40 protein-coding genes and 2 tRNA genes are annotated in these 57,671 nt (G+C 33.5%); 30 read left to right on the forward strand and 12 right to left on the reverse strand.

What is annotated here, in order from left to right; all coding sequences use genetic code 11:
- Positions 1–98 precede the first annotated feature (98 nt).
- The gene (gene asnB / locus FBFL15_RS04460; RefSeq protein WP_014083462.1) at positions 99–1,709 is read right to left on the reverse strand and encodes an asparagine synthase B; all 1,611 of its coding nucleotides are present in this window, start codon (positions 1,707–1,709) and stop codon (positions 99–101) included.
- Between the two features lie 408 nt (positions 1,710–2,117).
- Between asnB and uvrA the strand changes: the two genes are divergently transcribed.
- From uvrA to FBFL15_RS04485, 4 genes are all read left to right on the forward strand, one after another.
- The gene (uvrA, locus tag FBFL15_RS04470; protein WP_014083463.1) at positions 2,118–4,925 is read left to right on the forward strand and encodes an excinuclease ABC subunit UvrA; all 2,808 of its coding nucleotides are present in this window, start codon (positions 2,118–2,120) and stop codon (positions 4,923–4,925) included.
- Between the two features lie 557 nt (positions 4,926–5,482).
- Entirely contained in the window at positions 5,483–6,904 is a 1,422-nt protein-coding gene (locus FBFL15_RS04475; RefSeq protein ID WP_014083464.1) for an ATP-dependent DNA helicase, read from the forward strand.
- A gap of 408 nt (positions 6,905–7,312) precedes the next feature.
- Positions 7,313–9,985 carry a hypothetical protein gene (locus tag FBFL15_RS15710; protein ID WP_014083465.1) on the forward strand — a complete coding sequence of 891 codons (2,673 nt, stop codon included), beginning with the start codon at positions 7,313–7,315 and terminating at the stop codon, positions 9,983–9,985.
- Positions 9,986–9,996: 11 nt separating this feature from the next.
- Entirely contained in the window at positions 9,997–10,650 is a 654-nt protein-coding gene (locus FBFL15_RS04485) for a T9SS type A sorting domain-containing protein (protein ID WP_014083466.1), read from the forward strand.
- 90 nt (positions 10,651–10,740) lie between these two features.
- Here FBFL15_RS04485 and FBFL15_RS04490 read toward each other — a convergent pair whose 3' ends face one another.
- Positions 10,741–11,889 (reverse strand): glycosyltransferase, encoded by a 1,149-nt coding sequence (locus FBFL15_RS04490; RefSeq protein ID WP_014083467.1) that lies wholly within the window; start codon positions 11,887–11,889, stop codon positions 10,741–10,743.
- A 46-nt stretch (positions 11,890–11,935) separates the two neighbouring features.
- On the opposite strand from FBFL15_RS04490, the gene FBFL15_RS04495 reads away from it, so the two are divergent.
- Both FBFL15_RS04495 and FBFL15_RS04500 read left to right on the forward strand, forming a co-directional pair.
- Positions 11,936–13,012: a glycosyltransferase gene (locus FBFL15_RS04495; RefSeq protein WP_014083468.1), complete on the forward strand. Its 1,077-nt coding sequence runs from the start codon at positions 11,936–11,938 to the stop codon at positions 13,010–13,012.
- On the forward strand, positions 12,988–13,431 hold the full coding sequence (locus FBFL15_RS04500; RefSeq protein ID WP_014083469.1) for a sugar 3,4-ketoisomerase: 444 nt from the start codon (positions 12,988–12,990) through the stop codon (positions 13,429–13,431). The genes FBFL15_RS04495 and FBFL15_RS04500 overlap by 25 nt, the downstream gene beginning before the upstream one ends.
- On the opposite strand, the gene FBFL15_RS04505 is transcribed toward FBFL15_RS04500, so the two are convergent.
- Together FBFL15_RS04505 and FBFL15_RS04510 are read right to left on the reverse strand one after the other, a co-directional pair.
- Positions 13,408–14,337 (reverse strand): glycosyltransferase family 2 protein, encoded by a 930-nt coding sequence (locus FBFL15_RS04505; protein ID WP_014083470.1) that lies wholly within the window; start codon positions 14,335–14,337, stop codon positions 13,408–13,410. The genes FBFL15_RS04500 and FBFL15_RS04505 overlap by 24 nt on opposite strands.
- Positions 14,334–15,257 (reverse strand): glycosyltransferase family 2 protein, encoded by a 924-nt coding sequence (locus tag FBFL15_RS04510; RefSeq protein WP_014083471.1) that lies wholly within the window; start codon positions 15,255–15,257, stop codon positions 14,334–14,336. The genes FBFL15_RS04505 and FBFL15_RS04510 overlap by 4 nt, the downstream gene beginning before the upstream one ends.
- A gap of 53 nt (positions 15,258–15,310) precedes the next feature.
- On the opposite strand from FBFL15_RS04510, the gene FBFL15_RS04515 reads away from it, so the two are divergent.
- The 4 genes from FBFL15_RS04515 to FBFL15_RS04530 all read left to right on the forward strand — a co-directional run bounded on the left by FBFL15_RS04515 (position 15,311) and on the right by FBFL15_RS04530 (position 19,314).
- Positions 15,311–16,126, forward strand: a complete 816-nt coding sequence (locus FBFL15_RS04515) for a 2OG-Fe(II) oxygenase (protein ID WP_014083472.1) — start codon at positions 15,311–15,313, stop codon at positions 16,124–16,126.
- Between the two features lie 117 nt (positions 16,127–16,243).
- A complete protein-coding gene (locus FBFL15_RS04520) occupies positions 16,244–16,873 on the forward strand; it encodes a Crp/Fnr family transcriptional regulator (protein ID WP_014083473.1) in 630 nt (209 codons plus the stop codon).
- A 96-nt stretch (positions 16,874–16,969) separates the two neighbouring features.
- Positions 16,970–18,034, forward strand: coding sequence for a chorismate synthase (gene aroC, locus FBFL15_RS04525; RefSeq protein ID WP_014083474.1), 1,065 nt, complete (start codon positions 16,970–16,972; stop codon positions 18,032–18,034).
- Between the two features lie 29 nt (positions 18,035–18,063).
- Positions 18,064–19,314, forward strand: a complete 1,251-nt coding sequence (locus FBFL15_RS04530) for a dicarboxylate/amino acid:cation symporter (protein WP_014083475.1) — start codon at positions 18,064–18,066, stop codon at positions 19,312–19,314.
- Between the two features lie 386 nt (positions 19,315–19,700).
- Here the strand turns inward: FBFL15_RS04530 and clpX are convergent, their stop codons facing one another.
- The 3 genes from clpX to FBFL15_RS04545 all read right to left on the reverse strand — a co-directional run bounded on the left by clpX (position 19,701) and on the right by FBFL15_RS04545 (position 23,229).
- Positions 19,701–20,936 (reverse strand): ATP-dependent Clp protease ATP-binding subunit ClpX, encoded by a 1,236-nt coding sequence (gene clpX, locus FBFL15_RS04535; RefSeq protein ID WP_014083476.1) that lies wholly within the window; start codon positions 20,934–20,936, stop codon positions 19,701–19,703.
- A gap of 55 nt (positions 20,937–20,991) precedes the next feature.
- Positions 20,992–21,669 carry an ATP-dependent Clp endopeptidase proteolytic subunit ClpP gene (gene clpP, locus FBFL15_RS04540; RefSeq protein WP_014083477.1) on the reverse strand — a complete coding sequence of 226 codons (678 nt, stop codon included), beginning with the start codon at positions 21,667–21,669 and terminating at the stop codon, positions 20,992–20,994.
- 234 nt (positions 21,670–21,903) lie between these two features.
- Positions 21,904–23,229 carry a trigger factor gene (locus FBFL15_RS04545; RefSeq protein WP_014083478.1) on the reverse strand — a complete coding sequence of 442 codons (1,326 nt, stop codon included), beginning with the start codon at positions 23,227–23,229 and terminating at the stop codon, positions 21,904–21,906.
- 164 nt (positions 23,230–23,393) lie between these two features.
- Between FBFL15_RS04545 and FBFL15_RS04550 the strand changes: the two genes are divergently transcribed.
- The 6 genes from FBFL15_RS04550 to sov all read left to right on the forward strand — a co-directional run bounded on the left by FBFL15_RS04550 (position 23,394) and on the right by sov (position 35,307).
- The gene (locus FBFL15_RS04550; RefSeq protein ID WP_014083479.1) at positions 23,394–24,320 is read left to right on the forward strand and encodes a DUF58 domain-containing protein; all 927 of its coding nucleotides are present in this window, start codon (positions 23,394–23,396) and stop codon (positions 24,318–24,320) included.
- Positions 24,321–24,407: 87 nt separating this feature from the next.
- A tRNA-Asp gene (locus tag FBFL15_RS04555) sits at positions 24,408–24,481 on the forward strand.
- 211 nt (positions 24,482–24,692) lie between these two features.
- Positions 24,693–24,767 (forward strand) — tRNA-Asp (locus tag FBFL15_RS04560).
- Positions 24,768–25,118: 351 nt separating this feature from the next.
- The gene (locus tag FBFL15_RS04565; RefSeq protein ID WP_014083480.1) at positions 25,119–27,425 is read left to right on the forward strand and encodes an NADP-dependent malic enzyme; all 2,307 of its coding nucleotides are present in this window, start codon (positions 25,119–25,121) and stop codon (positions 27,423–27,425) included.
- On the forward strand, positions 27,422–28,003 hold the full coding sequence (gene ruvA, locus FBFL15_RS04570) for a Holliday junction branch migration protein RuvA (protein ID WP_014083481.1): 582 nt from the start codon (positions 27,422–27,424) through the stop codon (positions 28,001–28,003). The genes FBFL15_RS04565 and ruvA overlap by 4 nt, the downstream gene beginning before the upstream one ends.
- 59 nt (positions 28,004–28,062) lie before the next feature.
- Positions 28,063–35,307, forward strand: coding sequence for a T9SS outer membrane translocon Sov/SprA (sov, locus tag FBFL15_RS04575; RefSeq protein WP_044032439.1), 7,245 nt, complete (start codon positions 28,063–28,065; stop codon positions 35,305–35,307).
- A 317-nt stretch (positions 35,308–35,624) separates the two neighbouring features.
- Here the strand turns inward: sov and FBFL15_RS04580 are convergent, their stop codons facing one another.
- Complete coding sequence (locus FBFL15_RS04580; RefSeq protein WP_014083483.1) at positions 35,625–36,539, reverse strand: helix-turn-helix transcriptional regulator; 915 nt, start codon at positions 36,537–36,539, stop codon at positions 35,625–35,627.
- 769 nt (positions 36,540–37,308) lie between these two features.
- Here FBFL15_RS04580 and FBFL15_RS04585 point away from each other — a divergent pair.
- The 9 genes from FBFL15_RS04585 (at position 37,309) to FBFL15_RS04630 (ending at position 48,686) form a co-directional block, all read left to right on the forward strand.
- Positions 37,309–37,851 carry a hypothetical protein gene (locus tag FBFL15_RS04585; protein WP_014083484.1) on the forward strand — a complete coding sequence of 181 codons (543 nt, stop codon included), beginning with the start codon at positions 37,309–37,311 and terminating at the stop codon, positions 37,849–37,851.
- 44 nt (positions 37,852–37,895) lie between these two features.
- Positions 37,896–40,970 carry a beta strand repeat-containing protein gene (locus FBFL15_RS04590; protein ID WP_014083485.1) on the forward strand — a complete coding sequence of 1,025 codons (3,075 nt, stop codon included), beginning with the start codon at positions 37,896–37,898 and terminating at the stop codon, positions 40,968–40,970.
- Positions 40,971–41,127: 157 nt separating this feature from the next.
- The gene (locus FBFL15_RS04595) at positions 41,128–41,484 is read left to right on the forward strand and encodes a cytochrome c family protein (RefSeq protein WP_014083486.1); all 357 of its coding nucleotides are present in this window, start codon (positions 41,128–41,130) and stop codon (positions 41,482–41,484) included.
- A 97-nt stretch (positions 41,485–41,581) separates the two neighbouring features.
- On the forward strand, positions 41,582–42,274 hold the full coding sequence (locus FBFL15_RS04600; RefSeq protein WP_014083487.1) for a superoxide dismutase: 693 nt from the start codon (positions 41,582–41,584) through the stop codon (positions 42,272–42,274).
- 29 nt (positions 42,275–42,303) lie between these two features.
- Entirely contained in the window at positions 42,304–42,996 is a 693-nt protein-coding gene (locus FBFL15_RS04605; protein WP_014083488.1) for a superoxide dismutase, read from the forward strand.
- A 68-nt stretch (positions 42,997–43,064) separates the two neighbouring features.
- The gene (locus FBFL15_RS04610; protein WP_014083489.1) at positions 43,065–43,745 is read left to right on the forward strand and encodes an enterotoxin A family protein; all 681 of its coding nucleotides are present in this window, start codon (positions 43,065–43,067) and stop codon (positions 43,743–43,745) included.
- Positions 43,746–43,766: 21 nt separating this feature from the next.
- On the forward strand, positions 43,767–47,342 hold the full coding sequence (locus FBFL15_RS04615) for a T9SS type A sorting domain-containing protein (RefSeq protein WP_014083490.1): 3,576 nt from the start codon (positions 43,767–43,769) through the stop codon (positions 47,340–47,342).
- A gap of 93 nt (positions 47,343–47,435) precedes the next feature.
- On the forward strand, positions 47,436–47,735 hold the full coding sequence (locus FBFL15_RS04620) for a hypothetical protein (RefSeq protein ID WP_044032151.1): 300 nt from the start codon (positions 47,436–47,438) through the stop codon (positions 47,733–47,735).
- A gap of 558 nt (positions 47,736–48,293) precedes the next feature.
- Positions 48,294–48,686 (forward strand): hypothetical protein, encoded by a 393-nt coding sequence (locus FBFL15_RS04630; RefSeq protein WP_014083493.1) that lies wholly within the window; start codon positions 48,294–48,296, stop codon positions 48,684–48,686.
- A 381-nt stretch (positions 48,687–49,067) separates the two neighbouring features.
- On the opposite strand, the gene FBFL15_RS04635 is transcribed toward FBFL15_RS04630, so the two are convergent.
- The 3 genes from FBFL15_RS04635 to bcp form a co-directional block, all read right to left on the reverse strand.
- On the reverse strand, positions 49,068–50,258 hold the full coding sequence (locus tag FBFL15_RS04635; RefSeq protein WP_014083494.1) for an aspartate aminotransferase family protein: 1,191 nt from the start codon (positions 50,256–50,258) through the stop codon (positions 49,068–49,070).
- A gap of 395 nt (positions 50,259–50,653) precedes the next feature.
- Complete coding sequence (locus FBFL15_RS04640) at positions 50,654–52,279, reverse strand: OstA-like protein (RefSeq protein WP_231847502.1); 1,626 nt, start codon at positions 52,277–52,279, stop codon at positions 50,654–50,656.
- Between the two features lie 403 nt (positions 52,280–52,682).
- A complete protein-coding gene (gene bcp / locus FBFL15_RS04645) occupies positions 52,683–53,135 on the reverse strand; it encodes a thioredoxin-dependent thiol peroxidase (protein ID WP_014083496.1) in 453 nt (150 codons plus the stop codon).
- 89 nt (positions 53,136–53,224) lie between these two features.
- Here bcp and FBFL15_RS04650 point away from each other — a divergent pair, with 89 nt between their 5' ends.
- The 5 genes from FBFL15_RS04650 to trxA (FBFL15_RS04670) all read left to right on the forward strand — a co-directional run bounded on the left by FBFL15_RS04650 (position 53,225) and on the right by trxA (FBFL15_RS04670) (position 56,946).
- Complete coding sequence (locus FBFL15_RS04650; RefSeq protein WP_014083497.1) at positions 53,225–53,863, forward strand: endonuclease III domain-containing protein; 639 nt, start codon at positions 53,225–53,227, stop codon at positions 53,861–53,863.
- Between the two features lie 143 nt (positions 53,864–54,006).
- Entirely contained in the window at positions 54,007–55,422 is a 1,416-nt protein-coding gene (locus FBFL15_RS04655) for an MBL fold metallo-hydrolase (protein ID WP_014083498.1), read from the forward strand.
- Between the two features lie 88 nt (positions 55,423–55,510).
- Entirely contained in the window at positions 55,511–55,768 is a 258-nt protein-coding gene (locus FBFL15_RS04660; protein ID WP_014083499.1) for a heavy-metal-associated domain-containing protein, read from the forward strand.
- Between the two features lie 13 nt (positions 55,769–55,781).
- The gene (locus FBFL15_RS04665) at positions 55,782–56,618 is read left to right on the forward strand and encodes a methyltransferase domain-containing protein (RefSeq protein WP_014083500.1); all 837 of its coding nucleotides are present in this window, start codon (positions 55,782–55,784) and stop codon (positions 56,616–56,618) included.
- Between the two features lie 31 nt (positions 56,619–56,649).
- On the forward strand, positions 56,650–56,946 hold the full coding sequence (gene trxA, locus FBFL15_RS04670; protein ID WP_014083501.1) for a thioredoxin: 297 nt from the start codon (positions 56,650–56,652) through the stop codon (positions 56,944–56,946).
- Positions 56,947–57,195: 249 nt separating this feature from the next.
- Here trxA (FBFL15_RS04670) and trxA (FBFL15_RS04675) read toward each other — a convergent pair whose 3' ends face one another.
- Positions 57,196–57,513 carry a thioredoxin gene (gene trxA, locus FBFL15_RS04675; RefSeq protein WP_014083502.1) on the reverse strand — a complete coding sequence of 106 codons (318 nt, stop codon included), beginning with the start codon at positions 57,511–57,513 and terminating at the stop codon, positions 57,196–57,198.
- Positions 57,514–57,671: the final 158 nt, after the last annotated feature.

The following is a 57,671-nucleotide window of genomic DNA, read 5'->3' on the forward strand; positions in this document are numbered from 1 at the left end:
GCAACTTTGGACTATTTTATAAATATATTTGGTGTAAAGTGCCAAAAAAAGCGGATTTCCAAGATGGAGCACCGCTTTTTGGCTATGAATAAAAAAGATTAATTTGTTACTTGGGCAATTTGTACATCTGCTTGTACGTGTGCTGCATTGGCACGACCGCTAGGATCTTGGTTTTCTTGCCATTTTGGAATCCATTTTCTAACGGTTTGGGCAGCACTTTCTTGAGGGTAATATTTATGAAAAATAGTTCTATAAAAATAGGCCTCTTTTGTTGTTGGAGTATTGTAAGGATACAATTCTTCTGCAGCAGCTAAGGCTTCATCGGTTACTTTTGATGAGCAATAAGCAATTAATTGGTCGATCCAATTGTAGCCCACCCCGTCCGAGAATTGTTCTTTTTGTCTCCATAAAACTTCATCAGGAAGGTACGGATTGTTTGGGGTGTCAAACGCTTTTCTAAGAATATATTTTTCACGTCCGTCATAAGTTTTAGGTTGTTTTTCTTCAGGTTTGATGAGCATTGCCATATCCAAAAAGGCTTTGTCCAAAAAGGGTACTCGTGCTTCTAGTCCGTGTGCCATAGTTGATTTGTCGGCCCGCAACAAGTCAGCTGTAAATAGTTTTTGAACTCTTTCGATGGTTTCTTTCTGAAAATCTTCGGCAGAAGGAGCATTTCTAAAGTACAAATAGCCACCAAAAATTTCGTCGGCACCTTCGCCAGACAACACCACCTTGATACCCATATCGGTAATGGCTTTAGACAAGAAATACATTGGAGTACTGGCTCTGATAGACGTAACGTCGTACGTTTCGAGGTGCCAAACCAATTGGTCTAATATTTCGATACCTTGTTCAATGGTAAAGTGAATTTCGTGGTGCTCAGTACCTAAAAAGGCCGCTACTTTTTTGGCTGCTAAAGCATCGGGTGCGTTGCCATCTAGCCCTATAGAAAATGAATGTAAGGTTTTTCCTTGTTCTTTTAATAATCTTGAGGCAATAGACGAAGTTAAAGACGAATCTAACCCGCCCGAAAGCAATACTCCAATAGGCACATCGCTCATCAAGCGTTTGCGGGTAGCCTCTGTGAGTGTTTCGCGAATCAAGTCTAAATCCAATTCTTTAGTTGCTTTTGTATAATCTTCATATTCAGGTTTGTAGTATTTTACAAAACCTGTTTTTGCTGTATAATAATGTCCTGGAGGAAACGTTGAAAAAGTTTTACACTGATCGGCTATTGGTTTCATTTCCGACGAAAAATACATTCTTCCTCTGTCATCTACACCATAATACAAGGGTTTTACCCCCATTGGGTCTCGTCCTGCTATATAATCATCGCCATCAACTACTACAAATGCCCAGTCGCCATCGAGCATATTGCAAAAATCATAACCAAACGCTTCGTATAAATGCACAATGACTTCAGAATCGGATTTGGTTCTAAAGGTATGCCCTTTCAATACGCCGTCTCGTAAGGCTTGGTGGTTGTATATTTCGCCATTGTGTACCATATAGGCCGTTTTGGAACCTTTTATCGGTTGGCGACCTGAATGTAAATCGATAATAGACAAACGCTCGTGGCTCAAAATATGACCATTTTCGGTTACATGCAAATCACTTTCGTCTGGACCACGATGGGTCATTCTTTTAGATAATGATTTAACTAACTCTTCATCTTTTCCTTTTCCAATAATGGCTAAAATTCCGCACATAACTTTTTATTAATTATATTATTAAATGTTTTAAAATCTTGTTTCGTTTTGATGTTGCAAAATTGGTTTTTTAAATTGTTTTTTAAAACTAAAAAAGGTAAATTGATTTTAAATTGAAACAAAAAATCGCTAATTAGTAATAAAATATAATCAAAATTAACAATTTTAGTTCTCAAAATTAAAATTTGAAATATCGTAAAGTTATTGTTTCAAATTGAAAATGGTATAAGCGGGTTTATCATTTATTTCAAAAGGACAAATATCAGGATGAGGCTAAAATTAATTTTAATTATTTATATTTGCCAAAAGTATCAACAAGAATTATTGAGTGGCTGTTTTTTTGAATTTATTTCAAAACATACCAAAACAAACCACAGATGAACTTGCAACAAAAACCACCAACAGCGCATGAAACCAATTGATTTTGAAGGGCTTGACCCTAAAAAAAATATCCTTATTAAAGGTGCCGAAATCCATAATTTAAAAAGTATCGATGTAGCCATTCCTCGAAATCAGTTGGTAGTCATCACGGGGCTTTCGGGTTCGGGCAAATCGTCTTTGGCTTTTGACACCCTATATGCTGAAGGACAACGCCGTTATGTTGAAAGTTTATCGTCTTATGCCCGACAATTTTTAGGCAGATTAGACAAACCAAAAGTTACCTATATCAAAGGGATAGCACCTGCAATTGCAATCGAGCAAAAAGTCAATACTACCAATGCCCGTTCTACCGTAGGAACATCGACAGAAATTTACGATTATATCAAATTATTATTTGCAAGAATAGGCCGTACTTTTTCGCCAATTTCGGGTCTCGAAGTACAAAAACATACCGTTTCGGATGTAGTTTGTGCCGTAAAAACCTTGCCTCTTAACAGCAAATGGCTGCTTTTGGCCCCCATCATTTTAGAAGAAGGCCGAAAAATGGAAGACAAGCTTAAAGTATTGTTGCAACAAGGCTTTGCAAGGGTGTTGATCAATCAAGAAATTCATCGGTTAGACGCTTTAGACGCCATTCAATTTAGTAATTCACCCATATATTTAGTAGTAGATAGACTTGTAATTCAGGATGATGAGGCTTTTTTCAATAGGCTTTCGGATGCTGTTCAAACCGCTTTTTTTGAAGGTAAGGGCAGTTGTATTTTACAAGAACCTGATGGTAAAAACAGCCAATGGTTTAGCAATAATTTTGAACAAGATGGCATGACTTTTTTAGAACCCAACATCCATTTGTTTAGTTTCAACAATCCGTATGGAGCCTGTCCAACGTGCGAAGGATATGGCAACATTATTGGAATAGACGAAGAGTTGGTAGTGCCAAATACCGCTTTGTCTATATTTGAAAATGCCATTTTCCCGTGGCGTGGCGAAAGCATGAGCTGGTATAAGGACGAACTCGTAAAACATGCTTATAAATTTGATTTTCCTATTCATAAACCTTACTTTGAACTCTCAGACACCCAACGACAATTGGTTTGGGAAGGCAATCAATATTTTCAAGGGTTGAACAGTTTTTTTAAAGAATTAGAAGAAAAAAATTACAAAATACAAAATCGGGTGTTGTTGTCTCGATACAGAGGCAAAACCAAATGCCCTACTTGCAAAGGCAGAAGGCTTCGGGTGGAGGCGTCATACATTAAAATCAACAACAAAACGGTTTCGGAATTGGTTGATTTGCCCATCAAAAATTTGATTCCATTTTTTAAAAATTTGAAATTATCAGATTTTGAGCAGCAAGTGGCCAAACGACTTTTGATAGAAATCAACAACAGATTGTCGTTTTTGAGTCAAGTAGGCTTGGATTATTTAACCCTCAACCGCAACTCGGTGACGCTTTCGGGTGGCGAATCGCAGCGCATCAATTTGGCAACCTCCTTGGGCAGTTCGCTGGTGGGGTCTATGTATATACTAGACGAACCCAGCATAGGGCTACACCCAAAAGACACCGAAAAATTAATCGAAGTTTTAAAAGCATTAAAAAAACTAGGCAATACCGTTATAGTTGTAGAGCATGATGAAGACATCATGAAAGCCGCCGATATGATTATAGATATTGGTCCAGAGGCTGGCACCCTTGGCGGGCATCTAGTGGCCCAAGGCAGCTTTGCAGAAATGCTACAATCGCAGTCGCTAACAGCACAATATTTGAATGGACAAAAGCAAATTGACATTCCAAAACACCGACGCAAATGGAAACATTTTGTGGAAATACGGGGTGCCAGAGAACACAATTTAAAAAACATCGATGTGGTGTTGCCTCTCGATGCCTTAACGGTTATAACAGGAGTTTCGGGTTCAGGAAAAAGTACATTGGTCAAAAAAATTGTATTTCCAGCCCTTCAAAAAGCCCTAGTTGGCATGGGAGACAAGCCAGGGCAGTTTTCCGAAATAAAAGGCAGTTTTGCCCATCTCAAACACATCGAATATATAGATCAAAACCCCATTGGCAGAAGTTCTCGTTCCAATCCTATTACTTATATCAAAGTTTATGACGATATTAGAGCCTTGTTTGCCAAAGAAAAATTAGCCAAATTGAGGGGCTACGAAGCCAAACATTTTTCATTTAATGTAGATGCTGGCCGATGCGAGAGCTGTAGCGGCGAGGGCAGCATCAATGTAGAAATGGTGTTTATGGCCGACGTTACTTTGCCTTGCGAAACCTGTATGGGCAAACGCTTTCAAAAAGAAATTTTAGAAATCACCTTTCAAGATAAAAATATTTACGACATCCTAACCATGACGGTTGATGATGCCATGGTATTTTTTGAAAATCACCAACAAAACAAAATCGTTCAAAAAATCAAACCCCTTCAGGATGTAGGTTTGGGCTATGTACAACTTGGACAATCTTCTTCGACCCTCTCTGGCGGCGAGGCACAACGCATCAAATTGGCCTCCTTTTTAGTAAAAGGTCATACCAAAGAAAAAGCCCTTTTTGTATTTGATGAGCCCACAACAGGATTGCATTTTCATGACATCAAAAAATTGTTAAACTCCTTTAATGCCTTAATAGAAAACGGACATTCCATCATAGTAATCGAACACAATTTGGATTTGATCAAATGTGCCGATTGGCTAATAGACCTTGGTCCAGAAGGAGGCGAAAACGGCGGACACCTATTAGCCGTTGGCACTCCCGAAACGGTTGCCCAAAACCCCCAATCGATCACTGGGCAATATTTGAAAAAAATATTAAAACCCAATAAAAACAGCTAAAATCTAACAAAAAACCAATTTATTGGGTGTTCCCCAAGGGTCGGGGTATCCGTTGCAAACAACGTTCATTGAAGTCCAAATGTAGTACCAAATATACATATCTAATGGTTCTTTTTTGCTAAAATGAGTCAAAAAAATAGTTCCGTAGCCCAGCTATGCAACGATTTTTCTTGAAAATTTTTTCAAAAAAATAACTACGCATCTTTGGACTATTTTATAAATATTTTGGGTATAATATAATTTTGTGAAATAATCTTTTTTGATTACCACATTCAGAAACGATATTCGTGCAATACAACACCCCACTTGGGGGCTGGGGGGCTTCTAAAAGGATTTCCACTGCTATCCCTAACGCAAAATCTGGTGTTTATTGCAAAGATAATATTATGTATTTACTTATATTTATATTTTATATAGAAAAAAAAATTAAATTAAATTACAATAATAAACACTTAAATGAACTACATTTTTTTCGGCTTCATTTAGCAAAAAGAACAAACTGTTGGGGCTTTTTTATAGCCATATTTGGTATAACTTTGTCCCAAAGTATTTATCACATGGAATCGGCAAAGTTTTATAGTTTACTCAATCAACATTTCCCTTTTGAACCCACACTCAAGCAAGCTGCTTTTTTGCAAAAAATGGCGGTGTATATTACCAATACTTCCAACAACGAAATATTTGTTTTGAAAGGCTTTGCAGGTACAGGAAAAACAACCCTAATTGCTACTATTGTAAACCAATTGGCTGCCATCAACAAAAAATATGTGTTGTTGGCTCCCACAGGAAGAGCCGCCAAAGTGATAGCCAACTACAGCCAAAAACCAGCATTTACAATTCATAAAAAAATATATTATCCAAAAAAATCTACGGGCGGCGGCATAGCCTTTACCAAACAGCAAAACAAACACAAAAATACCCTATTTATTGTAGATGAAGCTTCGATGATTTCGGATATTGGACAGGATAGCAAAATGTACGAAAACGGGTCGCTTTTGAACGATTTGATCGATTATATTTACAGCGGCACCAATTGTAAAATGATACTTTTGGGCGATACAGCCCAGTTGCCACCCGTCAATATGGAGGTTTCACCTGCACTAGACCCCGATACTTTGGCCCTACATTATGACAAAAAAATCGATTGGATAGAGCTCGATGAGGTAATGCGTCAGGCCTTACATTCGGGTATTTTGTATAATGCTACCGAGTTGCGATCGCTTTTAAAAGACAGTTTTATCACCGAATTCCGATTCAAAATCAAAGGATTCAAAGATATTATTCGGCTCACAGACGGCTACGACATTCAGGATGCTATCAATACAGCTTATAGCAATTATTCTATAGAAGATACCACCTTTATTGTAAGGTCAAACAAAAGGGCCAATCAATACAACGAACAAATACGATCCAAAATACTATTTAAAGAAAGTGAATTGGCCACAGGCGATTTTTTGATGGTGGTAAAAAACAATTATTATTGGCTCAAAGACCAAGACGAGGCAGGATTTATTGCCAATGGCGACATTATCGAAGTTTTAGAAATACACGGTTTTAAGGAATTGTATCAATTCAAATTTGCACGGGTCAAAATCCGAATGGTAGATTATCCAAACCAAAAACCATTTGAAACCGTTTTGATTCTCGACACGATTTCCAGCGAATCACCTGCACTAACTTATGAACAATCCAATTTGCTATATACAGAAGTTATGAAGGATTATGAAGATGAAAAAACGGGGTATAATAAATATAAAAAAGTAAGGGAAAACGAATATTTTAATGGTTTGCAAGTAAAGTTTTCGTATGCAATTACGTGCCACAAATCGCAGGGCGGACAGTGGAACACTGTATTTATAGAACAACCCTATTTGCCCGAGGGCATCAATTCGGCCTATATTAGATGGTTATATACAGCCATAACCAGAGCCAAGGACAAACTCTACTTGATTGGCTTTAAGGACGATTGGTTTTTATAGTTTTATTTATTTATTTAAATAAATAAAAACTTTCATTTCTATTTTAATTCTCAATACAATATAACGAAATATCAAAGTCCAGTTGCTGATTTTGTATTGGGATACTATCTAAAGTTATCGTTGTGGTTAAATTTTTTTCATTTTATTTGCAGTAATTAATTAAAAAAAAGTATTATGAATAAATTATTAAATTATTAAATTATTAAATTATTAAATTATTAAATTATTATTTTAACTTAAATTAAAAAAATAATTTAATATTATGTTTTAAATAATTGTTTTTATGATTTATTAATATATTATTTTAAATAAAATATTATAAAAAAATTTGTTTTTATTTTTTTATAATATAAATAACAACTAATTTTGAGACTTATAAATATCTTAATTTAAACTACAATGAAAAAAATGAAACAAAATGTTTATCATAAATTTTTTAAAAATTTATGGAAATTAGTAAGTCTTACCCTTTTGGTTACTTATAATGTAATTTTAGGGCAAACAAATCCAACTGTAATCGGAACAGAGGTATTTACAATAAGTGCATCATCGACTCCAGTAAGTCCATCAAATATTAAAAATGCGGCACATTATTTTGTAACAAATTCAGGAACAAATTATTTGAATGATGCTATTCAATTTGCATTAAATGCGGGTTATAAAAATATTTATATAGAAGAAGGAACTTATTTGGTTAATAAGACAATAAATTTTCATAGTATTACTACTAACAAACTACTTTCGGGAATTAAAATAGAAGGGGCAGGTATGGGTACCATTATAAAGCCTAATGTAACAACTTTAACGAGTATTTTTAATATAGGAGCTTTTTTAAATACACCCAAAATTAACGATTCGTATTGTGAAAATAATATAATTAGCAATATTTTTATTGATTTAGACACAAAAATAAGAACGGGTGTAAGGATTGGAGCTAGAGGACAGTATGCTTTAATTGAAAATTTATGGATTCAAAACGCTCAAGTAGCAGAAACAGAGCAATATTTTACAAAATACGTGTCAGATATTCAATGGATAGACAATAAACCTGTAGAAAAAGAAACTCAAATTACTGCAAATGTTGCAAAAGGCAATGGTGCTATATTAATTGATTTACCTTTAGATAACGATCCTACTACTACTATTTTAGACGGTTTTTTTATTAGTACTACTAGTAATCCTAATGGACTTGCTTATGAATCTGATTTTAATAAGTTTAATAATATTAAAATAAGAGATTGTGATATCGGAATTAGTTATAACTTTAAAAATATTTCATTACTTATTCAAAGTACTTTTAATGGCAATGTATTTAATGATATAATAATAGAGAGGTTTAAAACAGCTGTGGACTTTGGTCCAGTAGCTGCAAATTGTAGTAATAATCTTTTTAGCAATTTTGGGATACAACCAGACAAGATAAAAAATCAATTTGTATTTAGAAGAATTCATGGAAATCGTAACACACTCACAAACATCAATACATTTGATTGGACAGCAGCCTCTCCTTCCATTTTTATATACGATATTTCATCCTCTGCAAAACAATTAACCATTGAAAATTCAAATTTGAGAGCAACTGCAAACCTTAAAAATAACCCATTTTATATAAAAGACGATGGATATGATACTAAACTCATAAATAATAACGATGTAAATGGTTATACTAATAATATTTTGAGAGGCGTTAAAGACTTTGCTGTTTTTGGACAAAATTATTACAATAAAACCGAAAATGATTTTCAAGCCATTAATTTTAATACCATTGATTTTGATGATATCAGAAATTATGCTGGTGCTAGATTTGGAGCAATTATGGGATATCCTAATAGATTTTGGGTAAGAAATAAAAATATTGTTATAGGGCAAATGAATTTGAATGCAAATGAATTTGATAATAGATCGTCAATTGAATTATATGGTAAATTAAAATGGCAACCTTATGAAGCTTTTGGTACGGTTGAAGGTCCAAATAAATATGTATTAGCAAACTCAGATAATTTTTGTGGAGTTCAATGGACAAAAGTTTCAGACCTTTTAAGCAATTCAACTTGGAATCATATAGCCTCGCAAAATGTTAAGATGAATAATTTTGCTATTGTAAATAACCCAGCGGTACCAGATCCAGCAAATGCACCTGGAATCAGGCTAGATAATGCGGGAAATGTTAGAATTGGAACAAGTGCACCAGTAGCTAATGCTGAACAATTGCAAGTGGATGGAGATGTTAAAGCTCAAAAATTGATTCTTACTAAAGGGCTAATTAACGGATCTTTTTTTAACTCTATAGCAGAAAGGGATGAAAAATCATTAGTTTTAAATGTTGGTAACTTGGTAGGTACAGACCCTAAATCAAGAATGTTAAAATTTTTTGATTTTCCTTCTTCAAATCTGGATTCTAAATCTTGGTTTTGGTTTGGACTAGAAGATAGGAGTGATATGAATAGACTTAGATTTTTTGCTAAAGCCAATGGAGAGAGTGAGTTTATTTTGAGTGACAAAGGACAAAATGTAAATTTTGAAATTTTTGAAGGAAATGATTATGTATTGCAAGTAATGCCAAAAACAGATTCACATTTTATAATTGGAGGAGGTGACAACATGACTTTTCCATTTAATCCTGATTATCATAACTATAGCTTTTGGGTTAAATCTGGAAATGCGAGATTTGATAATAAAGTCGGAATTGGTTCTGTAAATTTCAGAGTTTTTTCTGACGATACAGCTGCAACAGCCACAAGTCCTGCTTTTGTGGGGGATTATCGTTTGGTAGTTGATGGAAACATTAGAGCTCGTGGTTTTAAAGCCTCGGTTGGTCAGTGGCCTGATTATGTTTTTAATACAAATTACAAATTACAAACCTTAAACCAAGTTGAAAAACATATTGCAGAAAACGGTCATTTGCCAAATGTTCCTTCTCAAAAAGAAATGAAGGAACATGGTATAGATATAGTAGGTATGGCACAAATTCAGATGCTAAAAATTGAGGAGTTGACATTATATCTTATATCTCAAAATAAAAAAATGGAACAACTCGAAAATGAAATCAAGCAGTTAAAAAATCTAATAGATAAACGTTAAAACATAATATTATGTATAAGAAAGCAATATTATTTCTATTTTCAACACTTGGTTTGATAGCTCAAAATTCTAAAAAAATCTACAGAGAACTTAATGAAGAAGAAAATAACTCCATATATACATTATTTAAAGAACAATGTGAGGCAAACATATTTGTTGATGCACTAAATAGCGAAAACGGAAATGCGGTTTTAAATAACAAGAATATTAGTCGAGGAATTATTATAATACAAAAAGCTAATAAATCTATCAGTATTAATAATTCTGCTTTTATAGGGGATGCACAAATAATAATTAGTGCCAAACACAACGTAAACATATTCCCTGGAAGTTTAATAGCACCAAGTTTCAATGGAGATGTTACCATTTTTACATCTGATTTTAACAATAAAACACCAGCAGAAATGCTACAAAGTACTGACAAAAAAAACAGTACCTCTTTGTATCCAAATCCGACTAAAGGCAATTTAACTATAAAACTATCTAACAGTTACACCCATGGAGCTTTACTTTATGTATATGACAGCAAAGGGGCTTTAGTTATGGAACAAGTAATAAAAGATACTCCGAAAATAATAGACACCGTAGCTTTGCCCGTAGGTGTGTATATGGCAACTTTAATTTCAGAAGATAATCGAGAAACTATTAGATTTGTAAAAGAATAATTTTTTTGTAGATTTACTAATACTCCCTTAATATTATATAACAGCATTTTTTTGGCTATTAGTAATATAAGGGAGTTTTTTATTTGTAAGTTATTTTACTAAATTTCCACTCCAAACATCCATATATTTCTCTGATATTTTTATATAGTTATGTTTTTTTTCTATAAAAATTCTAGCATTTTGACTTATTTTTTTAATTTTACATTTATTTTCAAGTAAATAGCTTATATTTTTGATTAAATCTTTTACGTCTGGAAGAGCCTCTATAGCTACTTCGTTTTTTTGAAGTTGATAGTATTTTAAAAAATCGTGATTTGCACCCGTAAATACTACCTTGCCTTTTGCCATAGCTTCTAATGCGTTGTATCCTTGATCTTTTGCAAAAATTTGATCCATAAATAAATGGGCTTCGTCATAAAAATTGATGTATTCTGAATATGGTAGATTTTTCACCTTAATAATTTGAACTTGTGAGCCGTATTTTTTTTCAATAAAATCTAATGCTAATTCAAAATAATCGATTCCTTTTTTGAAATAACTTTGCTCATTGATACCTAAAAAAATGGTAATTGGTTTTGCAAATTCTAGCGGTTTATAGTCTAGTTTATCTATTTGAATAGGATTTGGAATCATCCCTAAATATTTTGGATGATCTATAAGTGGAATATGATAATCTATATCAGAAGCAATAATACCAACTATATTTTGGACAATATATTCATGTAGTTTCTTCATCTCTTTACTTTGAAATTTTAACACTCCTAAAAACGATTTACGAGCTATTTTACCCATCATAAAAGGAGTAGCAATATTATTTTGAGTGTGGTTTTCAAAATTGTATTTTACATTTATATAGTCATCTCCACAGGATAAAAGAAATACTTTTTTATTGTGTTTGAAAATGTATTTTAAAATTTTTTTTTCAAAAAAAGCATTGCAAAAAAAACTATTTTCATTAATTAATTGGACTATATCATAATTAGTAAAATAATGTTTGTTTTTTTTGAAAAATTTATATGTTAAATAGGATGAAATATCAAAATATGTAAGTTTATAACAAGCTACTTTTAATTTTTTTTTGATACCAGAATCCCATTTTTTTGTAAATTTAAAATCTACTTGATATTTTTTAAAACCATCATCAAAACCTGCCAATACAACATGATGACCGTTTTTTATCAATCCTTCTTTTAAAGTATTATGCAAATTACTAAATTCGCCAATGAGTAATATATTCATCTAATTTTGTATATTTGGCAAATATATTTTAATTTTTTGAATATTAATGAATGTACCAAATACAAAAATTGCACTCGTATCTCATTCTTATAGTAAGGGAGGAGCCGAGCGGTTTGCTGCTTCGTTGAGTTTTTTACTCGATGAAGCTGGTTTTGATATATACAATATTTTGATTTGTAACGAAGTAGATTTTGCATATAAAGGAACATTACTCAATTTAGGCAAAATAAATGGTTTTCCGGTTGTTAAAAAAATTAAAAAAGCATATATTCTTTATAAATATTTAAAACAAGAAAAAATAGATGTAATTATTGACAACAGAACCCACAATCAATTTTTTAGTGATTGGATTTTATATAGAATATTTTCAAATAGAAAAAAAATTTGTATTGTGCATAGCTCTTTTATTCAGAATTATATACCTGAAAATATCTTTTTAGCAAAATTTTTATTTACTAAAAATACAAAATTTATAGGAGTTTCAAAATATATTACAAACTCAATTAAAGAAAAATATCCTTTTTTTAAAAGTTTTTTAATATATAATTTTATCAATACTGAACATTTAGAAAGACAAAAAATTTTAAATAAGTCAAATTATATTTTATATTTTGGCAGGATTGACAATAAAGTAAAAAATTTTGATTTAATGTTAGAAAGCTATAAGTTATCCGAAGTTTTTAAACAAGGTATTAAACTTTACATCATGGGCGATGGCAATGACGATGAATTGTTAAGAAACTTGATTTTTAAATTTAAACTTGACGAATATGTTGTAAGAATACCATTTAATAACAATCCTTTTGAATATGTATCAAAAGCACTTTTTACATTATTGACAAGTCATTATGAGGGTTTTCCATTGTCTATAATCGAATCCTTATCGCTAGCTACTCCTGTTGTCTCTGTTGATTGTATATCAGGCCCTTCAGAAATTGTTGTCAATAGAAAAAATGGCATTTTAGTACCCAACTATCAACCAAAATTATTGTCCAAAGCTATTCAAGAAATGGTTTTAAATGAGGAATTGTATTTAGTATGTAAAGAAAATGCTTTGAAAAGTGTGTTTCATTTATCCAAACAACCTATAGCTAAACAATGGAAAAAAATAATAGAATCTTAATAAAACCAACTACAATAGCTGATGTAGTTAAAATTGAAATACCAAAAGTACAAGATACACGCGGTAATTTATCCGTTATTGAAGGGAGATTAATTCCGTTTGAAATTAAACGAGTTTATTATTTGTATGACGTGCCTAGTGGCGCAACAAGAGGTGGGCATGCTCATATACAATTGCAACAGTTTATTATGGTTTTAAGCGGTAGCTTTGACATTGTTTTAAAGGATGGAGCCAATGAATGTAAAATAAATTTGAATAAGCCTAATGAAGGAATTTTGATACCTCCAGGAATATGGCGAGAACTTGAAAATTTCTCTTCAGGTAGTGTTTGTTTAGTTATAGCATCCGAAGTTTTTGAAGAAACAGATTATATCCGACAATATGAAGATTTTTTATCATTTAAAAATACTATTACTTAATCCGGTTTTAAACAAAAATAACCTTAAATTAACCAATGTTTTTAATAAAAAAACGGGGCAATTAAGTAAAATACGTTTTTTTAATGGTAAATTCTTTTTATCAATTTGATTTTTAATTTTCTGGAATTGGATAGTTTCACCTTTCATTTTCACCTTTAATGCAACAGAAAACCTATTATAATCTAAGAATTTTTTTAAATCTAAATTTTGTTTAGTGAATTTTTCATATTTAGAAAAATCAAACACGTTCAAAAAATAGCTATCTTTTCGTGATAAACTATTTCTATCAAAAACATATTTTGCTAAAATATCCCAACAAAAAACGACTTTATACTGTAGTCCAATTCTTATCCATAAATCAGTGTCTTCACCACCTTTTATTGTGGTATCAAAACCGCCAATTGATTTAAAAACCTCTTGATCCAAAACTACGCATGAAGTCCAAATGATAGATTCTTTTAAGCTTGAAGTAAAAAAATCTAAAATTTCTACAAAATTGTTTTGTTGAATAGAATAACTAGCTTTTGAAGTTCTATTCCCGTTTTCTACCTCAATTGCAGCTGAAAATACATGATACGAATTATGTATTTGTATAATATTAAAAAATGTTTTTAAAAAATGTGGATGCCAATAATCATCGGCATCTAAAAAAGCAATATACTTGGCATTAGCTTTCTTAATACCAAGATTTCGAGCAAAAGATACACCTTTATTAGTTTGATGGTATATTTTTAATCTAAAGTCATTAAAGTTACTAATTATTTCACAACTTTTATCTGTTGAACCGTCATCTATTATTAATATTTCATAATCTGTAAAAATTTGATTAAATACACTTTCTAAAGTTTTTTTAATAAACTTTTCTTTGTTATATAGTGGTATAATAATAGAAAAATAGGGTGTCATATTAATAGCGTACTAGAATTTTTTTCCTCCTTTTTGGTGCTAATTTTACAAAAATAACCTAATCTATAAATATCAAATAGAAACAAACTAGGATTTGATGAAAGCAAGTTGTATTCAAGCTTTTTTTGAAATTTAATAAAAAAAAACAAAAAAATATTTTTTAAATAAACTTTATTTAACCAATAATACAAGTAAGTTATTGCATTATCTTGATGATGCAAGATATTTTTATCTAATAACATTTTTAAATTATTTAATGAACATTTCCATTTCAACAAATATTCAAATGATTGTTCATTATAGTCATGTATTGTTGGGTTATCAATGTGTTTGATAAACACACCACTTTTTTTAATATCTAGTATAAACATTATATCTTCATACCCATATTCCGTTATTTCTTTACGAAATGGTGTTTTTAATAAAATAGATTTTGGTATTAACGTATTGGAAATTAGGCAACTTTTATATGGGTTTTTATTTCTTTTTAATACAGATTGAGTTTCTCGATGTTTACCATAATACCATCTTAATAAATAATTTTTTTCTGGCAACTCAGTATTATAAATAATTCCACCAAATATAATTTTATTTCCAATCATGTGATCAATGAAATTTTTTAAATAAAATTCATTATAAATTTTCATATCACAATCAATGAATAGTATCCAATCATATTTTGCTTTTCTAATTAAAGAATTTCGGTTTTCACTTCTACCAATGTTAATAGTATTTATTAAAAATTTACAATTTGAAATCTTGTTTATTTTTTTATTGTGATTTAATATTTCCAGATTTTTAGACCCATCATCTTGAACAATGATTTCAAATACAATACGTTCTGTAGTTGCTTGCCTATACAAATTTTTTACTAATGCTAAGGTTTTGTATTGAAAAGTCGGAATTAATATTGAAATCATTTTACTAAATATTCTATATTTGCAAAGAAAGTATTTTTATTGATCAAAACAAAATGTATAATCGAACAAATGTAGCACTTTTAATTTATGAGCAACTCAATGCTCAAAAATTGGCTTTGCAAGAACAATTCTTAAAATCAAAACACGAAATTGGCTTTTTTTATATAGATCAATTGTTACCCAACGATTTGGCACTTCTGTTGCACGATGTTTTTCCAAAATCAAACGCCATGGTACTCAAAAAAAGCCTTAGAGAGGACAAATATATTGCGGTTCAAATGAATTTGTACCACCCCATTTTAGAAGAAGTTTTATTTGCTTTTCAAGACGAAAAAATCGTGAGGATAATTAGCGAAATTTGCACAATTAATGATGTAATCCCAGACGATTCGTTGTATGCAGGCGGCATTTCGTTGATGGAAAAAAACCAATTTTTGAATCCGCATTTGGATAATTCTCACGACAAAAATCGTGAAAAATGGCGGGTACTCAACCTTTTATATTACGTTTCTCCAAACTGGACACTCGAAAATGGTGGACATTTAGAGCTTTGGCCACACGGCCTCCAACATAAACCTGTTACCATTGCAAGTCAATTCAACCGTTTGGTTGTTATGGCAACACACCAAAAATCTTTACATTCTGTATCGCCCGTTGTCGTAAATGATGCCCGAAAATGTATCTCTAATTATTATTTTTCAAACCAGCCACTTACTGATTTAGACCAATTTCATGTAACATCTTTTCGAGGAAGACCCGAAAACAAACTAACCGATGTCATTTTGCAAGCCGATAACTGCTTACGGATGCTTGTGCGGCAGTTTTTTAAAAAAGGCATCAAGGAAAATCCACATTTTTATAAAAAATAGTACCTATTATGTATGTAAATGTTGCTTCCAATTATAAAATTGCTTTTTTTTAAAATTGTAACAAACATAAAATAGAATTTGTATATTTGAAACCAAATTTTATTGGCCACTTAAAAAATGAAAATAGCACTCAAAAAAATATTTCCTAATTTTTCAAATGACTTAATTTCAGAAATTGAAAATCATGCAACTTTAAATGTTTTTGAACCCGAAACCATTTTGATGCGAACAGGTCAGTACATCAAAAATACGGTTTTAGTATTGAAAGGACGTATAAAAATATACAGAGAAGACGACGAAGGTGGAGAATTTTTTATGTATTATTTACAACCTGGTCAGGCTTGTGCTATTTCTATGATATGTGCTACCAGAAACAAACAAAGCCAAATTATGGCCAAAGTAGTTGAGGAGACAGAAATTATTAGTATTCCTCTTCAATTGATGGATAAATGGATGATGAATCACAAAACGTGGTACGAATTTGTAATCGAAACTTACAGAAGTAGGTTTGAAGAGGTGTTGGAAGTTGTAGATAATATAGCTTTTAGAGCCATGGACGAACGATTGGAGTTTTACCTCAAAAGACACAGCGACGCTTGTGGTTGTTTTGATTTGAAAATTTCGCACCAACAAATTGGCAACGAATTGCACACCTCTCGAGAAGTAGTATCCCGATTGTTGAAAAAAATGGAGCAACGTGGCATGTTAAAATTGCACCGAAATCACATCGAATTGTTAGATATATAGTACCTTGAGTGTGTTTTTGTGGCAGATCAGCATCTTTTTAAAAAAACGTTTTAAGGATACACACTAAATGCTTACTTTTGAAAAAAAATTAATAAAATGGCAGGAAATACTTTTGGAACACTTTTTAGAATTACAACCTTTGGCGAATCACATGGCGAGGCACTTGGCGGCATTATTGATGGTTGCCCCGCCGGAATTACTTTAGATTTTGAGGCCATACAACACGAAATGGAACGCCGCAAACCAGGACAATCTGCCATTGTAACCCAACGAAAAGAAAATGATGAGGTGCAGTTTTTGTCAGGAATTTTTGAAGGAAAAACCACAGGAACTTCTATTGGATTTATAATTCCAAATACCAATCAAAAATCTGGCGACTACTCCGAAATCAAAAATACCTACAGACCCAGCCATGCCGATTATGTATATGATCAAAAATATGGCTTTAGAGATTATAGAGGCGGCGGCAGAAGCTCTGCCCGCGAAACAGCCAGTCGAGTGGTGGCCGGAGCCATTGCCAAACAATTTTTAAAAAACATCAAAATTCATGCTTTTGTATCCTCTGTGGGGTCAATATTTATGGAAAAGCCTTATCAAGATATTGATTTTAATGCCATAGAAAGCAATCCCGTAAGGTGTCCAGACCCCGAAACTGCTGCCAAAATGGAAGCGTATATCAAAGATATTAAAAAACAAGGCGACACCGTGGGCGGAACTATTACTTGTGTTATTCAAAACGTGCCCATTGGCCTTGGCGAACCCGTTTTTGACAAACTACATGCCGAGTTGGGCAAAGCCATGTTGTCTATCAATGCTGTCAAAGGGTTTGAATACGGCAGCGGTTTTTGTGGCTCAAAAATGACGGGCAGCCAGCATAACGACTTGTACCACCCTGATGGAACAACAAAAACCAACTTGTCTGGCGGTATTCAAGGGGGGATTAGCAACGGCATGGATATTTATTGTAGAATTGCCTTTAAACCCGTTGCAACCTTAATTCAAAAGCAAGACGTACTGACAAACCAAAATACCATCATCTCACAACAAGGCAAAGGAAGACACGACCCCTGTGTGGTGCCAAGAGCCGTACCCATAGTAGAAGCCATGGCCGCATTAGTAGTTGCAGACATGCAACTCATGCATCAGGCATATCAAAAATAAATTTTTTATCATTTCAAATAAATATAATAATGACTTCAAATACTCCTAAAAAATCAATTACCAGTAACTTGACTTTTCAAATATTAATAGCCATGCTGCTTGGAGCCATTTTGGGTATTATTATTCACAATCATTATGATGCCGTAGCGGCCAAATCATTTTCAGATAAAATAAAAATGCTCGCTACCGTTTTTATTCGATTGGTACAAATGATTATTTCGCCCTTGGTTTTTACAACTTTAGTGGTTGGTATTGCCAAGTTGGGCGACTTAAAAGCTGTTGGACGAATAGGTGGCAGGGCTATGGCTTGGTTTTTTTCGGCCTCGTTCGTATCGTTATTAATCGGTATGTTCTGGATCAATGTATTACAACCTGGCAAAGGCCTAACCCTTGGAAATGTAGATTTGAATAGTGCTAGCGAAGTTACCGAAAAAACAAGTCATTTTTCGGCACAAAATTTTGTAGAACACATCATCCCAAAAAGTATAGTCGAAGCCATGGCAACCAACGAAATTTTGCAAATCGTTATTTTTTCCATTTTCTTTGGCCTTGCAGCAGCCTCGCTCGGACAACACGTAAAACCCGTGGTAAATGCTTTGGATAAAATATCGCACATCGTATTAAAAATGGTGAATTATGTCATGAAATTTGCACCCATTGGCGTGTTTGGTGCCATTGCAGGCGTGTTTGCCATCCGCGATTTAAACGAACTTTTGGTTACTTATGCCAAGTTTTTTGGTTCATTTTTGGTTGGCATCGGTACATTATGGGTTTTTCTTATTGCTGTTGGTTTTTTATTTTTAAGAAAAAGAATGGTTGTATTACTAAACCATATTATAAGTCCGCTCATGATTGCGTTTGGTACCACAAGTTCCGAAGCGGTTTTCCCAAAATTAACCGAAGAACTAGAACGATTTGGAGTCAAAGACAAAGTAGTTTCATTTATGTTGCCCCTTGGTTATTCCTTCAATTTAGATGGTAGCATGATGTATATGACATTTGCCAGTATTTTCATTGCCCAAGTATATAACATACAGTTAGATTATCCCACACAAATCACCATGTTGTTTGTACTCATGCTCACCAGCAAAGGGATTGCAGGCGTTCCACGAGCCAGTCTAGTAGTTGTAGCGGCTACTTGTGGTATGTTTAAGATACCAATTGAAGGCATTGCTCTTATTTTGCCAATCGATCATTTTTGCGATATGTTTAGAAGTGCTACAAATGTTTTAGGCAATGCCTTGGCCACTTCTGTCGTTGGAAAATGGGAAAAAGAATAGCCAATTTTAAAATCAAGACTATTTTATCCTATAGTCTTACCTATTTTGCCAAGCGTTATTCTCCATCTTTGTCAAAGTGTAAAACCAATATATAATAAGTATTGTGCTTTAAGTAGCAATTCCAGCTTTTCGTTACAAATCCTCGCCACAAAAGGGTTTTTTGTACACCACAAAAGGAGCTTCCGCTGGTCGCTCTTTTGTGGCTACAAAAAAATCCCTTTTGTGGCTGCGGGTTTTTCACTTCAATCTGGGCTAAAAAAACTTTATACACTTTTTAGCACACTGCTCTATTTGGTATAATACACTTTTTTAGAACATTAACTTCCAAAAAAAAATCCCTCAAACATATTGTGTTTGAGGGATTTTTGGTTTATAAACCACCTGTTTTACGAGGCTATTTCCAATCGTTTTAATAAATTTTGACTCAAGGCTTGTGCGGCATAATTTAAATCGATGTCGAGTTTTTTATTTTCAGAACTTGGCAATTCATACATGGCATCGGTTAGGATGGCTTCGCAAAGCGAGCGTAAACCTCTGGCTCCTAGCTTGTATTCTAGTGCTTTGTCCACAATAAAATCCAATGCTTCGTCTTGTATTGTAAATGCTACCTCGTCCATTGCAAATAATTTGCTGTATTGTTTGATTAACGCATTTTTGGGTTCTGTCAAAATGCTTCTCAAGGTGTCTTTATCCAATGGATCCATGTGGGTAAGCACTGGCAAACGGCCTATAATTTCTGGAATCAACCCAAAATCTCTGATGTCTTTTGGAATAATATATTGCAATAAATTGCTGTTATCTACTTGATCCTTGTTTTGCGAGGTGCTGTAGCCAACGGCTTGTCTGTTCAAGCGTTTTGAAATAATTTTTTCAATGCCATCAAAGGCACCTCCTGCAATAAACAAAATATTTTGGGTGTTTACTTCAACAAATTTTTGATCAGGATGTTTTCTGCCTCCTTTTGGTGGCACATTTACAACTGTTCCTTCCAAAAGTTTCAATAATGCCTGTTGCACACCCTCGCCCGATACGTCTCTAGTAATGGAAGGGTTGTCGCTTTTGCGGGCAATTTTGTCTATTTCATCAATAAACACAATGCCTCTTTCGGCTTTCTCTACATCATAATCGGCAGCCTGAAGCAGTCGAGTAAGCAAACTTTCTACATCTTCGCCCACATATCCTGCCTCTGTAAGTACGGTAGCATCTACTATGGCAAGGGGCACATCTAACATTTTAGCAATGGTTTTGGCTACTAATGTTTTGCCAGTACCCGTTTGTCCAACCATAATAATGTTGCTTTTTTCAATTTCCACTTCGTCTTGAGATGTTTGTTGCATCAACCGTTTGTAATGGTTGTAAACAGCTACCGACATGACTTTTTTGGTTTGATCTTGTCCTATTACATATTGGTCCAAAAAAGCCCTGATTTCTTTTGGTTTTCGTAAAATCAAATCGGAGTTGTTGTTGCGTAATTGGGCGTTGGATTTGATTTCTTCTTGGATAATCATGTGGGCTTGTTCAATACACGAATCGCAAATAAAGGTATCGATTCCTGCAATTAACAATTGTGTTTCTGCTTTTGTTCTGCCACAAAACCCACATGCTGATTTGTTTTTTGCCATTTTTTTGGTTTTAATAATCGTATTAAAAATAGTGCTCTTGGATAGTGTAGTTTTATTATTTGTTTCGTCTCAAAACTTCGTCAATCATGCCATAATCTTTGGCTTCATCGGCAATCATCCAATAATCTCTTTCACTGTCTTGGTGTACTTTTTCAAAACTTTGACCCGAATGTGTCGAAATTATGTGATACAATTCGTCTTTGAGTTTCAACATTTCACGCAGGTTGATTTCCATGTCTGTGGCCACTCCTTGAGCACCGCCCGATGGTTGATGAATCATCACACGAGAGTGGGGTAGAGCAGAGCGTTTGCCAGCAGCCCCAGCACACAACAATACAGCGCCCATAGAGGCTGCCATACCGGTACAAATGGTGGCTACATCGGGCTTGATGTATTGCATGGTGTCGTATATTCCAAGCCCTGCATATACGCTGCCACCTGGTGAGTTGATGTATATTTGAATGTCTTTTGCGGCATCGGCACTTTCTAAAAACAAGAGTTGTGCCTGAACAATGTTGGCAATTTGGTCGTCTATTCCTGTGCCTAAAAAAATGATTCTGTCCATCATCAATCGAGAGAACACATCGAGTTGCGATACGTTGAGGTGTCTTTCTTCGATGATGTATGGGGTCATGTTTTGTGGTTGCAGGTGTGCGATCATTTTGTCATAATACATGGCATTTACGCCTTGGTGTTTGGTAGCAAATTTTTTAAATTCTTTTCCGTAGTTCATGTTTTGTTATTTTATGGTTATGTTTTGTATTAGCCCAGATAGTAGTGAAAAGTTTTTGAAATGGACGACTATTTTTTGATTCTAAAAAAAAGCGACCGGCGGAAGCTCTTTTTTTTGAAATCAAAAAAAGGAGTACATGAAAAAACTTGAAACGAATAGCTGGATTGGCTTCAAATAAAAGAGCGTCAAAAAAATGTTTTTCTGACGCCCAAATATAGTTATTTTTTTTAAATATTATTCACCATACATTTCTTTTACGAATTCGTCGTAAGTAACGTGTTTTTCGGTAGCATTGGCTTTTTCTTTAAACAATTCAAGTAGTTTGACAGCTACTACTTGGTCTGATAAACGGCGAACTTCGTCTTGGTTTGACAAAACTTTTGCCACTATACCTTGAACCTCTTCGTCTGTTGGGTTCAGTTGTCCGTATTGAGCCATTTGTTGGCGGATTAATCCTTGTGTAAAGCCTTTTAAGTCTTCAAAAGTAATTTGAATATTGTTTTGAGACAATGCTTTTCCTTCGATTAATTGAAAACGCAACCCTTTTTCAGAGCGGTTGTATTCTACTTCGGCTTCTTCTGGCGTAAGGTTTTTGTCGCCTGCAGTTTGCAACCATTTTTTTAGAAAGGCTGTTGGCAAATCAAATTTTGTGTTTTCGATTAAAAAATCTTGAACATCTGTCAATAATTTTTGATCGGCTTGTTGAGCAAATTGATTTTCGGCATCTTCTTTTATTTTGGCTTTCAACTCTTCGAGGCTTGCTACGTTGCCTTCTCCAAATAATTTGTCAAACAATTCTTGGTTTAATTCGGCTGGTTCTATAGCATGAATGCTTTGAATCGTAAAGTCTATATTGATGTCTAATCCGTGTACTTTGTCATGACCAATTTTGAGGTAGTCCATCAATTGGTGGTCGTCTTCAAATAGGCCTTTTGTGGCCAATGTTACCACATCGCCTGCTTTTTTGCCTAGGAATAAATCGGCAGTAGCTTTGTCTTTAAAAATGTCTAATGATACAATGCTTGAATTGTTGATGCCTTCAGCTTCGTTTGAAAAAGTACCTTCTATTTCGCTGTTTTGAGCTACTTCGTCTTGCGGAATTGGGGTGCCAAATTGTTTTTGGATTCTGGTAACCTGTCCGTCTATTAGTTTGTCATCTGCAACGATAACATATTTTACAATATCGTTTTTGGCTTCTAAATCCAATTCAAATTGGGGTACTAAACCAATTTCATATTCAAAAACAAGCTCTTCATTGTCCCAAGAAAACGAGTCGTTTTCTTTAGCAATTGGCGATCCTAAAAGGTTTAATCTTTCAGATTGTACATATCTCGTAAGTGCTAAATCCACTACTTTTTTTACTTCTTCAATTTTAATAGCTTTTCCATATTGTTTGGCTACTAAATCTTTGGGTACTTGTCCTTTTCTAAAACCTTTAACAGTAGCTAGAGGCATTTTTTCGTTTATTCTTTTGGCCACCTGACCTTTGTAATCCATGTGCACAACGGTCATTACAATTACTTCATTTACAGCGTCTATTGCTACTCTTTTAATATCCATTTTTATGTTTTGTTACGTGATAATTTTGGCTGGCAAAAATATATATTTTTTTAAACAATTACAATTTTTTTTGGCGAAATAAAAATAAGGGAATTGGCTTGTTTGAATGGTCATATTTTTGATGAAAAAAGTATTGTTTATCAAAAAAAATGTATCTTTGAATTATGAATTTAGAGCATCAACAAGCAACCATCTCCCGATTTCAAAATTTAGAACTTCTTGCCCATCAAGTAGTTGAAGGATTTATTTCGGGTATGCACAAAAGCCCTTTTCATGGGTTTTCGGCTGAATTTGCAGAGCATAAAGTGTATAATAGTGGCGAAAGTACCAAGCATATCGATTGGAAATTGTTTGCCAAAACGGATAAATTGTTTACCAAAAGGTATGAAGAGGAGACCAATTTGAGGTGTCATTTTATATTAGACAATTCGAGTTCGATGCACTTTCCTGCATTGAAAAGGCCTCAAAATTTTTTTGAAAACAAAATAGGATTTTCTGTTTTGGCAACGGCCGTATTGATGAATTTGTTAAAAAAACAGCGAGATGCCGTTGGGATGAGCGTTTTTTCTAACGACTATGATTTTTATGCCCCCGAAAAAGGAAGTGAGCGGCACCATAGTATGTTACTTCATCAATTAGAACACTTGATAGAAAACCCTCAAGAAAAAAAGACTAGCAATATTATTACATTTTTGCATCAAGTAGCCGAAAAAATACACCGCCGATCGATGATTATTATATTTTCGGATATGTTTCAAACAGAAGACCACAAGTTATTGTTTGACGCTTTGCAACATTTGCAACATAATAAACACAAAATAGTATTGTTTCATGTTATGGAAGCCGCATCAGAATGGCATTTTCAGTACGACAACAGCCCTCGAAAATTTGTAGATTTAGAAACGGGCGAAAGTGTGAATGTATTTGCCGAAGGGATACAGCAAGAATACAACAAAATGATGACTTCTTTTGTAAAAAATTTGGAATTGACTTGCTCTCAAAACAAAATAAAGTATGTACCTGTTGATGTATCGGGTAATTTTGAAAAAATTATGACCACATATTTAGCTGAAAAACAAAGTTTTAGATAAAAGAATATAAAATTAAACTATTTTTTTTAGAAAAAAGCTTGGAAATAATAAAAACAGTTGTATATTTGCACCGCAATAAAGCACAATGGTTTGGTAGTTCAGTTGGTTAGAATACATGCCTGTCACGCATGGGGTCGCGGGTTCGAGTCCCGTCCAGACCGCAAAATTGGAGAAGCACTTTGGAAACAAAGTGCTTTTTTGTCCAAAATAAGGTTTTTAAAATAGTTGTGTTGTTTTCGTCATGTTTTAAAAGCATGATAAAGGTTTAGTAGTTAGACCAATGAAAAGCTTTTCGCTTCGGCGATAAGCTTTTTTAAACAAACAGTTGTATTTATTGAAATATTTTTTATATCTTTATAGCCAATAATATTAGGTTTGGTAGTTCAGTTGGTTAGAATACATGCCTGTCACGCATGGGGTCGCGGGTTCGAGTCCCCGTCCAGACCGCTAATGATGTAGAAACTCAAAAAAGGAGCGTTATACATTAGTCATAAAGATATTAAAAATAGTTGTGTTGTTTTCGTCATGTGTAAAAGCATGACAGGTTTAGTAGTTAGACCAATGAAAAGCTTTTCGCCTCGGCGATAAGCTTTTTTGATTTTATATCAAATCCGAAATCGTTTGCGTCTGTTTTTAAAAAAAACAAGAAATTTATTGTTAAATATCTTTGATTTGCATTTTTTTTAAAAAGTTTAGCCTTAAAAATTTCCTTTTTTAACGAAGTCTTATATCTTTGTAGGTCGATAAAAATTATTATATCAATCTAATAATTTTTTTTTATAAAACTACTTAAACAAAATGAAACAATACAGTAAAAGAAGAGAGGCACTTTTATACCATGCCAAACCAAGACCAGGAAAAATTGAAGTTGTTCCCACAAAAAAATATGCAACCCAACGGGATTTGTCGTTGGCTTATTCTCCAGGGGTGGCAGAGCCTTGTTTGGAAATTGCAAAAGACGTTAATAATGTATATAAATACACTGCAAAAGGCAATTTAGTAGCCGTAATATCCAACGGAACGGCCGTTTTGGGTCTTGGAAACATTGGCCCCGAAGCCTCAAAACCCGTTATGGAGGGAAAAGCGCTGTTGTTTAAAATATTTGCCGATATCGATGTATTTGATATTGAAGTGGATGCTACGGATATCGATAAATTTATCGAAACAGTAAAAGCCATTTCGCCAACTTTTGGTGGGATCAATTTAGAAGATATTAAAGCACCAGAATCATTTGAAATAGAAAGACGTTTGGTTGAAGAGTTACAAATTCCTGTCATGCACGACGACCAACACGGTACGGCCATCATTTCATCGGCAGCCTTGCTCAATGCTTTAGAATTAGCGGGTAAGTCTATTGAAAACATCAAGTTAGTGGTTTCTGGAGCTGGTTCTGCAGCATTGGCTTGTTCAAATTTGTATGTATTATTAGGAGTAAATCCCAAAAACATCATCATGTTTGACAAAGATGGGGTATTGTGTAAAGAAAGAACAGATTTGTCTGATTTACAAAAAAAATATACTTCCGGACAATTGGGCACCACTTTGAAAGAAGCCCTTCAAGATGCCGATGTGTTTTTGGGGCTTTCGGCTGGCAATATTTTAACGCCCGAAATGCTTTTGGGTATGGCAGCCAATCCTATTGTGTTTGCAATGGCCAACCCTGTTCCAGAAATAGATTATAACCTGGCCATCAATACCCGAGACGATATTATTATGGCAACGGGTCGATCCGATTATCCAAACCAAGTAAATAATGTATTGGGATTTCCTTATATTTTTAGGGGAGCTTTGGATGTTCGGGCTACTAAAATAAACGAAGCCATGAAAATGGCCGCAGTAAGAGCATTAGCAAATTTGGCCAAGCAACACGTTCCGGAGCAAGTTAATATTGCTTATGGCGAAACCAAACTTAATTTTGGAAAAGAATACATCATTCCCAAACCTTTTGATCCTCGATTGATAACCGTTGTATCGCCAGCAGTGGCAAAAGCCGCCATGGATTCGGGGGTAGCCTTACAACCCATAACCGACTGGGAACGCTATGAAATTGAACTTTTAGACCGTTTAGGATCTGATAATAAAACCGCCCGATCGTTGTCTAACAGAGCAAAATTAGATCCGAAAAGACTGGTTTTTGCCGAGGCAGATCATTTAGATGTGTTGAAAGCAGCACAAATTGTATATGAAGAAGGCATAGCAAAACCTATATTATTGGGTAATAAAGAAGTAATATTAGAGTTGAAAGACGAAATAGGTTTTGATGCCGATATTGCCATCATAGACCCAAAAGACAAAGAACACGACCACCTTCGATTGGAGTATGCCAAAATGTTTTTTGAACAAAGACAGCGCAGTGGCATATCGCTTTTGGATGCACAAAAATGGATGAGAGAACGCAATTATTTTGCAGCAATGATGATCAAACATGGCGAGGCAGACGCATTAGTTACAGGTTATTCGAGGAGTTATCCAAATGTTGTAAAACCCATGTTGCAAGTGATTGGCAAAGCCAAAAATGCCTCGTTGGTAGCTACAACAAATATTATGATGACCAATAGAGGGCCTATGTTTTTGTCGGATACAGCTATAAACATCAATCCAAGTGCCGACGATTTAGCTAAAATTGCGATCATGACTGCAAAAACGGTTAAAACGGTTGGGATAGAACCCGTTATAGCCATGATTTCATTTTCAAATTTTGGTTCCTCTACAGACGAAAGTGCCCGAAAAGTAAGGCAAGCAGTGGCTTATTTGCATCAAAACCACCCCGAAATTATTATTGACGGCGAAGTTCAAACCGACTTTGCACTGAACCCAGATTTGTTGTTGAAAAAATTTCCATTTTCAAAATTGGCGGGTAAAAAAGTGAATACATTAATTTTTCCAAATTTAGAGGCTGCCAATATCACCTACAAACTGCTCAAAGAATTGTATAAAGTTGATTCCATTGGCCCTATTATGTTAGGAATGGACAAGCCTGTTCATATTTTTCAACTTGGAGCCAGTGTAGAAGAGATGGTCAATATGTCGGCAGTGGCCGTAGTGGATGCACAGGAAAAAGTAAAAAAACAGTTGTATTTGACCTCAAAAAATCAAAAGATATGATTGCACACATTCAAGGAAAATTAGTAGAAAAAAGTCCAACAGAAGTTGTAATAGACTGTGGGGGTGTAGGGTATCAAATACATATTTCGCTGCATACTTTTTCACTTTTGCCACAAACAGATTTTGTAAAGTTATTTACTTATCTACAAATAAAAGAAGATGCACATAGTTTATTTGGATTTGTAGAAAAATCGGAAAGAGAAATTTTTAAATTGTTGTTGTCTGTTTCAGGGATTGGAGCTGGGATTGCTCGAACTATGTTGTCGTCATTAGACCCAAAACAAATTATTCAAGCCATAGCCTCTGGCGATGTCAGTACGATACAATCCATCAAAGGAATTGGAAGTAAGACAGCACAGCGTGTAATTTTGGATTTGAAAGAAAAAGTTTTAAAAATATACGATTTAGACGAAGTTTCGATGGCTCATTACAATACAAATAAAGAAGAAGCGTTATCTGCTTTGGAGGTTTTAGGATTTGTTAGAAAAACATCAGAAAAAGTCATAGAAAAAATTTTAACACAAACCCCAGACGCAAGTGTTGAAGCGATCATTAAATTAGCCTTAAAAAATTTATAATATTGAAAACATTAACTTTTTTTACCAATAGTTGTTCCCCAAAAATAGGTTTTATAATCATGTTTTTTTTGATGGGATTGAGTGTAATGGCACAAGTAGATTCTACAAAAACAGCTGCTGTCAAAGACACTTTAGGATACCATAAAGGCAAAATAGCATTGAGCAATCCACCCACTATTGTGGAGGCTTATAGTTATGACCCTATTGGAAATCAGTATATTTTGACTAGTAAAGTTGCTGAATTTTCCATTAAATACCCAACTATATTGAGCCCAGCCGAGTATCGAAAATTGGTATTAAAAGAGTCTATGCACGATTATTTTAAGAAAAAGGCCGATGCGATGGATGGTAAAAAAGAAGGAAGTGAAGCGGCTAAGAAAAATTTATTGCCTCGATATTATATCAATTCAGGTTTGTTTTCTACCATTTTTGGAAGCAATACCATCGATATTAAACCCACGGGATCTGTAGAATTGGATTTGGGACTTCGATATACAAAACAAGACAACCCTGCATTGACTCCTCAAAATAGGGCTACCACTACTTTTGATTTTAACCAAAGAATTAGTGTAGGTTTAAAAGGTAAAGTGGGTACACGATTGAATGTAAATATGAATTATGATACCCAATCGACTTTTTCGTTTCAGAATTTAATTAAATTAGAGTTTAATCCGTCAGATATATTGGCAGATACAAAAATACCTGATCTTTCAAAAATACCAACCTCTGGACAACAATTGGCCAACGCGATTCCAAAATCGTTTGAAGGGAAAACAGACGATATTTTGCAAAAATTGGAAATTGGAAATATTAGCATGCCATTGAGTGGCTCATTAATTAGAGGTGCACAAAGTTTGTTTGGAGTAAAAGCCCAATTCAAATTTGGAAGAACTACCATTACGGGTTTGTATTCTGAACAAAAATCAGAAACCAAGTCGGTTACATCTCAAAATGGTGCTACGGTACAAGAGTTTAATTTATTTGCTTTGGATTATGATGCCGACAGACATTTTTTCTTGTCGCAATATTTTAGAAATCAATATGATAAGGTATTAAAAAGTTATCCTATATTAGACACCCGTGTACACATAACCCGAGTAGAGGTATGGGTAACCAATAGACAAAATAGAATCAATACTACCGAAAATAATTCCAGAAATATAGTAGCCCTTCAGGATTTAGGAGAGTCAGAATTGACCAATGTACCCAATGAGGTGTCAAGTTTTTCACTGACCAATACCATCACCCCTTTTTTTATGGTACAACCCAATTCGCCTGCAGACAATAAAAATAACAAATATGATCCTGCCTTGATAGCTTTGGGAGGTGGTATTTTGGATGCCGATATTCGAACAATTGCTACAATCAATGATGGTTTTAATGGATTTGCAATAAATCCTAGCGAGGGCAGAGACTGGGTAAAACTAGAAAATGCCCGCAAATTGACGGCAAGTGAATTTACTTTTCATCCACAACTTGGATACATATCCCTACAACAAAGACTTACAAACGATGAGGTTTTGGCCGTTGCTTATCAATATACAATTGGAGATGAGTTGTATCAAGTAGGAGAATTTGCCAATGACGGTGTCAATGCAACTAATGTAGATAATATTGGTATCCCAAGTACCCAAAGTTTGGTTTTGAAAATGTTGAAAAGCAGTTTGACCAATGTAACACAACCCGTTTGGAATTTGATGATGAAAAATATTTATCAAATTCAAGGAGCATATCAATTAACTCCTCAAGATTTTAAATTTAACATTGTATATAGCGATCCTTCACCATTAAATTATATCAAACCCGTTGGTACTACCCCTTTTCCAGCCAATCCATCTATCGAAAATAGGGTAGCCGAAACACCTTTATTGAAAGTATTTAATATGGATAAACTCAATTTTACCAACGATCCGCAACCAGGAGGCGATGGTTTTTTTGATTTTTTACCTGGAATAACAGTAGATGCACAAAATGCACGGGTTATTTTTACAACAGTTGAGCCATTTGGAAAAACTATTTTTGATAAATTAGGATCTACAGAAGATTATTACAATACAACTTCATATAACCCAAACCAGGCCAAATATGTTTTTAGAAGTTTATATACAGGAACGCAAACGCAAGCCCTACAAGATGCTGAAAAAAACAAATACCAATTGAAAGGAAAATTCAAATCGAGTAGTGGCGACGGCATACCGCTGGGAGCTATCAATGTACCCAAAGGTTCAGTAGTAGTTACTGCAGGAGGACGTGTTTTGCAAGAGGGGATAGATTATACGGTTAATTATCAGCAAGGTAGGGTTCAAATATTAGATCCTTCATTGCAAGCCTCGGGAATTCCAATTCAAGTATCGGTAGAAAATAATTCCATTTTCGGACAACAAACACGACAGTTTTATGGGTTAAATGTAGAGCATAAATTTTCGGATAATTTTGTTGTTGGGGGAACATTTTTGAGAATGAGCGAACGGCCATTTACACAAAAATCAGCTTATGGTCAAGAATCTGTAAACAATACTATTTTTGGATTCAATACAAGCTATACCACAGAAGTGCCTTTGTTTACAAGGCTTGTAAACCAATTGCCCAATATGGATACTGATGTAAAATCTAATTTGAGCTTTAAAGGAGAAGTTGCCTTTTTAAAACCAGACACCCCCAATACAGATAAAGTAAATGGAGAATCTACCATTTATGTAGATGATTTTGAAGGCAATCAAAGTACTATAGACATGAAAGCGTCGTTGTCTTGGAGCATGTCTAGTACCCCCATTTTTGATGGTACGCAAGGATTTCCTGATTTTGGAGCGAGTTCAACCAATATTGATTATGGTTTTAAAAGAGCTTTAATCAATTGGTACACCATCGACCCTACTTTTTATATAGAAACGCAAGCAGGAACCAATTTGAATTTGAACAAAACCAGACGAATTTACAACAGCGAATTGTTTCCTGATAGAGATTTGGTTGCTGGACAAACTACGGTAATTAGTACATTTGATTTGAGTTATTATCCAAACGAAAAAGGGCCTTATAATGCTAACCCCAATTTTGCTACATCGCCATTTCAAAATAATTTTGGAGGTTTAACACGTGCAATCAATACCACCAATTTTGAACAAGCTAATGTAGAATACATTCAATTTTGGGTAATGGATCCATTTGTAGATACAGCCAATCCAACGGAGGAAAATCCGGTAACTAACAAAGGTAAATTGTTTTTTAATTTAGGAGAAATATCGGAAGATATATTGCAAGATGGGAAAAAACAATATGAAAATGGGTTACCAACGCCCAATGCCAATACTTCGCCAACAAGCACATCAATTTGGGGAAAAGTTCCTGCGTCGCAATCATTGATTTATGCATTTGACGCCATAGATGTCAACCGCGAAAGTCAGGATGTAGGGTTAGATGGATTGACAGATACCGAAGAGGCTGCAATATATAATAATACTGGCCCAGACCCTGCAGGCGATAATTATCAGTTTTTTTTAAGTGCCACTGGAACGGTTTTGGATCGATACAAAAAATACAATAATCCACAAGGTAACTCGCCTGTTACGGTAAGTAACACCGATAGAGGAAGTGCAACATTGCCCGATGTAGAAGACCTTAATCGAGACAATACCATGAATACAATCAATGCTTACTATGAATACAGTATAGACATTGATCCAACTAAAATGCATGTGGGCAACAAGTATGTAGTGGATGAAAAAGAAATAGACATTACTTTAAATAATGGTAATATAACCAAAACCCATTGGGTACAATATAAAATACCGATAGTAAATCCAGAACGAATTATTGGTGGAATTTCAGATTTTAGATCCATTCGATTTATGAGAATGTTTATGACTGGATTTTCTCAGCCAGTAACCATGCGTTTTGGAACACTCGATTTGAGTAGGGGCGAGTGGCGACGCTATACCAATTCGATGGATGCCACAGACAACAATTTGGCAGATGACAACACGGCATTGGATGTTTTGGGTGTAGATATTATTGAAAACTCAAACAGAACACCTATTCCTTATGTGTCGCCACCAGGTGTTGTAAGAGAACAAGTATATAACAACAATTCTATCATTAGACAAAATGAAAAAGCATTGTCATTAAAGGTAGCGGGAACAGATGGTTTAGAAGCTGGGGATTTGAGAGGGGTTTTTAAAAATGTAAGTGTTGATATGCGTCAGTATAAAAATCTCAAAATGTTTTTACATGCCGAAAGTATCAAAGGAGAACCTGAATTGAAAAATGATGAAATGATAGGTTTTATTAGATTTGGAAATGATTTTACACAAAATTATTATCAAATAGAAATCCCTTTAAAAGTTACTGCACCAACAGCCCGAAGTGCAGAAGAAATTTGGCCCGAAGACAATCAAATTGATTTGAATTTGGCATTATTGACAAAAATAAAAGTTTTGGCCATGGGCAACAACCTTATAGCCGATGTAGATGGGATAAAATATTTGAGCGAAGCCGAATTAGACCCCGCCAATGCTGGAAAACCAAATTTGTTGAAAATAGGAATCAAAGGAAATCCAAACTTTGGTGAAGTGCGAAATTTGATGGTCGGAATTAAAAATAATACTAAAAACAACCCTATTTTGAATGCCAAAAGCATCAAAGGCGAAGTGTGGTTTAACGAATTGCGATTGGCAGGCATAGACAACAAAGGCGGTATGGCCGCAATAGCCTCTTTGGATACCAATTTTGCAGACTTGGCAACATTATCGGCAACGGGAAAAATGAGTACTATTGGATTTGGTGCTTTGGAACAATCTACAAACGAAAGAAGTAGAGAAGATTTGAAACTTTATGATATAGTTACCAATATCAATATCGGAAAATTGTTGCCAAAAAAATGGAAAGTCAATTTGCCGTTCAATTATGCCGTTGGAGAACAATTCATAACACCAAAGTTTGACCCATTTAATCAAGATATCGAACTTAAACAATTGATAGACATAACTGCAGATGCAAACGAAAAAAATAATTTGTTGAACCGTGCTATAGATTATACCAAACGAAAAAGCATCAATTTTATAGGTGTAAAAAAAGAAAAGGGCGAAAAATCAAAACCACATGTATATGATTTTGAAAACCTGACCCTTTCGTATTCTTATAACCAAACCGAACACCATGATTATGAAATAGAAAGTCTTGTCAATCAACAGGTTAAAACAACTGTGGATTACAGTTACACCTTTCAACCCAAAGCCATAGAACCATTTAAGAAAGTAAAAATGCTTAAAAGCTCATATTTGAAACTATTACAAGATTTTAATTTCAATTATTTGCCTTCAAATATCAATTTTAGTTCCAATATTTTAAGACAATACAACAAACAACAGTTTCGACAAGTAGATGTAAACGGTATAGGTTTGGATCCGTTGTATAGACGAAATTATACTTTTAACTACCAATATGGTTTTAATTATAACCTTACTAAAGCATTGAAACTAAATTTTACAGCGTCTTCAAATAATATCGTAAGAAATTTCTCAGATGAAAATAAAATTGCCGACCCTAATAATACCATTTGGACAGATTATTGGAACATTGGCGACCCTAATCAACACAACCAACAATTGACGGTAAATTATGAATTACCTTTAAACAAAATTCCGTTTTTAGCCTTTATCAAATCGAGTTATACTTATACGGGTACTTACTCTTGGCAACGGGCTTCAGATGCGATGGCTTCATTTGAAGCAGCAGATGGACAGGTGTATAATTTAGGAAATACCATACAAAATTCGGCCGCACATAAGTTGAATGTCGATTTTAATATGGATACTTTTTATAAATATATTGGCTTGACAAAACAAAAGAAAGCACCAAAACCTAACCCTACGCCAAAAGCACCGCCCAAACCCGGTGAAAAAATTGTAAATACCAATGTAGTTCCAGCAAAAGATACGAATGTATTTTTAGACGGATTAATTGGTGTCTTGACAAGTGTCAAAAATTTGAAGGTCGATTATACCCAAAACAGTGGCGCTGTATTGCCTGGCTATTTGCCGAGCATCGGATTTTTGGGCTCTTCAAGGCCAAGTATGGGATTTGTTTTTGGACTTCAAGACGAAGTTAGATTTGCTGCGGCACAAAATGGTTGGCTGACTAATTATCCGAATTTTAACCAAAACTTTACACAAGTAACTACCAAAAATTTGAAAGTTACTGCCAACATTGATTTGTTTCCTGATTTTAAAATAGACATCAATGCCGATAGGATTTATGCCGAAAACCATTCGGAGCAATATGATATTGTAAATGGTCAATACAATGCCCGATCGCCCTATATGACAGGAAATTTTGCCATTTCGACAGTCATGCTCAAAACATCGTTTAAGGCAAGTGACGAAATTTTTTCGTCGGCTTTTAATGATTTCAAGCACAATCGATTGATTATAGCAAACAGACTGGCCACGTCTCATTATGGATCTCCATTGTTTCCAACCCAAGCAGATGGTTACCCTGTAGGATTTGGAAAAAACAGTCAAGATGTGTTATTGCCTGCATTTTTGGCTGCCTATACGGGTTTTACAAGTGCAGGAATTGGAACAGAAGCGGCTAAAATATCGTTTAACCCTTTCAAGAATATTCCTTTGCCCAACTGGAATGTTAAATATAATGGCTTGATGCGATTCAAATATTTTAAAGAGCATTTCAAACGATTTTCTATTCAACATGCTTACAAATCATCCTATACGATAAACAATTTCAGGTCAAATTTAGAATACAGTCAAAATCCTAATGGCACTGACAAAAGTGATAATTTTTTTAGTAAGACGAGTATTTCAAACGTAAATTTGGTAGAACAATTTAACCCACTTATGCGAGTAGATTTTGAAACCAAAAACGGATTTAAAATTTTAGCCGAAATGAAAAAAGACCGTGCCTTGTCCTTGAGTTTTGACAACAGCTTGCTAACAGAAGTACGAGGGTTTGATTATGTATTTGGCGTAGGCTATCGCATCAAAGATGTAGCTTTAAGCTCTAAATTTGCCGATAATGCACAAGGAATTATCAAAAGCGACATCAATATCAAAGCCGATTTTTCGTTACGTGATACCAAAACAATTGTAAGGCAATTGGATTATAATAATAATTTGCTTGCTGGTGGACAAAAATTAATGTCTATCAAATTAACTGCCGATTATGCTTTTAGTCGTTACCTGACGGCTATTTTCTTTTATGATCATACTTTTACAAAAGCGGTAATTTCTACTGCATTTCCTATGACAAATATTAGATCTGGTTTTACATTGCGGTATAGTTTTGGAAATTAATACAATAGTGATAAATAAAAAAAGGCTGCCTAAAAATGATGAGGCAGCCTTTTTTATTAAATCATATTTAATACCCAACATATTTATAAAATAGCCCCAAGATGCGTAGTTATTTTTTAGAAAAAATTTTCAAAAAAAATCGTAGCATAGCTGGGCTACGGAACTATTTTTTTTGGCTCATTTTAGCAAAAAAGAACCAGTAGATTGGACTATTTTATAGGTATATTTGATATTAGTTGACTCTTTTTATAATAAAGCACCAATAGATTGGGCTAATTTATATGTATATTTTGGTATGAATAACGATAATTATATTGTTATTGATTCATGTTTTGAATATAGTCATACAATTCTACTTCTGCATCAAGGTTGAGTTTTTTTCTTAAATTGTATTTCTTAGTTTGTGTGCTGCGAACAGACAGATTTAATATTGTTGCTAGTTCTTTAGTTGAAAATTTCATGAATAACAAAAAACAAAACTTTTTTTCGTTGGGAGATAATTTTGGGGAAAAATTATTGAGGTTTTCCGTCAATATGGGGTAATAATTTTCAAATTGGATTTGAAAAAAAGCTTCATCGTTTTGTGCCGCATGAATTAATTTTTTATAATCCTTTTCTTCCATTATTTTAGATTTAGTTATTTTCTTTTCGATATTTTTATAAATATATTTTAAATTGATGTTGATTTTTTCATATAAAAAACCCAAACTAAACAAAACGGTAATTATTGCCAATAAGCTAAAAAGCATAAAACCAAAGTCGACATCTATAGTAATTGCATAATATTTAGATAAATAAATAGATGTTAAAAGATTTAAAAAGATAAAAAATATTATGAAAATATAGATTTTTTTATCATTTTGAACAGAAAAAAAAATGGGAAGGCTTGTAAAAATGGGAATAAAAAATAAGGAAGTGTTATAAATGTAGCCAAATCGGATAACATTATAGGACACAAAAATAGTTACCAATATAAATGAAGCAACTTTAGCCCATTTTATCAGTACCCATCTTAAAAATATTTGAACAAAAAAGAAAAATGATAGGGTTAAATCGCCAATATACATTGGGTAATTATATGGATTGAGATTAAAACTTACTGCAAAAATAGTAAATAATGAAAGACTTAGGCAGATAAGAAATTTATTGATCAATATTAAATGTGCTTTTTGAATTTCTTTATCTGAAGCTAAAATGTTTTGCTCGAATAATTTAGAAAAGTGAAATGTCATTGTAAAGTTTGTTTGTTGAGGTGTGGCAAATGTACTTCATAATTATTAGAATATAGGTGTTTAAATATCAAAATCATTTACATATAAAATACACAATATGTTAAATAGGCATACATATTATATACAACCTCATTTTAATTTCACTACTTTGAAAGCCAATTTTTTACAATTTGAAATATTAAGTTGTTGATAATCAGTAGATAAAATAAAATAGTTTGATGTTGATTTGCCTAGTATATATTGTGCATCATTTAAAGTATTGTTTTTAATTTATTTTTAAAAAGATTGAATATGTTTTTGTATAAAAAAAAATAATACTAGTGATAAAGGTAGAATGAACAAGAATCATATCAATTCATGATGCAAAAACAAATATAAATATAAATATATAATCAACGGAAGTAATTTTATTAGTTTGAAAGCTAAAAACATCAAAAAGTCGCATTTTTTAAGTCAAAAACAAAGTAAAAAACATATTTATTTTAAAACATATTTCACATGGAGTACACACTACCTACATTTTTTTATTTTACAAGTTTGAATTGTGTTGGTTTTTAATTTTTATAACTTGTTGTTATATAGTACTTTATATTTATTGTTGAAGTTTTATAATGCACTATGTACTTATAGTGTGTTTGAATAAATTTTAAAAGGACAAGCAGTCTATAATTTTGACCGTGCTGGTACAACCCCATATTAAATCAATATTGAACAAAAATGGATAGTATAATTTCAGTTTATTGCCATTTATATAAAACTTGTACTTACTTTGAAAACTTTTCTTAAAATAGTATTTCTTTATTTTGTTGTTACTCTAATGGGTATCAATGCCTGTATAGGGCAAGAATTGTTGTATAGTGCTAATAAAGAGGTTTGTGGGGTTGTATATGTTGTTAAAAACACTACAATAACTACGAATTTAAAAGCAGTTGCCATTGTTATTCCAAAAAGCAAAGTCATTAGCATAAAGCATCACGTTTTAAAAGCCAAAACGAAATTAAGCTTAGATAACACTTCAAAGGCTATAAAGAAAAACCTGATCAATAAATTCCTGCTATTTGCAAGTATTCCAGCACGACATGTAATGGTTCAATGGTCTTTTAGAATTGGCACAATACCTAATAATGTTTATAAATCAAGCTTCATAAAAATAAAGCCCACATTTACCCTACTTACCACTATCGTGGTAATGGCATTCATTCTTTCTAGAAAAAAGATAAACTCTATTATATATTATTTAATATTTTGTAAGTTAAATAGTTTAATAAATTCATTTTTTGCAAGACCTCCGCCTACAGTTATGAATTTTTAAAGTTTGATTAAAAAATATTTTCTTAATAATTAATTACAAAAAAAATGAAAAAAAGATTAATTTGTCTAGCCTTACTAACTGGTAGTGCTACGATGTTTTCACAAGTTGGAATAGGGACAACCGCTCCAAACGATAATGCCATGTTGGACATTCGTTCGACAACAAAAGGAATTTTGATGCCCAGATTAACCACAACAGAACGCAATACATTAGGTACAACATTGCTAGTTACACCAGACGTTTTAGAAAAAGGCATGCAAGTATTTGATACCAACACCAATACAATTTGGTTTTGGAACGGTGCTATTTGGGTAGAATTGAAAGATACCAATATTTATACAAACGATGGCACATTGGCTGGTAACAGAATAGTAACCCAAGGTGCCAATACTTTGGCTTTTACATCAAGTGTGGTTAATGGTTTTAGTGTTGGTGGGGCAACTTTTTCTGTAGATGCTCTTAATTCAAGAGTTGGTATTGGGAGTAGTACACCTTTGGCAAAATTATTTGTAACACAATCTGCGGGAGTAACAACCAATTTAGGTTCTTTTATCATAAATAATTGTGGTGGAGTTTGTGGTCAGAGTACGGCAAGAAACATTGTAATAGGTAATGCTAATGGGACAAGTTCTGAAAGTGGTTCACTCGATTTTGTATCAAGTACCATTTCAACAGATCCTACAGGTGCTTCTATTATTGGAATAGATAGAGACGGTACTAATCATTATGCGGGTTTATCATTCTTTACAAGAAATGCTACTAACTTTGCATCAAGAATGGTAATCAAAAGTTCTGGTAATGTTGGTATTGCCAATACAGCTCCATCAGAAAAACTGGACGTTACAGGTAATATTCGTTTTTCTGGCGCTTTAATGCCAAATAATACTGCAGGAACCACAGGTCAAGTACTGACATCGGCTGGAGCGGGAGTAGTACCAACATGGACAACACCTGTAAGTTCTAATATTTATACAGCCGATGGCACATTGGCTGGTAACAGAATAGTAACACAAGGCACCAATACTTTAGCTTTTAATTCTACAGCTACAACAGGAACAAGTCATTTTACAGTAGATGGTACTACTTTAAATATTGATGCTGTAAATAACAGAGTGGGTATAGGAACAGCTACTCCTAGTGTTGAATTAGACGTAATAGGTTCTGTTTTGGCAACCGTTTCGGGTACTACTCGATCGTTAAAATTGGAACATGGTGGAAGTAACTTAATTGTAAGGCCTGTAATTTCTGGTGGAAATTTAACTGCTATAGAAAATACCTCGGGAAATATTGTAATGAATCCTACATCTGGAAATTTGGGTGTTGCCAATTCAGCACCAACAGAAAAACTGGACGTTACAGGTAATATTCGTTTTTCTGGCGCTTTAATGCCAAATAATACTGCAGGAACCACAGGTCAAGTACTGACATCGGCTGGAGCGGGAGCTGTACCAACATGGACAACACCTGTAAGTTCTAATATTTATACAGCCGATGGCACATTGGCTGGTAACAGAATAGTAACACAAGGTACCAATACTTTAGCTTTTAATTCTACAGCTACAACAGGAACAAGTCATTTTACAGTAGATGGTACTACTTTAAATATTGATGCTGTAAATAACAGAATGGGGATTTTAAAAGCAGCTCCAACGGAAGCATTGGATGTTACAGGCAATGTTCGTTTTTCTGGCGCTTTAATGCCAAATAATACTGCAGGTACATCAGGTCAAGTACTGACATCGGCTGGTGCAGGAGCAGTACCAACATGGACTACACCAACGGCTTCAAACAATATTTACACTGCAGATGGTACGATATCTGGTGGTTTGTCAACTGTTTCAGGAATAACGGGTAATTTTAGAACCATTACTTTGGGTACTGGAAATGGATTGTCTATTGCTGGAGATGTAACCGCAAGTTTGCTTTTAAAAGGACCACAATTAGCCAACTGGGCCGATTTTGTTATCAATGCCAACGCAGACGGGGGGGCAACCGTTGGTACAGAGCATATTATGATGAAAATAAGGGGTAATGAATACATGAGGATTTTGGATGGTGGAAATGTGGGTATTAATAATACTGCTCCAACAGAAAAACTGGACGTTACCGGCAATATTCGGTTTTCTGGTGCATTAATGCCTAATAATACGGCGGGTACATCGGGACAAGTATTGACATCGGCAGGAGCGGGTACAGTGCCTACATGGAGTAGATCCAATCCTTTTAATATTCAAAATTCAACCAACACTGCTACTGCTAATACTTCAAATGCTTATTTGAATGGAAAAATGGCATTAGGCGATTTTTCTGCTAGCAGCATGCCAGCAAACGAGATTTTAAGAACCAGGTTGGGCGATATACACTTTCAAGGTCAAGATACAAATTTTTCAGATATTTATTTAACTTATGCGAGTAATACTTCTAGTCAATTTAATGCTTTTAATTTTCAAAGAAGTAGAGGAACTCTAGCTGCTCCTACTGCAACTGTAAATGGAGACCCACTTGGTGCCTTAACTTTTAATTCCCATACAGGAACGGGTTTTCAACTAGATGCAACAATTCAAGCGTCTAAGTCTGCCAATGGTGCTGTATTAGAATTTATAAGTCGGGTATCTAATGCTGGGTTTTTAAATACTTCTGCTTATTTCATGAAATTTAATGACGATAGGTCTATGCAAGTGGGCAATTTAGTAGATGGAAGCAATGCTGTTAATTTCCCTTATAGTGTAGTGGCAAAACAAGACGGAACCCTTGGTGTTGTTTCTAAAACTTTGGTTTTATCTATTGCTGGTCTAACTATTAACACAAGTTTAGATATGCGTACTTTAAGTTTAAATACCGTAAAAGATATTTATTTTGTAGATCAAAATGCTACTATTACTTTGCCAAATGCCAGCAGTGTTTGGGCTGGTAAAGAATTAAAATTTTACATATATGGGGGTGGTGCAAGTATCACTTTTACAAATGGTTTAAGTAGTGCATTGTCGACTGGTACTCCATTTCCTACTGGGATGTCATTTAATGGAACTACAATGTTTGTGAGTGGCGAAGCAAACCGTTTTAACTTTATCACTTTTATTTGTGATGGGGGGAATTGGTGGCCTGATTTAAGAAATTAAATTTATAGATAATAGAGTAGGTTGGTATTTTATTTTGCTTTTGAAATCTTTGGCAAGGTTTACAACTTTGTCAAAGATTACTTCTAAATCAGTACTGTGCTTGGTTCAACTAATTCATGATTGCGTTTTAATTGTAAACAATTAATATTTTATATATATGAAATCCAAATTCCTTATCTTATGTCTTGTAGCCATGACCTTTTCGTGCTCAAAAGATGAAACACCTGTGCCTGTACCTGTTGCTCCTGTGGCCGTTACAGCATTTACGAATACAACTATAAAACCTATATTGGACAAGTGTGTAGCGTGTCATGGTGCTGGTGGTGTAGCAGTAAACAAATGGTATTATAATCCTGCCAATTACGAAACGAGCATCAAAGCCAATATTGGCAAAATATATGCTCAAACAAGTGTTTTTGGAGCTGGTATGGCTACTGCCAATTATGGCAACCTGACACAAGCCCAAGTTAATGCTATAATTACATGGTATCAAGCGGGTTATCCAGCTAATTAATAACTTGAATATTAATATATTTCACAATCAATCACAAATCTTTAAAACCGTTTTGTGATTGATTTGTTTTAATTTTTTCTTAAAATTTATAAAAAAAATGAAAAAATCTACTTTGCTTTTTTGTGTGCTCTTTCTAGTGATGAATGTAGCAGCACAGTTTTCTCAAAAACCATTACCTTTTGGATACCATGATTTAGAACCTTTTATAGATGCTACTACTATGGAAATTCATTATAGCAAGCATCATGTAGCGTACATCAAAAATTTGAATGCAGCCATAAAAGGTACTGCTGCAGAAAAATTAGACTTAGCAACTTTGTTAAGCCAAATTTCTTTGCAAACCAATATGGTTCGAAACAATGCAGGCGGACATTACAATCATGAATTTTTTTGGTCCATACTTACTCCAAAAAAGGATACAAAACCAAGTAATGAGCTGCTAAATGCCATTACCGATAAATACAAGTCTATAGATTCGCTCAAATCCAAGTTTAATAAAATGGCTACAACCCGTTTTGGTTCTGGATGGGCTTGGTTGATTGTCAATCAAGAGGGTAAATTGGATATTTCTACCACACCCAATCAAGACAATCCATTGATGGACAACACCCCTCAAAAAGGGCATCCCATTTTGGCTATCGACCTTTGGGAACATGCCTATTATTTGAAATATCAAAACAAAAGAGCTGATTATTTACAGGCTATTTGGAATGTGATAGATTGGTATGAAGTGAGTGAGAAGTATCAAAAAGCAATGGTAAAATACTTACCTGAAGAGTTTAAATTTTGATTTTTTAATTTTTATAAAAATAAGCAAAAATGAAAAATATATTTACATACAGCCTACTACTATCTTGTTTTCAAGTTGCATTTTCTCAACTCAAGGGGTTCGAAATCAAACCATTGCCTTATGGAACCAATGCTTTGGAGCCTTTTTTTGACAATCAAACTATGGATTTACATTATTCAAAACATTATACAAGTTATGTAAAAAGTTTAAATACTGCTACTCAAAATACAGGCGTTGAAGTGTTGAAAGAAGAAGACATTTTACGTACTTATTCTAAAGTTAAACAAAATGTAAAAAATAATATTGGAGGTGTATATAACCATGAGTTTTTTTGGTCGATTCTAACACCCAAAAAAGGCAGTACACCTTCGGAACAATTAGAAAATGATATAAAGAAAAATTTTATAAATTTTGATACGTTTAAAATTAAATTTCAAAAGGAATCTGTCGCAAAATTAGGTTCTGGATGGGTTTGGTTGGTATTGAAACCCAACGGAAAATTAGCTATTTGTTCAACTTCTAACAATGACAACCCAATGATGGATAATGTAACAACAAAAGGCATTCCAATATTGACCATAGATTTGTGGGAACATGCTTATTATTTAAAATATCAAAACAAAAAATCAGAATATATTGCTGCCTTTTGGAATTTAGTAGATTGGAACGAAGTTAGCAAAAAATATGAATTAGCCATTAAAAAACAATTAATTAAAAAGTAAAAAAATATTTGAAATAATGAAAATTACTTCATAAGATTTAATTTAAAACTTACTAAAAATGTTAATATATGAAAAATGTTTTTAATTTAAAATTGCAATATTATACTGTATTGTTATTTTTTTTGTTGCCGCTATTTGTAGTAGCACAACCTAGTGGAAAAGAAGTGCCTACTGATGGTACTTATATTTATAGAGTAGATTGGCGAAGCCCAAAAGAAATTAAAAAAGCTGGTGGTTTTCGGTCTTGGGCGTTAGAAAACCATTTACCAGCAGCTCAAATCAATTGGTCTATATATGATCATGTAAATAATGCACAAGCTGGCAGATTAGATAGCCCTTACGTCTCTTTTAGTCAAACTATGAGAGCTGCTGGTACTGTTGCTCGTTCTTTAGTAGCAATGAATCCATCACGAAGAACAATCTATATTTATGTTGTGGCACCTACTACTTATTCATCCGTACCAGTAAACCCTACGGTACAAAGTTATACTCCAACAAGCGGTTTTTTAGAAGTAGTTGAAATGATGAATGTTGAATGGCCAAGAGTATTAAGTGCATACAGAGTGAGTACTGATAATCTTAATGAATGGACTTATTTACCATTTGATTCTTTTGAAATGCCACAAAGAAATGGTATTGGTGCTCCTGCCTTTTTATTAGCGGGTTTTCCTCCAGGACACGTAGCTTGGAATCAAGAACCATGGGCTTCTACTAATGAAGCAGTTTTGTGTAGAGTAAATTCTAATTAATCTTATTATAAATAAAAGAATATGAAAAATTTAAAAGTGTTACTAATATTTATGATTAGTTATTTACCTCTTATGGTTTTCTCTCAAGGGTCTAGTTCAGATTTATGCCTTGAAGCAATTACTAGGAGTGGACAAAATTTTTATGAAACCCAAATGAAGTCAAATGCACTTTATGCGGTTCAGGTAACTACTGCTGGAAATGAAAATTATGATATTCATCCAAAAGGATTTAATACTGATTGGGAAGCATTATTAGAGAAAAGTAATAATGTTTTTACGGAATCATCTGGTTTTATTCCCATAGTAGATGGAGAACATCTAGATCTATTAGTTAAAAATATGATCAATAATGGTAGCTTTGGTGCAAAAGCAAATATTACGATTTATCAACTGAAACCAAATTTTAAATGTAGTACATTAAAAAGTATTTTAAAAGTTGATTTTAATAATGCAATTTTTGCATTGACGGCATTAACGGCTAAAGATTGGAAAAGCAAAATTAGTTTAAATATACCTTTTTTACAAATTTTACCTACGGATTATCTAACTTCGCCAGAAGTTATAAAACTCTATAGAGAAGCTTTATTAATAAGTCATTTACATTCAACTTATGGTGTGATATTTAATAGTTTTAAATTTACAGATAATATTCCTGGTGAAATGATACTTCAGGCTAGAGAAGTTACAATAAATACAGCGAATTTTGAAATTGTTAATACAAACAAAACAATTGATTGGACAAAAAAAACTAGAGGTTCTGGAGAAGTAATTGGGGATTATAATTTAGAGCATAAATTTAACTTTAAACAACGTGACTTAAATGAAAATGAACGTGGTATTCTAACTAGTTTAAATTCACAATACGATTTGGCAAAACCTTACTTTATATGTCCAACTATTTCTACTCGTAGTATTTTTGATATTTGTTATGTCGATCCTATTGCACCCTTAAAATTGAGTAATGTAAACTTAGTAGTTCCCAATAAATGGGTTAATAGCTATATTAAACCTATTGCAATTGAAAACAAGTTACCCTATCTTGAACAAAATGGTATAACTGGTGATTTTAATGGAGACGGTATTATGGATTATGCGGGTTTAACAAATGTTGGAACTACTTTTGTTTATTATAATGGTAGCGAATATAAGCAAATTAATCAATCCAATAATAGTAATGGTTTTGATGCAGATGTAAAAGACAAAATTTTTGCTGGTGATTTTAATGGTGATGGTATGGACGATTTGTTGTATGCTAAATCTAATGGAAAAGTAGTATATTTTTATGCTAATGGAAATGGATTTGGTGAAGCAAATGTAGTAAATTGGAATACTATATTTTCGTATAAATTATATCAAGCAGGGCAAGGATGGATTGTAAGAAATGAAAAGACAGGAAAAGATGAGTTGATATACCGTGCAGAAGGTAATAAATTTGCCAGTTATGCAGAGGGTTATGGTAATAGTCTTACATTGAAAGAAGCGTCACTTTGGTTAGATAGTTTTGGTCCTGATACCAGAATGGGTTTTGGTAAAAGATACGCTACAGATAAGTATCCATCTTTTTATACGGTTTATGATGATAAAAGTATTAAAATTTTTGATACAAAACTTGATGCTGATGGCCGTATAAATGTAGATTATGTACATCACGACACGTCAAATTTATATGATATTGGCTACGCTAGCACATTAGACGGAACAAATCATAAAAAACAATCAAATTATTACATCGATCAAAATGGCGACGGAATAGGAGATTTTGTAACTTTAACTGGTGGATATGGAGAATATTTTACCGTATATTATGGTCCAAATTTTACTGACAGATTTGCATTTGCAACTGGAAATAATCATTTTGATTGGAATTTATTCAGTCGTTGGCAAGATGTTAATCAAGACGGAAAAGACGATTTGGTTACTTTATATGATACAGAATATAGAGTGTTTTTATCTAATGGATATAAAAATATGAACTCTTATTTTGCTGTACCAGCAGGAAATAAAAAAGGTGAAGAAGGTTCATTATGGGCACCTTATATGGGAATGAGTAAAACCAAAGATAATTTTACTTCATTAACACGTTGTCAAGCAAAATGGGACATGGTAAACACTTCGTTTATTTCATTTAATAACAGTAATTTTGTGTCAAATGGAATTTCTCCTAGATCTTTGTCAAATGCTATTTCTACAAGTAGCCTAAATAATGCAAATAATGTCTTAGAATTTGGTAAATGGAAAGTTGTTTATGATAATTTTTCTGTAAATCCAGCTTATCATTTTGATGAACATGCTGATAGGATTTCAGATTGGAAAGGTAAAATAGATGATGTATTTCTTACGGGTAATTTTGTTCCAAATAAACCACAGCTCTTGTTAGCTATTAATAACGATACCAAACAAAATGAATTAATTGAGTTTAATACAACCTCTATTAATCAATTAGATACCTATAAAGCTGTTAGATTAAAACGTAATGTTCAAAATAAATTAGCAAATGTTGTAACTTATAATAATAATAATATATATAAAGTTATAGATAGAAATAGTGATGGAATACAAGAAGTTGTTGTTTTTGTACCCAATTCAAATATCCATTATGTTCTTGAAGCCAATGAACTAGGAGTGTGGAGACAAGTAAGTAAAAATATATCTTGGTATAATAATCGAATCTCAGATAAATTTTATTCTGGTGATTTTGATGGAGATGGACATTTTAATGAGTATATGATTTTAAGCCCAACTACTAAATTAGCCATGATGTTTAGAATTAATTCTGATGGTTCATCTATTTGCTTGTGGCATAATAGTTATAGTGGCAATATTGGTAATTTTTCAATAAATGATTTTGTAAGTAATGTAAATACTGAAGTTCATAAGATGAATGGACCAACTACAGGTTTGATGGGTATAACAGGTTCAGGACGATTAGTAGGTATTTATTACGCCAATTGGCAGTGGAATGCAAAATTCAATTTACAAACGGTGGCAAAAGAAGATGGAAGTTTGATCAATTTTTCTCAAAATACGTTTAAAAGGATAACAAATTTTTCCTCATCTAAAGGTTCATTCCCACTATTATTTGATACGAATGGTTTTGTTTACGGTTTTAAAGTTCAAAGTGATGGTACTTATTTAGCAATTAATACTAATCCATCTAACAGATTTGAACATGGCTTTGCAGATGCTGATAAAATAGGTGTTATTAACCCGCAGCCCATCAAAGAAAATGCCTTATTAGGGTTTACTTTTAAAGATGGTAAATTGAATGCAGCACGTATGTTTAGATTCAAAACTACTTCAGTATCAAATTTTAAAAACTCAGATGAAGAAGTGTTAAAAGCAATTGAAATTAAAGAAGATTATATAAAACCATTTATTTTTCCTAATCCATTAACAAATGGTTCCGAGTTAAAAATTAATAATGGTTTAGAAATAATTAATATTGTAGAACTTTATGATATTACTGGAAAAATATTAAAAGTAATTAATTTTAATAGTTTAAAAAATGAAGTTAATGTTGAGCTTCCTATTTTGAAAAGCGGCATTTACTTTATTCGTATAAACAATAAAACAAATTTTAAATTATTAATTGAATAACTATTTAATTATCAAAATCGTTTAGGAATAACTGAAGTTTAACTTTAATTATCTAAACGATTTTTAATTTTTTAAGAGCATTATCATTACAAAATGAAACATTATATACTACTAATATTATTATTGTTTTTTAATTTCTATTTAAATGCCCAAAATATGCTGTTAAAACAGTCTATTGGTGGTTCTGGTGGAATGACAAAAACATATCATCAAAAATATTCCTATGCGGGTTTACGTTATGCAACTTATTGTAGTATTGAAAGTATTAAGGAATTAAATACTTATTTAGAAGGGAAAGTCAATTATTTAGAACTTCAAACAGGTATAGAATTCAAATTGTTATCATTACCTAATGTTTTTATTAAAAATAATAAGAAAGTCTTTTTTTTATAAAAGGTATTTTTTCTTCATCTCATTTTATTTAAGGGTGTCAAGTAATTAACAATAATGTAATTAATTTAATCTGTTCTAATGATTTTGACAAACAATTACTGAAAGATTTTAGATACGGATTTGGTTTTAAAAATCAATTTACGAAAATATATAATTTTTTATGCAATAGGTAGTGCTTTACGTTTAAATAATGAACAAAATTTAGAAATCAAACCTAAGAGTTTGGTACCAGAATAGAAAAAATGCTTCATAATGGGATTGTTAAAAATAATATTGATCCTATAATTATTGAAGGTGATAATGCAATTATATACACCAAAAAAAGATTTGATTATAAAGTATTTACCTAATGATTTAAATGAAAGTATGATAATGTCAATTATTTCTAAATTAAATGACAATAATAATACCATCAATAAAATACCTGAAAGTCTCAAATATCAAAATACTTTTATTAATAATATTAAACAAAAATATAAAGAAATTTATAATAATATAATAAAAAACCTTTAATTAAGTAAAATTTGTAATAATTAATATTTTTTTAAATTTTATTTCATGAAACAAACATTAGAACTAAACAATGATTTTGCTAAAATTTCAAATGCTTCATTACTTATACATCATACTGGTACTGTATTTGACATCAATTCTATTTCTAGACTAAAAGTTAAGAAAGCAGAGTCTGCAATTTCTGTTAAAAATATTTTTCTTTTTATTTCTTTGCATTTAACGCTAGTTTTGTACGTCAATTTTTATCTTTATATCTTATTTTTATTTTCGCAAGTATTTATCTTTAGTAAACATAAAAGTAGAGGAAATTTTAATTACAAATTATATATTTATCAGTTTAAAAATACCAATACAATAGATATAAATTCTAAAACACTTCATCATGCTTGCGAAATCATTTGGCAATATGATAAAATTAAAAGTACTTATTCATCATAAATATCTAATGGAATTTTTTATTTAGGGTATTTTATTGTTAATTTGTTCAATACATCATAATAATACCAAATATATATAAAATAGTCCAATCTACTTGTTTTTTTGCTAAAATTATCCAAAAAAAATAGTTCCGAAGCCCAGCTATGCAACGATTTTTATTGAAAATTTTTTCTAAAAAACAACTACGCATCTTTGGACTATTTTATAAATTTATTTGGCATAATTTAAGGAGTTACATATTTTAAAACCTCATTTATAGCAAAAACGATTGCTATTTGAAATAAACGCTAGCTTACAATCCCAAATTTTAATTCTGTTATAATTTGGCTTTGCATCATAGCGTTTTTCTACCTCAGTACACTACCTATTTCCTTCAAACCGTTAGCCTCTAGCTTCCAAAATACAATCCATTACCTCCAACATGATTTGGCAGCCTTCCCTAATTTCGTCTTCAGAAATTGTAAGCGGAGGCGTAATTCTAATGGCTTTGCCTTCAAAAAGCAACCAAAACAATATCAGTCCTTTGTCTTGGCATTTAAGTATAATTTCATTGGTAATTGCAGCATCGGCTGTCATGGCTGCAAGCATGAGCCCCCTACCACGAACCTCTTGTATTAGTGGATGTACCAATAATTTTCTAAACAATTGTTCCTTTTCTAGTGCTGCCTCCATCAATTGGCTTTGAACAATTTCCTGTAAGGTAGCCAAACAGGCCGCTGCAATTACAGGATGACCACCAAAAGTGGTGATGTGTCCTAGCTTGGGCGAATGGCTCAACAAATCCAAATGGGCTTCCGAGGCTACAAATGCTCCTACGGGCATGCCACCTCCCATGCCTTTTCCCAAAATTACAATATCGGGAACTACTCCATAATTTTCAAAACCAAATAAACGCCCTGTTCTACCAAAGCCTGGCTGAATTTCATCTATAATCATAAGGGCACCCACCGCTGTACATCGATTACGCACTTTGAGCAAAAAATCATTTTCGGGTTCAATAAAACCCGCTCCACCCTGAATGCTTTCCAAAATAATACCCGCCGTTTTGGTGGTAATCTTTTCCAAATCGGCTTCGTTGTTAAACGTAATAAAATCCACATCTGGAATCAATGGCCGAAAAGCTTGTTTTCGTTCTTCAAATCCCATCACACTCATGCTCCCCATCGTGTTGCCATGATAGGCATTGTGGCACGACAGCAGCTGGCTTCGTCCTGTAACCCGTCGGGCCAGTTTCAAGGCTCCTTCGGTAGCTTCTGTTCCAGAATTGACCAAATATACTTTTTGCAATGGTTGGGGCATCAAAGAGGCCAAGAGTTTGCAATAGGCTACTGCGGGCCCTTGTGCATACTCGCCATAAACCATCACATGAGCATACAAATCGAGTTGTTTTTTGATGGCATCGTGCACCACCGTGGGGCAATGACCCAACGAACATGCCGAAACTCCTGCCACAAAGTCGAGGTACTTTTGATGATGAACGTCATATATGTAACTTCCCTTGGCATACAACACTTCCATACCCAGCGGATATGGCGATGTTTGTGCTTGAAATTTTATAAAATCTTCTTTCATTGTAGTTTTTTATTATAAATATAGTAATGTAATGGCAACTAAAAGTCAAACCATCCCTTGTTTTGGTTTTGCAAAGGTGTTGCTTTTTTGTTGTTGCGTGAGGGATAGCAGTGAAAATCCTTTTTTGCCCCTCTTTTTGGGGCAAAAAAGATTGTAACGAATAGCCCGACCCGGAGCTTGCGGAGGGACACGCCCATACGTTTGTAATCATGAAATAAATACTTACATCTTATCATAAATAATACACCAATCAATAGGCACTACCGTTTATAACCACTATTTGGGGCGTTCCCACAAGGGTCGGGCTTTTCGTTTCAATCTTTTTTGTTTTTTAAAGAAAAAAACAAAAAAGGATTTCCACTGCAATCCCTAACGCAAATGGGGTTCCAAAGGGGCTATTGGTTTTTTTTAGCGTCCTTATCGTAGTCTAGGGTTTCTTTCCTTATTTTCATGGGGGTAGGTGTCTTGGCTTTATCTTTATTGGCTGCTTTACGGTATTTGTCGTCCAATGCCTTTTCATCCTCAGGAAAAAGGTCGTCTTTGGTTTTGATGCGTTCGTCTATCCGCCATACAAATCCACGAAGTTTTCGGGCATTTTCGGGCAAATCCTTGTCTGGATAAATCGTACCATCTGGATTGGTATAAAACGTCATGGTTTCGATGTTGTTTTTATCGAGGGTCATGTTGATGCGGCTGCTCACATTTTTATTGATTCCAATAAGTTCCTTTTGGTCGTTTCGCATATAATAAATCACTTCGGTGTTTTTTACAACATCGGCTTCATATAGTTTGTTGTCTTTAAATTTGCCATACAAATTAACGCCTTTTACTTGGTTATAGCCCATGCCAACACTGTCTTTTGAAACTATAAAAGCATTGGAAAGCACCTTCAACGAATCGAGTTTTTGGGTTGTATTGTTGCCAATAAGGTGCATCACATCGCCAGTCATTTGGTTTTCGTAGTTCCACAAAATGGGTTTGCCAATAAGTTGTGTGAGGGCCTTTTTTTGATTGGAATGTATCGAGTCGCACTTGCCCGACATATCGGTTTTAAAAAAGCGGGCATTGTTAAACCCTCTAATTATTCGGTTCCCTTCTTTGCCTGTTACCATGAGTTTTTTGGCATGAATATATACAGAGTCTTTGTCCACAACATTGATGGCCACGGCATGTTTGGTAATAAAAAGGGAGTCTTTTTGTTTATAAATTTCGGCATAATGCCCTTTTACAATCCCTTTGTTGATGGTGTCAATAATCCGAACGTTGCGGGTGGCCGATGCAAAATCACGTTTTCTATCAAAGTATAAACTATCGCCAATAATACGTCTGTCGTTATATTTGATATAGGATTTGTCTATAAAATGGCCTGTATTTTTTTTGGTATTATAAAAACCTTTTTCGGTATAAATAAAATCTTTTTTGCTGGTAATTGTAGAAGGACCAAAAAGATAGGAATGTCCCGAGTTGGTAAAATAATCCAAATGATTGGTTTTGATTAAGTATTTTGGATTGGTAATGGTTACGGCTGTTAAAAAAACAAACTTTTTTTGAGCCACATAATAACGGCCAGAAATGCTTTCGAGGGTGTTTTCTAAATTGGTAATAGTGCCTTTGTTTTTATAATATGCCTCCTGTTTGGCTCTGTCAAAATAAATGGTATCGGTAACAAGGGTACTTTCTGGCGATTGCATGATGACATCGCCCGTAGCAAAAGCCAGCTTGGTGTTGCCATTGTACTCTGCATATTTGCTGTTGAGCGAAAGGGTGTCACCCTGCACCATTTGTACTTCGCCAAAGGCTTTTATGTAGTTTTCTTTTTCAAAATAATAGGCTTTGTTGCACGTCATTTTTACCCCTTCGTGGTTGATGCGTACATTACCTGTAAGCAAAGCAGCACCTGGCACCAAGGATTCGTTTCTGTCGCCAAAGTCGGAATATTCGATAACAATTTTTTTGGTAGCTTGCGCATGGGTCCAAGTAGCTCCAAAGCCAATAACTACCACATAACACAAAAGATATATTTTTTTCAAAATGGTTTTTTTTCGACAAAAATACGCATTTTCATCAAAGTCCAAATTGATTTAAGAAATAATTAATGTTTTGACTATTAAAAATGAAGGTGTTGGTTGTATGAACTGTTTGTTTATTCTAATAAACCTTTTTTGAGTCCTTTTTTTTTGCATAAAAATTAACAAAAAAGATTTCAAATTTATTATTTTTTTAAAAAAAAAGATTTCTTTTATATTGATTTATACTAATCCGTAGTTTCAATTAATGTAATCAATTTTATTGATAAACCAAATCATGTTTTCAGTAATACCTTTGTCAAACTATCGTACTTTGACAAAGGTATGTAGTTGTAAGTTTTGGAATACAGCATAATAGTTAAATTATTATTTAAAATATTTATAAAAATTGTATGTATTACCCTAATATTTGACTGGCATGTACCTTGGTTTTTACCTCTGTTATGATGTTTTCAATAATACCATTTTCGTTAATTACAAATGTGGTTCTATGTATGCCATCATATTCTTTGCCCATAAATTTTTTTGGCCCCCAAACTCGATAGGCCATAAGTACACTTTTTGCTTCGTCTGCTAATAATGGAAACGGCAAATGGTATTTTTCTTTAAACTTTTGTTGGGCTTTGGCCGCATCGGCACTTACACCCAAAAGGGCATAATTTTCACTCACAAAACGGTCGTAATGGTCGCTCAAATTGCAAGCTTCTGTTGTACATCCTGGGGTGTTGGCCTTTGGATAGAAAAAAAGCACTAATTTTTTGCCCTTATATGCCGATAATTCATGCAAGTTTCCGTCTTGGTCGTATGCAGAAAATGGAGGTGCTGGATCTCCAATTTTTAATGTGGTCATATTTGTTTTTTTTTGAAAACAAAATTATAACATTTTAAATGATTTGAATTGAAAATAAATTTATTTTTACGGTTCCAATTTTTTAAATTATGACAAAAAGAGAACGGGTCAAATTTGTAATTCAAACATTGAACGAGTTGTATCCCACAATTCCCATTCCGCTAGACCATAAAGACCCTTATACCTTGTTGATAGCCGTGTTGTTATCGGCACAATGTACAGATGTTCGGGTCAATCAAATTACACCCATATTGTTTGCAAAAGCAGACAACCCCTATGATATGGTCAAATTATCGATAGAAGACATCAAAACAATAATCAGGCCTTGTGGCTTGTCGCCCATGAAATCTAAAGGTATTCATGGACTTTCACAAATTTTGATAGACCAGCACAACGGCAAAGTCCCGCAAAGTTTTGAAGCCCTAGAAGCCTTGCCTGCCGTTGGCCATAAAACGGCCAGTGTGGTAATGAGTCAGGCATTTGGAGTACCAGCTTTTCCTGTAGATACCCACATCCATAGGCTCATGACACGATGGAATTTGACTTCGGGCAAAAACGTGGTGCAAACAGAAAAAGATGCCAAAGCCATTTTTCCAAAAAAACTTTGGAACGATTTACACCTCCAAATCATTTGGTACGGACGTGAGTATTCGCCTGCCAGAGGCTGGGATATTGAAAAAGATATTATAACCAAAAAAATAGGAAAAACAAATCAAATAATATCATAATATGTAAATATTATTAAATATTTTGCTTTTTTTAATTTATTTTTAACTTAAGTAACATTTATCACGTATTTTCATTTGTTGTTGGTATAAATTTGTACCATCAAAATCAAAATAAAAAAATATCAATTTAAGGTTTTAAAATTATGAAAATAGAACAAATTTATACAGGATGTATTGCTCATGCAGCATATTATTTAGAAAACAATGGCGAAGCCGCTATTTTTGATCCATTAAGAGAGGTACAACCTTACATAGACAGAGCTCAAAAAGACAATGCTGCAATTAAATATGTTTTTTTAACACATTTTCATGCCGATTTTGTTTCAGGACATTTAGATTTAGCCAAAAAAACTGGTGCCCAAATTGTATATGGTCCTTTGGCAAAACCAGCTTATGAAATTATTTCGGCTACAGACAATCAAATTTTCAGCATTGGAAATTGTCAGGTAAAAGTGATTCATACTCCAGGACATACTATGGAGAGTACTACTTTTTTAGTAATTGACGAGCATGGAAACGAGCACGGAATTATTACAGGTGACACTCTTTTTATTGGCGATGTTGGTCGTCCTGATTTGGCTCAACACGTTGTAGAAGATTTAACACAAGACAAATTGGCCCGTCATTTATACAACTCATTACGAACTAAAATCATGACTTTGTCAGACGATTTAATTGTATATCCAAACCACGGTGCGGGTTCGGCTTGCGGAAAAATGATGAGCAAAGAAACCACCGATACACTTGGAAACCAAAAACGTACAAACTACGCCTTGAATCCAGAAATGACTGAAGACCAGTTTGTTACAGCTGTTTTAACAGGTTTAACAAATCCTCCTGCCTATTTTCCTTCAAACGTGATGATGAACATCAAAGGATATGAAAGCTTAGACAACGTATTGGAAAAAGCCAATCAGCCACTTCAAGCCAACGAATTTGAAGCAATGGCCAACGAAACAAGAGCTTTGATATTAGACACAAGAGATGCTGCCACTTTTGCTCAAGGATTTATTCCAAACAGTATCAATATTGGTATCGACGGTAATTTTGCTATGTGGGTTGGCGAAATGGTTGCCGACATCAAACAAGAAATATTATTGGTAACAGATTTGGGTAGAGAAGAAGAAAGTATGATTCGTCTATCCAGAATTGGATACGACCACACCATCGGGTATTTGCAAGGTGGTTTTGATACTTGGAAAACAGCTGGTTATGAGGTTGATAGCCTTGAAAGATTGACAGCTGCTGACCTTGAAAAATCTTATAATGCTGCGGAACTTCCTGTTTTTGATGTTAGAAAGAAAAGCGAATATTTATCAGAACATTTAGAAGGGGCCATCAATGTGCCACTTAACGAAATCAACCAACATTTGGCTTCTTTCCCAAAAGACAAACCTTTTGTTTTACATTGTGCTGGTGGCTATAGAAGTATGATTGCAGCCTCTATTTTGAAACAAAGAGGATGGGACAATTTTTCTGATGTCATAGGTGGTTTTGCCGCACTTAAAGAAACTACTTTAGCCAAAACAGATTATGTTTGTCCTTCAACTTTATTATAATAAAAATAAGTAATACAACTTTCAATAAACTATCTCAAATACACGCTTTTTTGTTTGAGATAGTTTGTTTTTTTTAATAAAATGAAATATGATACAAAAATTTGAAGTAGAAAATATCAAATGTGGTGGGTGTATGAACAGTATTTCAAATGCTTTGCAAAAAATAGCTCATGTTACCCAGGTTACTATCGACAAAAGCACCGATACAATTACGGTAGAAGGGCATGCTGATGCCAATCAAATTATACAAAAACTAACCGAAATGGGCTACCCCGAAAAAGGCAATAACTCCTTGATTTCAAAAACAAAATCATTTGTAAGTTGTGCTATTGGTAAATTAAATTAATGTCATCAAAATTATGGAAAACATGCAATGTTGTGTAACCTCGTGCGATAAATCCCTCGATCAAAATTATTGGGACTTACAATACCAGTCACAAGCTACGGGTTGGGATATAGGTAGTGTTTCACCACCTATTCAATTGTATATCAATCAAATAACAAACAAAAATGCCAAAATATTAATTCCTGGTTGTGGCAATGCTTATGAGGCAGCCTATTTGTTGGAACAAGGTTTTACAAATATTACCGTTATTGATATTGCACCAACGTTAGTTCAAAATTTGAAAGATAAATTTCAAAACAATCCAAATATTACCATTATTTTGGGGGATTTTTTTGAACATCAAGGGCAATATGATTTCATTATTGAACAAACTTTTTTTTGTGCGTTGCCTCCAATGATGCGTTTGCAATATATAGTCAAAAATCATCAATTGCTAAACCAAAATGGTAAACTAGTGGGTTTATTATTCAACAAACATTTTGAATCTGGCCCTCCATTTGGTGGTTCTTTAGCCGAATATGAATCGATTTTTGGGCATGCTTTTGCATTTAACGTTTTAGAAAATTGTACCCATTCTGTGGCTGCAAGAGCAGGCAACGAATTGTTTTTTGAATGTCAAAAAAACGAGCAACATGTAGTTCAATTATATGATTTTGAAGGAATTACCTGTGTGGGTTGTCAAAATACGGTAATTGAAAAAATAAAAAATTTGCCTTTGGTTTTGTCGGCATCTATGAACGTTAATTTTACAAAAATACTCATCAGTAGTTCGGCTCCCATACTTGATTCAGATTTGCAACAATGTGTTGCTTATGAATCAAAATATACAATTAAAAAAGCAATCAGTTAATTTTTATATAAAATTTCTTAAATAAAATAATATGAATAAATTCAACGAGTACATCCTGTCTGATATTCCTGTTTTGGTTGATTTTTATGCCACTTGGTGTGGCCCTTGTCAAATGTTGGGTCCTATTATTGTTGAAGTCAAACGACATTTTGGCGATCGATTAAAGGTAATTAAAATCGACGTTGATAAAAGCCAAGACATAGCCCAGCATTTTCAAGTTAGAAGTGTGCCAACGATGATGTTATTTCAAAATGGCAAATCGCTTTGGCGTCAAACGGGAGTTTTGCCAAAAGAAGAAATAATAAAAACGGTAGATAAATTATTATAAAAAAAAAGATGAAAGTTCTGTGTGGCTTTCATCTTTTTTTTTAATGGACTAAATTCTAGTTGATTGCAGCATTTTGCGTTAGGGATAGCAGTGGAAATCCTTTTTTGAGGCTTTTTCTGCCTCAAAAAAGATTGTAACGGATAGCCCGACCCTTGTGGTAACGCCCAAAACTCACTTCTTTTAAGCTACTTTTTTATTTAGAATTTGAATTTGATAATTGGTTCACAAATATTTTTTCGGATGTGATGACTATAACAGTTTGTCAATCAAATCAGAATAAGTTTGTTTTGGAGCTACGCCAACTTGTCTGCCAACTAGCTCTCCTTTGTGGAATACTAATACAGTTGGAATGTTTCTAACACCAAATTTTGAAGCAAAATCCTGATTGGCATCTACATCTATTTTGCCAACTACTGCTTTTCCTTCATAATCTTTGGACAACTCTTCTATTACTGGGCCTACCATTCTACATGGGCCACACCATTCTGCCCAAAAATCTACTAATACAGGTTTATCTGATTGTAAAACAACCTCTTCAAAAGTTGCATCTGTTATTGCTAAAGCCATTTTTTCTTGATTTAAGTTACGAAAATAATTTCGATACAAAATTACAATTTATTCATGTAAGTATCAACTTTTTAAAATTTCTTTTTTTTATTAAGGTATCAACATTTGTTATTTAAAAAAAACAGAATGATTGTTAATATGTTATGTAATTTGTTTTA

This window comes from Flavobacterium branchiophilum FL-15, from assembly GCF_000253275.1.
Taxonomy (GTDB): Bacteria; Bacteroidota; Bacteroidia; order Flavobacteriales; family Flavobacteriaceae; genus Flavobacterium; species Flavobacterium branchiophilum.

Coding starts and splice junctions, on each gene's coding strand:
- FBFL15_RS04495 (WP_014083468.1), top strand. CDS start 11,936: ATGAATGTACCAAATACAAAAATTGCACTCGTATCTCATTCTTATAGT.
- FBFL15_RS04595 (WP_014083486.1), top strand. CDS start 41,128: ATGAAATCCAAATTCCTTATCTTATGTCTTGTAGCCATGACCTTTTCG.
- FBFL15_RS04650 (WP_014083497.1), top strand. CDS start 53,225: ATGACAAAAAGAGAACGGGTCAAATTTGTAATTCAAACATTGAACGAG.
- FBFL15_RS04500 (WP_014083469.1), top strand. CDS start 12,988: ATGGAAAAAAATAATAGAATCTTAATAAAACCAACTACAATAGCTGAT.
- FBFL15_RS04635 (WP_014083494.1), bottom strand. CDS start 50,258: ATGAAAGAAGATTTTATAAAATTTCAAGCACAAACATCGCCATATCCG.
- FBFL15_RS04485 (WP_014083466.1), top strand. CDS start 9,997: ATGTATAAGAAAGCAATATTATTTCTATTTTCAACACTTGGTTTGATA.
- trxA (WP_014083502.1), bottom strand. CDS start 57,513: ATGGCTTTAGCAATAACAGATGCAACTTTTGAAGAGGTTGTTTTACAA.
- asnB (WP_014083462.1), bottom strand. CDS start 1,709: ATGTGCGGAATTTTAGCCATTATTGGAAAAGGAAAAGATGAAGAGTTA.
- FBFL15_RS04660 (WP_014083499.1), top strand. CDS start 55,511: ATGATACAAAAATTTGAAGTAGAAAATATCAAATGTGGTGGGTGTATG.
- FBFL15_RS04530 (WP_014083475.1), top strand. CDS start 18,064: ATGACTTCAAATACTCCTAAAAAATCAATTACCAGTAACTTGACTTTT.
- sov (WP_044032439.1), top strand. CDS start 28,063: ATGTTTTTTTTGATGGGATTGAGTGTAATGGCACAAGTAGATTCTACA.
- trxA (WP_014083501.1), top strand. CDS start 56,650: ATGAATAAATTCAACGAGTACATCCTGTCTGATATTCCTGTTTTGGTT.
- FBFL15_RS04610 (WP_014083489.1), top strand. CDS start 43,065: ATGAAAAATGTTTTTAATTTAAAATTGCAATATTATACTGTATTGTTA.
- clpP (WP_014083477.1), bottom strand. CDS start 21,669: ATGAACTACGGAAAAGAATTTAAAAAATTTGCTACCAAACACCAAGGC.
- FBFL15_RS04515 (WP_014083472.1), top strand. CDS start 15,311: ATGTATAATCGAACAAATGTAGCACTTTTAATTTATGAGCAACTCAAT.
- FBFL15_RS04620 (WP_044032151.1), top strand. CDS start 47,436: ATGAAACATTATATACTACTAATATTATTATTGTTTTTTAATTTCTAT.
- clpX (WP_014083476.1), bottom strand. CDS start 20,936: ATGGCAAAAAACAAATCAGCATGTGGGTTTTGTGGCAGAACAAAAGCA.
- FBFL15_RS04655 (WP_014083498.1), top strand. CDS start 54,007: ATGAAAATAGAACAAATTTATACAGGATGTATTGCTCATGCAGCATAT.
- FBFL15_RS04605 (WP_014083488.1), top strand. CDS start 42,304: ATGAAAAATATATTTACATACAGCCTACTACTATCTTGTTTTCAAGTT.
- FBFL15_RS04510 (WP_014083471.1), bottom strand. CDS start 15,257: ATGATTTCAATATTAATTCCGACTTTTCAATACAAAACCTTAGCATTA.
- FBFL15_RS15710 (WP_014083465.1), top strand. CDS start 7,313: ATGAAACAAAATGTTTATCATAAATTTTTTAAAAATTTATGGAAATTA.
- FBFL15_RS04545 (WP_014083478.1), bottom strand. CDS start 23,229: ATGGATATTAAAAGAGTAGCAATAGACGCTGTAAATGAAGTAATTGTA.
- FBFL15_RS04565 (WP_014083480.1), top strand. CDS start 25,119: ATGAAACAATACAGTAAAAGAAGAGAGGCACTTTTATACCATGCCAAA.
- FBFL15_RS04475 (WP_014083464.1), top strand. CDS start 5,483: ATGGAATCGGCAAAGTTTTATAGTTTACTCAATCAACATTTCCCTTTT.
- FBFL15_RS04520 (WP_014083473.1), top strand. CDS start 16,244: ATGAAAATAGCACTCAAAAAAATATTTCCTAATTTTTCAAATGACTTA.
- FBFL15_RS04490 (WP_014083467.1), bottom strand. CDS start 11,889: ATGAATATATTACTCATTGGCGAATTTAGTAATTTGCATAATACTTTA.
- ruvA (WP_014083481.1), top strand. CDS start 27,422: ATGATTGCACACATTCAAGGAAAATTAGTAGAAAAAAGTCCAACAGAA.
- FBFL15_RS04615 (WP_014083490.1), top strand. CDS start 43,767: ATGAAAAATTTAAAAGTGTTACTAATATTTATGATTAGTTATTTACCT.
- bcp (WP_014083496.1), bottom strand. CDS start 53,135: ATGACCACATTAAAAATTGGAGATCCAGCACCTCCATTTTCTGCATAC.
- aroC (WP_014083474.1), top strand. CDS start 16,970: ATGGCAGGAAATACTTTTGGAACACTTTTTAGAATTACAACCTTTGGC.
- FBFL15_RS04630 (WP_014083493.1), top strand. CDS start 48,294: ATGAAACAAACATTAGAACTAAACAATGATTTTGCTAAAATTTCAAAT.
- FBFL15_RS04590 (WP_014083485.1), top strand. CDS start 37,896: ATGAAAAAAAGATTAATTTGTCTAGCCTTACTAACTGGTAGTGCTACG.
- FBFL15_RS04550 (WP_014083479.1), top strand. CDS start 23,394: ATGAATTTAGAGCATCAACAAGCAACCATCTCCCGATTTCAAAATTTA.
- FBFL15_RS04580 (WP_014083483.1), bottom strand. CDS start 36,539: ATGACATTTCACTTTTCTAAATTATTCGAGCAAAACATTTTAGCTTCA.
- FBFL15_RS04600 (WP_014083487.1), top strand. CDS start 41,582: ATGAAAAAATCTACTTTGCTTTTTTGTGTGCTCTTTCTAGTGATGAAT.
- uvrA (WP_014083463.1), top strand. CDS start 2,118: ATGAAACCAATTGATTTTGAAGGGCTTGACCCTAAAAAAAATATCCTT.
- FBFL15_RS04505 (WP_014083470.1), bottom strand. CDS start 14,337: ATGACACCCTATTTTTCTATTATTATACCACTATATAACAAAGAAAAG.
- FBFL15_RS04665 (WP_014083500.1), top strand. CDS start 55,782: ATGGAAAACATGCAATGTTGTGTAACCTCGTGCGATAAATCCCTCGAT.